The organism is Nesterenkonia sp. CL21, assembly GCF_031705515.1.
Lineage (GTDB): Bacteria > Actinomycetota > Actinomycetes > Actinomycetales > Micrococcaceae > Nesterenkonia > Nesterenkonia aethiopica.
Window position 1 is genome coordinate 115,344 of the sequence record NZ_JAUTWR010000004.1, and the last position, 56,936, is coordinate 172,279.

A 56,936-nucleotide genomic window follows, 5' to 3' on the forward strand; every position below is an offset into this window, starting at 1 on the left:
GGAGATGACGGCTGAGGAGACGGGGGCTGAGGAGGCTGGGGCGGCCGAGTCCCTCACCCTGGCGCTGGCGCAGGTGCCGCCGGTGGAGATCGGCGACGATGCCGTCGAGCGTGCGCTGGCGCGGACGGAGCGGCTGGCCGCCGAGGCCGCGGCGGCCGGTGCGGACCTGCTGGTGCTGCCGGAGATGCACCTGAGCGGCTACGCCATCGGTCGGGGCGCTGTGGAAGCCGTCGCCCAGGAGCCGGGCGGGCCGGCGCTGACACGGATGGCGGAGATCGCCAGGGCCCACGGTGTGGCGATCTGCCACGGATTCCCTGAGCGCGACGGCCAGCGGGTGTACAACAGTGCGGCGTTCATCGATGAGCAGGGCACGGAGCTGCTGCGCTGGCGGAAGCTGCATCTGTTCGGGAATGTCGATGCGCGGCAGTTCGACAGGGCTGGTGCTGCTGGGGCGGGGCTGACCGACGCAGGACTGGTGGCGGACTGGCGCGGCTGGAGCGTCGGCCTGGCCATCTGCTATGACATCGAGTTCCCCGAGACCGCGCGGCGACTCGCGCTCGCCGGGGCCGACCTGGTGGTGGTGCCGACGGCGAACATGGTCGGGTTCGAGGCGGTCTCGCGCCTGCTGGTGCCGGCCCGGGCCCTGGAGAACCAGTTGTATGTGGCCTACGCGAACTACACCGGGGAGGACCCGGAGTTCCAGTACAACGGGCTGAGCCTCATCGCCGGGCCTGACGGGGCCCCGGTGGCGGCCGCCGGGGCGAGGGAGGAGCTGGTGATCGGCCGGATCAGTGCCCAGCGGCTGGTGGCCTCCCGCCGGGCGAACCCGTACCTGGAGGACAGGCGCGACGACGTGCTGGGCTGAGCGGTCCGCTGAGGCTGAGTCGGGGCCCTCCAGGTGGAGCAGGGCAGCAGATGCGGTCACCGGGAGGGCCATCACCTCGCTGCGGTGATCTCACCGCAACCCTCTTGACAGTCCATGTGCTGCGTCTCACACTTACCTTGAGAACATGGGACGGTGTCCCATTTCTTAAACCCATCGTCCGGGGCATCGGGCCTCTGACTGCCGCACGGGGAACGGACATCACAAGGGAGTACCACTGTGGCAAGATCGCGACATGTCGGAAAGCTGCTGACCGCGGGGACCCTCGCGGCGGGCATCATTGCAGTCACCATCACACCTTCAGCGGCCCAGGGCGCTGGGAGCACCGTGGAGGCGCCCTCTGCCTCGGTGGAGGACCACCTGGAGGCCGCTACAAAGAATGCCTTCGGTGACGAGCAACTCCTCGAGACCTACCGCAAGTACTCCTGCTTCGAAGTGGAGGATCCCTCGGTGCGGGACGAGTACCGCGCCGGAAGCGACGTCCGCATTCCGCTCACCGAAGTCCTGGACGGTCTCTGGTGCATCGGCGACGGCTATGTGGGCCAGTACATCCTGGAGACGGAGAGCGGAGGCTTGGCGCTCATCGACACTTTGAACGACAGCAACGATGTCGAGACCTACACGCTGCCTGCGCTCGAGGCCCTGGGTCTGAGTGAGGACAAGCCGTTGGAGGGTGTGTTCATCTCCCATGGCCACTGGGATCACGACGGTGGCGCTCCTGCGCTCCGGGCCCATTTCGGGCCGAACCTGCCGATCTATCTGGGATCTGGGGATGCTGAGGGCAAGACGTATGAGCCGACGCTGATCGACACCTCGACCTCGGAGGTTCAGGAGATCACCCTCGGCGAGACGCGTATGCATGTGCAGCCGACTCCCGGGCACACTCCCGGCAACCTGGTCGGTTTTCTGCCCGTGGAGCATGACGGAGAGCACGAGCTGCTTCTGGTGAACGGCCGTTCGGGCATCCCGCAGTCGATCGAGGAATCCCTGCAGTATCTGGAGGGGGCAGAGCTGCAGTACGAGGCTGCGCGCAGTCTGGGGGCGACGGGGATCATCCACACGCACCCCCTCTCCGACGGATCATTGCGCCAGATCACCGCGGTCAACGAGACCGGCGCGGACGATCCTGACTTCATTCTGGGTACAGAGCGGACCTTGCAGGCTGCAGCCATCTGGCGGGAGTGTGCGGCGGCCCGCGTGACGGAGCTGCATCCGTCGGTCGACGTGCCGGTCTGGCGCGCCACGACCATCCAGCGTCCCGAGCAGAGGCCGCTGACCAGGAAGCTCTCCGCCACGGTGGGCAGTCCGTGGGGGCCGGTGGTCGGTGAGGTGGTCACTTTCCGTGATGGTGAGAGCGTCGCGTGTGAGGCTGTGACCGACGCGGACGGTGTGGCCGAGTGCCGGAGCGAGGCTCCGATCCGGCCTCATCACGAGGTGACGGCGACCTTCGAGGGCAGTGGGGGTCAGGATTACGTCAACCTCCCGAGCACAGACGCTCGGGCGGCCGTGCAGCGATGAGAGCTCAGCCAGCGGCTCTCTGAGTCGCGGCGCATGCTTCAGGAGGGGTCGCGGAGACGTGGATCGGCCGCGGCCCCTCCGGCTGCGCTCTGTGTCGGCCCATTCCTGGTCGGCGCACCCTGCCCGGCAGATGAACAGCTCCTGCTGATGGCGTGAGTCCGGGAACAGTCTCCTTTCCTGGTGCGTTCTGCACAGATGGATCCTGTGATCCCGCCGCTCCGTGGCTCTCGCCGCGGACGGCAGTTCTGACGAGAGGAGTTCACTGATGACCCACCACACCGAGTCAGCCGCCCCTGAGGGCACCTCGATCGACGGCAAGACCATCGCGCTGCTGGTGACCGACGGCGTGGAGCTTCCCGAGCTCACCGAGCCGCTGGCGGCGATCCGTGAGGCGGGAGGCACCCCGAAGATCGTGTCTCCGAAGGAGAGCTCCCTTCAGGCGATGAAGGGGGACTGGGAGCACGCGGACCACTTCGACGTCGACCATCAGCTCGGCACCGTCAGTGCCTCCGACTTCGACGCGCTGGTGCTGCCGGGCGGCACCCTCAACGCTGACGCCCTGCGCATCGATGAGCAGGCCCAGGAGTTCGTCTCCGGCTTCTTCAGCGAGTCCAAGCCGGTGGCGGCGATCTGTCACGGCCCCTGGATCCTCACCGAGGTCGGCCAGGTCTCCGGGCGCCGGATGACCAGCTACGCAGCGCTGCGTACGGACCTGAGCAATGCCGGGGCGCAGTGGGTGGACGAGGAGGTCGTCGTCGACGGCGGCGTGGTCACCTCCCGCACTCCGAAGGATCTCGACGCCTTCAACCGCGCCTTCCTGGAGCTCGTCGCGGCAAGGGCCTGACTGGTCCAGGGGCCGCTCCGTCCGTCTCTGGAGTTTCCGCCGCAGAAGTGAAACGATTCACATCACGTGAATCTCACCTGAGGAGGACCCATGCGTCGCGTCTGCTTCCAGCTGCAGGTCAAGCCGGACCGGATCCAGGAGTATACGGAGCGCCATGCCGCCGTCTGGCCGGAGATGCTGCGGGCGCTCAAACGCTCCGGCTGGCACAACTACTCGCTGTTCCTGCGGGAGGACGGCCTGCTCATCGGCTACGTCGAGGTGGACTCTCTGGAGGCCGCCCAGGCAGCCATGGAGTCCGAAGACGTCAACGCCCGGTGGCAGGCGGAGATGTCCGAGTTCTTCATCGACCTCGACGGAGCCCGTCCAGACACCGGATTCCTGGAGCTGCGGGAGGTCTTCCATCTGGAGGACCAGCTCGCCGATGCCGACGACGACGGCGCCCACTGACGCCGCCGCCGACGGGCAGGGGTGCTCGTGCTCACTCGCCGACGGCGGCCCGTGCCTCCGTCAGCCACTGCTCCGCCGCGTCCTCCGGTGAGGCGCCGTGGTGCAGCAACTGGTCGATGATCCGCGGGGTGATGTCCTCGATCGCCGTGGACCCGGCCGGGCCGATCCAGTGGGGTGCGGGGTCACGCTCCGCGACCTCCTCCACGTAGTCCACCTCGGCCTGCTGGTTCTCGTCCAGGGAGCCCTCAAGGGTCTCTCGCATGGCGGGACTGTCCGGGACTCCGCGTTCCAGACCGAGGATCTCCACGGCCTGCTCGGAGTTGACCAGGAAGTCGACGAGCTGCGCTGCGGCCTCCGGGTCCGCGGCGTCGGCGGCGATCGCGTAGAACTGCGAGGACTGCTGCCAGACGCCGGGGGTCGACGACTCACCGGGCAGCGGCCACAGCTCGAGGTCCTCGCCCACGGACTGGGAGAACGTGGAGAGGAAGTTGCTCCAGTCGATGGTCATCGCCACCTGGCCGGTGGCCAGCAGCGTCTCCTCCGGGGCGGCGCCCTCCTGCTCGGTGATCACACTGGCAGGCGGGGCGGCGCCGTCGTCGACCATCTGCTGCATGCGGGTGAACATGTCCTCCAGCGCCTCCGCGGAGACCCCGACCTGCCCGTCCTCGGTGTAGAGCGCCTCGCCGTGCTGGCGCGCGAAGACCTCCACGGTGTCGTGGTCGAAGCCGTCGGCGCCGTAGCCGTCGGTGTTCTCAGCGATCTGGGAGGAGATCTCCTGGAAGTCGTCCCAGGTCCAGGTCTGCGGGTCCGGCAGCTCCACGCCGGCCTCCTCGAAGAGGGCGGGATTCACCAGCACCGCCAGTGCGTTGCTGCCGGTGGACAGTGCGTACTGGGTGCCGTCGATCTGCCCGTTCTCCAGGGCGCCGTCGTCCAGGGTGCTCATGTCCAGGGTCTCGCTGACGGTCTCCAGGTCCAGCAGGGCGCCGCGGTCCGCGTACTCGCCCGGGTAGGCGCCGCCGAGGGTGAAGACGTCCGGGGCGTCTCCGCCGGCGACGGCGGTGGCCAGCCGGTCGAAATGGCCAGCGGTGTCCGAGGACTCTCCGGAGACGGAGATCCCGGTCTCGGATTCGAAGACCTCGAGCGCCTCCTGAGTGAGCTGGTTGCGCTCGGTGCTGCCCCACCAGGCGAAGCGGAGGCCGCCGTCGGCATCCGGGGATCCGCAGGAGGTCAGGGTCAGAGCGACGACGGCGCCGAGCGCGGCGGTTGCGGGGAGCGTGCGGCGGGTGGGTGATGGGTGGGTCATGGTGTCCTCACGGGGCTCGTGTTCAGAGGGAACGGTTCTCCGCGCCGTGGGTGTCGGTGCCTGCGAGCCCTGTCCTCGCGACCAGGCGTGGTGCGAGTCACAGTAGTCCTGGACTTTGTTCTTTCACAAGGCAAAAACTCGAATCCATCATTCCTTGTGGGAATAGCTCCATGTGTGACGTGTTGGTCGACATCTGCGTCATTCCGCGAAGGTCTGTCGACATGCCTTGTGAAACGATTCAATCTGTCCTAGCCTGGGTGTGCTCCATCACGTGATCCACGTCAAAGCCGACGATCACAGCTCCTCCGCGACGAAGGGAGTCTCCTGTGCCCGAGACCCTGAATCCCGCCCAGCGACGACGCGCCTGGTGGACCGCCGGTGTGGCGGGAATGGCCTCCTACATGGATGCCGGCGCCATCGTCACCACCGGAACGGCCCTGGTGCTCTACCGGGAGGAGTTCGGGTTCACGGAGTTCCAATACGGTCAGCTCTCCGCGCTGCTGACGGCGATGATCGCCGTCGGGGCACTCATCGGCGGGCCGCTGGCCGACCGGTTCGGGCGCCGCCGGGTCTTCACGCTGACGCTCTTCGTCTACATCCTGGCTGCGGCCATCCTCGTCTTCGCCCCGGGTGCGGGCTGGCTGTACGTGGGCATCCTGCTGCTCGGCTTCTCCTCCGGGGCGGATCTGCCGCCGTCGCTGGCCATGATCGCCGAATCCGCGCCTGACGGGGAGGAGGGCAAGTTCGTCACCCTCTCCCACGCGCTGTGGATGATCGTGATCCCCATCGTCAACGTCATCGGCATCTTCGTGGGTGACCTCGGCGCGGACGGGGCGCGGCTGATGTACGCGCACCTGCTGCTCGTCGCCGTCGTCGTGCTGGTCCTGCGCTGGCGCCTCCCAGAGTCTCCGCTGTGGCAGGAGAAGCGGGAGGCGGTGCGCACCGGAAGCATCGACAGGGCCAGCCTCAAGGTGCTGTTCGGGCCCACCTACCTGTGGGCGCTGATCGGCGTCTCGCTGTTCTACGGGATCCAGAACATCGCCGCGAACTCCAACGGCCAGTACGCCATCTACCTGTTCACCGACGTCGGCGGGGCCACCGTCTCCACGGCCTCGTTGCTCAATGTGATCGCGGTGATCATCGGCCTGGGCGGGACCTTCCTGGTCATGCGCTTCAGTGACACCCCGCTGCGCATGCCGCTGTTCCTGCTCGGCACCGTGCTCGCCGTGGCCGCCTGGGTGCTGCCCGGTCTGCTGGGCGTCACCACGGCGACCGTCTTCCTCATGGCCGCCCTGTTCTGGTTCGCGCAGCAGCCCTCCGGTGAGCCGCTGTTCAAGATCTGGTCCCAGGAGATCTTCCCCACCGAGTATCGCAGCGCCGCCCAGGGCATCGCGATCGCCTTCACCCGCGCCGTCGCCGCCGGTGCGGCCCTGGTGACGCCGCTGATCATCGAGCAGAGCGTCACCCTGTTCTTCTACTGCATCGCCGGCGTCCTGCTCACTGCCGGACTGATCGGTTGGTTCTGGGTCTCCCGGACGCCTCAGGTCATCCACCAGGAGAAGGCCGCCGGCCCGCAGAGCGCCCGGGTGCTGGCGGAGCAGGCGAAGTAGCCCCATGGAGGGTCCAGGAGTGCGGTCGGAGGTGGGTGAGGCATGGGCCGGGATGTATGTCGGGTTCGCCCTGCTGACCTCCGGGGCTGACCAGTACGTGGGGTACTGGGATGCTCGGCGGCGCCTGGTCGTCGCGCATCGACAGCTCGACGGCGACAGCCCCTGGGTCCGGCAGGTGCTCGACGAGACGCTCGGCTGGGACTCGCACAACCACCTCTCCCTGGGCGTGGACCGCGGCGGCCACCTGCATGTCTCCGGCAACATGCACAACGACCCGATGGTCTACTTCCGCACAAGGGTGCCCGGCGACGTCGGTACGCTCACGCGGTACGACCACCTTGTGGATCCTGGGACCGAGGGGTCGGTGACGTACCCGGAGTTCGCGCACCGTCAGGACGGCCGTCTGGTGTTCAGCCACCGCAACGGCGGCTCGGGCGACGGGGCCACGTATGTGAACATCTACGATGAGGCCGCTCAGTCCTGGACGCGTCTCCTGGAGACGCCGCTCTTCGACGGTTCGGACCGCGACGGCCGCGGGTCTTGGAGCGCGTACCCGCAGGGGCCCGAGCTGGGACCTGACGGGTGGTTCCACCTGCTGTGGATGTGGCGGGAGACTCCCGACGCCGCGACCAACTCCCTGCTGACCTACGCGCGCAGCCGGGACCTGGTCTCCTGGGTCGACGCGCACGGTCGTCCCGTGGAGGTGCCGTTCACCTATGGCACGGGAGATCTGGTGGATCCCGTCCCGCCGCGCGGGGGCCTGTTGAACGGCAACGCACGGCTCGGCTTCGGCGCCGACGGGAGCGTCCACGTGATCTACCACAAGTACGACGCCGACGGCCTCTCCCAGATCTGGGCCGCCCGGCCAGGCGGTGTCGAGTCCATCGGGGAGCCAGGGTCCTCCTGGGAGATCCGGCGGCTCACCGAGTGGGAGAGGCGGTGGGACTTCGGCGGTCACGGGACGCTCGACTTCGAGGTCGAGGTGTTCGGCTCGGAGGCCCAGCCGGATGGTCGCGTGCGCGTCGACCTCCGGGCCTTCGGAGAGCGACGCAGCATCGTCATGGATCAGGAGCTGCGATCTCTGGGGGAGGGGCCCACGTCCCCCTGGCCGGACGGGCTCGACGTGGTGCGCGGCGACTTCCCGGGGTTGCAGGTGAATATGCTGCACGGCCGGGGAGTCGGCTCCGGCGGAGGGCGGTACGTGCTGCGCTGGGAAAGCCTGCCGGAGAACCGGGACCGGCCCTATGCGGATCACCCGCAGGGCGGACCGTTGGAGGTGGTGCGCCTGCCTGAGGTGCAGGACGGGCCCGCCGGTTGACACGCCTGTGACCATCATCATACGATGCTCGCAGGTTTTGAAACGATTTACTACCAGCAGGACTGAGGACCATGACGACATTCGCAGAGATCGCTCCGCAGCTGGAGGGCCAGGCGATCGAGGTGCCCTCCTGGGCCTACGGCAACTCCGGGACGCGGTTCAAGGTCTTCGGCACGGCCGGCACCCCGCGCACGGTGGAGGAGAAGATCGCCGACGCCGCCACGGTGAACCGCTTCACCGGTCTGGCGCCGAAGGTCGCGCTGCACATTCCGTGGGACCTGGTGGACGACTTCGCCGCGCTGCGCCGCTATGCCGAGGACCTGGGCGTGGAGCTGGGCACCATCAACTCCAACACCTTCCAGGACGACGACTACAAGTTCGGCGGTCTGACCCACCACGACCCCGCCATCCGGCAGAAGGCGATCGACCACCACCTGCAGTGCCTCGAGGTCATGAACGCCACCGGATCGCGGGATCTGAAGATCTGGCTGGCCGACGGTTCCAACTATCCGGGACAGGCGGACATCCGCGGTCGCCAGGACCGGCTGGCCGAGTCCCTGCAGACCATCTATGCCCAGCTCAGCGGCGACCAGCGCCTGGTGCTGGAGTACAAGTTCTTCGAGCCGGCGTTCTACCACACCGACGTCCCGGACTGGGGCACTGCACTGGCGCACGTGCAGGCCCTCGGGGACAACGCCACCGTCTGCCTGGACACCGGGCACCACGCCCCGGGCACCAACATCGAGTTCATCGTCGCCCAGCTGCTGCGGCTCGGGAAGCTCGGCGCCTTCGACTTCAACTCCCGGTTCTACGCCGACGACGACCTGATCGTCGGCGCGGCCGACCCCTTCCAGCTCTTCCGCATCCTCTTCGAGGTCATCCGCGGCGGCGGCTACGGCCCGGGCTCCGAGGTCGCCTTCATGCTGGACCAGTGCCACAACGTGGAGAAGAAGATCCCGGGCCAGATCCGCAGCGTGCTCAACGTCCAGGAGATGACGGCCCGGGCCCTGCTGGTGGACCGTGAGGCGCTCGGCCAGGCGCAGCAGGCCGGAGACGTGCTGGGCGCCCATGAGGTCTTCATGGACGCCTTCTACACGGACGTCCGCGCTGACCTCGCCGCCTGGCGGGAGTCCCGCGGGCTGCCGGCGAACCCGATGCGGGCCTACGCCGAGTCCGGCCACCAGGAGCAGATCGAGGCCGAGCGCGTCGGCGGCACCCAGGTGGGCTGGGGCGCCTGATGCGCGCCGCCGTCGGGGCTCTGGACGCCGTCGAGGCGCAGGACCACACGCTGGCCGGCCCGCACGGGCCGTTGCCGGTGCGTCTCTACCGCAGGCAGACCCCTGCGGCGGCGCAGCCGGGACCGGCGCTGGTGTGGGCCCACGGCGGCGGCTTCGCCTACGGCGACCTGGAGATGGCCGAGGCCGACTGGGTGGCCCGATCCCTGGCCGCCCGCGGGATTCCCGTCGTCTCCGTCGACTACCGGCTGGCTCCGCCGTTCGAGGCTCTCGACGCCGCTGACCTGCACCAGGGCGAGCCCGAGACTGGAGTGCGCTTCCCTGTGCCGGGGGAGGAGCTGGCGGCGGCCTTCGACTGGACCCGCGCGCAGGCCGTCGAGATCGGGGCGGACCCGGAGCGGATCAGCCTCGGTGGAGCGAGCGCCGGCGCGAACCTGGCCGCCGGCGTCGTGCTGACCCGCCTGGCCCGGACCACGGGCGACGACGACGAGCACCCCGCCCAGCCGCTGCCGGCCCACCTGCTCCTCGCCTACCCCACCCTGCACGCCGTCCAGCCACCTACGCCTGCGGATCTCCGCGCGCTCCTCGACGCCGATCCGGAGGCGGACCGCTTCGGCCCCGAGCCGGTGCGCCGCATGTACGAGAACTACCTGGGCCGGCCGGCCGAGGACGCCCCCGTGGCCGCCGTGCCCGGGACCGCCGACGTCGCCCAGCTGGCCGGGCACCCGCCGACCACCCTCGCCACCGGCGAGGTCGACGAGCTGCGCGTCTCCGCCGAGACCTACGCGGAGTCCCTGCGGCAGGCCGGCGTCGACGTGGACCTCCGGATGGTGCCCGGCGTCCGGCACGGCCATCTCAACCGGCCCCACGAAGGGCCAGCGGCCGCACAGGCGGCGCAGCAGACCATCGAGCAGTTCGCCGCGCGGCTGCTCCGCACGCCCTGAGACCCTGACTCACCCACAGAAGGATCACTCATGACGAACCCCACCGTCGCTGACCTCATCACCCGGTCCAACCGGCTCGGAGCCGACCCGAAGAACACCAACTACGCCGGCGGCAACACCTCCGCCAAGGGCGTCGACGTCGACCCTGTCACTGGGGAGGAGGCCGAGCTGCTCTGGGTCAAGGGCTCCGGCGGCGACCTCGGCACCCTGAAGGAGTCCGGCCTGGCCACCCTGCGCCTGGACCGCATGCGCGCCATGGTGGGCACCTACCCGGGCGTGGAACGCGAAGATGAGATGGTCGCCGCCTTCGACTACTGCCTGCACGGCAAGGGCGGGGCCGCGCCGTCGATCGACACCGCCATGCACGGGCTGGTGGACGCCGCCCATGTGGACCACCTGCACCCGGACTCGGGCATCGCGATCGCCACCGCCGCCGACGGCGAGGAGCTGACCCGCACCATCTTCGGGGACAAGGTCGTCTGGGTGCCGTGGCGCCGTCCCGGGTTCCAGCTGGGCCTCGACATCGCCGAGATCAAGGAGAAGAACCCGCAGGCGATCGGCTGCATCCTGGGCGGCCACGGCATCACCGCCTGGGGCGACACCTCCGAGGAGTCCGAGCAGAACTCCCTGTGGATCATCGACACCGCCGCCGCCTATATCGAGAAGCACTCCCGGCCGGAGCCCTTCGGCCCGGCGCTGGACGGCTACGGCGCCCTGCCCGCGGATCAGCGCCGCGCCAAGGCCGCCGCGCTGATGCCCACCATCCGCGCCATCGCCAGTGCGGACAAGCCGCAGGTCGGCCACTTCTCCGATGACGACGTCGTCCTGGACTTCCTCTCCCACGCCGAGCACCCGCGACTCGCGGAGCTGGGCACCTCGTGCCCGGACCACTTCCTGCGCACCAAGGTCAAGCCGATGGTGCTGGACCTGCCCGCAGACGCCGCCGTCGATGACGCCAAGGCCCGTCTGCTGGAGCTGCACGAGGCCTACCGGAAGGACTACCAGGCCTACTACGACCGTCACGCCGACGCGGACAGCCCCGCCCTCCGCGGCGCCGACCCGGCGATCATCCTCATCCCCGGGGTGGGCATGTTCTCCTTCGGCAAGGACAAGCAGACCGCCCGGGTGGCCGGCGAGTTCTACCTCAACGCCATCAACGTGATGCGCGGCGCCGAAGGGCTGTCCCGCTACGCGCCCATCGACGAGCGGGAGAAGTTCCGCATCGAGTACTGGGCGCTGGAGGAGGCCAAGCTGCAGCGCATGCCGAAGCCCAAGCCGCTGGCCACCCGCATCGCGCTGGTGACCGGGGCCGCCTCCGGCATCGGCAAGGCCATCGCCACCCGTCTGGCGGCTGAAGGCGCCGTCGTCGCCATCGCAGACCTGGATCTGGAGAAGGCCCAGGCGGTCGCCGCCGAGCTGGGCGGCCCGGACAAGGCCATCGGCGTCGCCGCCGACGTCTCCGACGAGGCCGCCGTGCAGGCCGCCGTCGATGAGACCCTGCTGGCGTTCGGAGGGCTGGACATCGTGGTCAACAACGCCGGCCTCTCGCTGAGCAAGTCCCTGCTGGAGACCACCGCCAAGGACTGGGATCTGCAGCACAACGTGATGGCCAAGGGCTCCTTCCTGGTGTCCAAGACGGCGGCGAAGGCGCTCATCGACCAGGGCCTGGGCGGAGACATCCTCTACATCTCCTCGAAGAACTCCGTGTTCGCCGGCCCGAACAACATCGCCTACTCCGCCACCAAGGCCGACCAGGCCCACCAGGTGCGGCTGCTGGCCGCCGAGCTGGGAGAGCACCAGATCCGCGTCAACGGCATCAACCCCGACGGCGTGGTGCAGGGCTCCGGCATCTTCTCCTCCGGCTGGGGCGCCAACCGAGCCAAGACCTACGGCATCGAGGAGAAGGACCTGGGCAGGTTCTACGCCCAGCGCACCATCCTCAAGCGCGAGGTGCTGCCGGAGAACGTCGCCAACGCGGCCTTCGCCCTGGTCAGCTCGGACCTGTCCCACACCACCGGGCTGCACGTGCCGGTCGACGCCGGCGTCGCCGCCGCCTTCCTGCGCTGAGCCGCAGCCCGAGCGAGAGGCAGACTCGATGAGCGCGACGACGCAGCAGACCACCCAGCATGCGGCCGTGGACCTCGGCGCCTCCAGCGGGCGCGTGGTCCTGGGCCAGGTGGGTCCGGACACGTTGCAGCTGACGGAGGTGTCCCGCTTCTCCAACGGACCGGTGCACCTGCCCGACGGGCTGCGGTGGGACCTCATCGGCCTGTTCGACCACGCCCTGACGGGGCTGGGCGAGGCGGTCCGTGTCGCGGACGACGACGGCGGCCTCGCCTCGGTGGGCATCGACTCCTGGGCGGTGGACTACGGTCTGCTGGCCCGCGCGGCCGGCGACGGCGGCCTGGCCCTGCTGGGCGCCCCGTTCCACTACCGGGACGAGCGCACCGCCGCCGGTGTGGAGGCGGTGCACCGGCGGGTCCCCTTCGCCGAGCTGTACCGGCGCAACGGTCTGCAGTTCCTCCCGTTCAACACCCTCTACCAGCTGGCCGCCGACGAGCTGCTGGCCGGGCCGGCGGGGGCGGCCGTGGAGCGCGCCCTGCTGGTGCCCGACCTGCTGGGCCAGTGGCTCACCGGCGAGGCGACGGCGGAGGCCACCAACGCCTCCACCACCGGGCTGGTCAACGTGGACACCCAGGACTGGGACCATGAGCTGATCACGACACTCGGGCTTCCGGCCGGGCTGTTCCCGGACATCGCCGTACCCGGCACCACGCTGGGGGAGACTCGTGACCAGCTGGCCCCGTTCCTGGGCGGACAGCGGCTGCCGGTGACCCTGGTGGGGTCCCATGACACCGCCAGCGCGATCGTCGGCACCCCACTGTCCTCCCCGCACGCCGCCTACATCTCCTGCGGCACCTGGGGGCTGGTGGGGCTCGAGCTGGATCAGGCCGTGGTCACCGAGGCCAGCCGGGAGGCGAACTTCACCAATGAGGGCGGCGTGGACGGCCGCTTCCGCTTCCTCACCAACGTGATGGGCACCTGGCTGCTCTCTGAGACCCTGCGCACCTGGGAGCGTCAGACCGGCCGGGCCCAGGACCTGGGGGCGCTGCTGGAGGCCGCGGAACAGGTGCCCGCCGCCGACGTCGTGATCATCGACGTCCAGGACGAACGCTTCGTCGCCCCCGGCGACATGCCCGCCCGGATCGCGGACTGGTGCACCGAGCACGACCAGCCGACCCCCGGCTCCGAGCCCGCCCTGGTGCGCTGCATCGTGGAGTCCATCGCCGCAGGCTTCGCCCGCGCCCTCGACGACGCCGCCCGGCTGGCCGAGAGGAGGGTCGACGTCGTGCACGTGGTCGGCGGAGGGTCGCTGAACGCCCTGCTGTGCCAGGCCACGGCGGACCGCAGCGGTCTCGACGTCGTCGCCGGCCCGGTGGAGGCCACCGCCATCGGCAACCTGCTCATCCAGGCGCGCACCGCCGGGACGCTCAGCGGCGAGCTGGAGGACCTGCGCGAGCTGATCACCCGCAGCCACTCGCCGACCACGTACCGTCCGCAGGTGTGACGAACCCCCTCAGCAGCTGGATGTACCGTGATGCGCAGCAGCATCACCTCACGAAGAAGGAGCCCCATGGTTGAGCGTCGTCTCCCCAAGCCCCGTGACCTTGCGCCGCTGATGCAGTTCAAGAAGGTCGACGTCAACGCGAGCCGTCGTCGGCTGAACGCGGCGCTGACCATCGAGGATCTGCGCCGGATCGCGAAGCGGCGGACCCCGAAGGCCGCCTTCGACTACACCGACGGCGCGGCCGAGGGCGAGCTCTCCATGCACCGGGCGCGGCAGGCCTTCGAGGACGTGCAGTTCAACCCCTCGATCCTGCGGGACGTCTCCGAGGTGGACACCTCCACCACGATCTTCGGCGGGCCCTCGGCCCAGCCGTTCGGGATCGCGCCCACCGGGTTCACCCGGCTGATGCAGACCGAAGGGGAGACTGCCGGGGCCTCGGCCGCCGGCGCGGCGGGGATCCCGTTCACGCTCTCCACGCTGGGAACCACCTCCATCGAGGATGTGAAGAAGGCCAACCCGTACGGGCGGAACTGGTTCCAGCTGTACGTGATGAAGCAGCGGGAGATCTCCTACGGCCTGGTGGAGCGCGCCGCGGCCGCCGGATTCGACACCCTGTTCTTCACCGTGGACACCCCGGTGGCCGGAGCCCGGCTGCGGGACAAGCGCAACGGGTTCTCCATCCCGCCGCAGCTGAGCCTGGGCACCGTGATCAACGCGATCCCGCGGCCCTGGTGGTGGATCGACTTCCTGACCACCCCGCCGCTGGAGTTCGCCTCGCTGTCCTCCACCGGGGGGACCGTCGGCGAGCTGCTGGACTCCGCCATGGACCCGTCCATCAGCTTCGAGGACCTGACGATCATCCGGGAACTGTTCCCCGGCAAGATCGTCGTCAAGGGCGTCCAGAACGTGGAGGACTCCAAGACCCTGGCGGATCTGGGCGTCGACGGCATCGTGCTCTCCAACCACGGAGGCCGCCAGCTGGACCGGGCGCCGATCCCGTTCCACCTGCTGCCTGAGGTGGTCCGCGAGGTCGGAGACGACCTCGAGGTCACCATGGACACCGGCATCATGAACGGCGCCGACGTCGTCGCCGCCCTGGCCATGGGGGCGAAGTTCACCTTCGTGGGGCGGGCCTACCTGTACGGGCTCATGGCCGGCGGCCGCGCCGGAGTGGACCGGACCATCGAGATCCTCAGTGAGCAGGTGGAGCGGACCATGCGGCTGCTGGAGGTCTCCACGGTCGAAGAGCTCGAGCCGAAGCACGTCACTCAGCTGCAGCGCCTGGTGCCGCGGGAGGCGTCGACGGTCAGGACGCCGAGCCGTGGGTGGCCATCGTCAGCAGGCTGAACAGCGTCATGGAGATGACTGCCAGGATGAGGATGCCGACGACGATCTCGATCCACGCCACCACGACCACCCAGCGGAGGGGCTCGCCTCCCAGGCGGCGAGTCCTGCGCACCAGGATCAGCGCCAGGGGCCCCAGAAGTATCGGCAGCAGTACCAGCCCCACCAGGACGGTCACGACGGCGCGGTCCGCCGCCCGCTGAGCGGCGGTGAAGCGGTGCACCGGAGGGGCCGTGGGTGCGAGCGCGCTGTGCTGCGGCGAGCAGGTCATGGAGCTGCCCTCCTCACAGGCCGCCGGTGGCCAGGATGATGAGCCCCAGCACCACCGGGATCAGCGTCAGCACACCGATCGCCAGGGATATCCACCCGAGCACCAGGCCGGGCAGAGCGCGGTGGCCGTTCCGCCGCGCCCGGACGGCGAATCCGATGGCGACCGGCCCCAGCACGATGTGCAGGAAGAACAGCCCCACGATGCCCAGCGCCAGGGAGACCGACGCATCACGCTCGGCATTCTGAGCCTGCGGGTTCGGCGGCGGAGGCATGGGCGGTCCGGCCGGTGGAGGGGCGGGCAGCGCCCCCTGCGGAGGGGCGGGCATCGGGATCTGACCTGGAGTCACATGCGGTGGCTGGCTCATGCCTCCACGGTAGCCAGATCCGAGGGGCCTGGCAGGCCCCCACCGGCAGCCTGTGGAAAACGCGACTGGGGAGGGCCTGGAGGGGAGGGCCCAGGGATCAGCGCCCGGCGTCGGAGGGCTCCCGGACGGGCTCCTCGCCGGGCACCGCCAGCAGGTCAGGACGACGGCGCCGGACGACCTTCAGCACGATCGGCAGGGCCACCACGACGACGAACAGCGCGAGCAGCGTCAGCGTGATGGGTCGCCCGGCCACCTGCGTGAGGTCCCCGGAGAACATGAGCAGCGCCCGGCGGAAGTTGTCCTCGAGCAGCGAGCCCAGGACGAAGGCCAGCACCAGCGGGGCCGGGTCGAAGCCGAACTTCTTCATCAGGTAGCCCAGCACGCCGAAGACGATGACCACCATGACCTCGAAGATCCGGTTGTTGATCGTGTAGGCGCCGATGCACACGATCAGCACGGTGATGGGGGCGAGGATGGCGGGGCGGACGTGCAGGATCCGCACGAACACGCCGATCAGGGGGATGGCGAGGATCAGCAGGACGAGATTCCCGATGTACATCGAGTTCACCACGCCCCAGAAGAGGTCCGGGTTGGTGTCCACCAGCTGCGGACCCGGCGTGATGCCCTGGATGAGCAGCGCCCCGAACATCACCGCCATGGTGGCGTTGGCCGGGATCCCCAGCGTCAGCAGCGGGATGAAGGAGGAGGTGGCCGCCGCGTTGTTGGCCGTCTCCGGGCCGGCCACCCCTTCGATGGCGCCGCGGCCGAAGCGCTTCGGATCCTTGGCCAGCCGCTTCTCGATGCCGTAGGAGGCCATGGCGGAGACGGTGGCGCCGCCGCCCGGCAGGATGCCCAGCAGGAACCCGAGCAGCCCTCCGCGGCCGATGGGTCCGGCCGACTGTTTCAGGTCCTGGCGGGTGGGGAGCACCTTCTTGACCTTGATCGGCTTGCCCGGGTCGATGTGGCGCCGTTCCAGGCTGTAGAGGATCTCGGCGAGGCCGAAGACGCCCATCGCGATCGGCACGAACTGCAGGCCGTCAGTCAGCTCGAGGCTGCCGGCGGTGTAGCGCAGCTCCCCGGTGAAACCGTCACGTCCCACCGTGGCCAGCAGAAGTCCTGCCGCGGCGGCCGCCAGCGCCTTGAGCATGGTGCCGTTGCTGATGGTGGCCACAAGCAGGATGCCCAGCAGCGTCAGGGCCGCGTACTCGGGCGGGCCGAAGCGCAGGGCGAACCCGGCGATCATCGGGGCCACGACGGTCAGCACCACGATGGACACGGTGCCGCCCGCGAAGGAGGCGATCGCCCCGATGCCCAGGGCCTTGCCCGCATGCCCCTGCTGCGCCAGCGGGTAGCCGTCCAGGGCGGTGATGGCCGAGGAGGTCTCGCCGGGCAGCTTCAGCAGCACGGCGGTGACGGTGCCGCCGTAGATCGCGCCATAGAAGATGCCGGCCAGCATGATGATCGCGGTGACCGGTTCCATGCCGTAGGTCAGCGGCAGCAGGATGGCGATGGTCGCCGCCGGGCCCAGTCCCGGCAGCACGCCGATGACCATGCCGACGAGCACGCCCAGCAGGCAGAAGAGGAAGTTCTCCGGCTGCAGGACGACCTGGAAGCCTTCGAAGACCGGGGTGAGGTCCATGACGTCAGCCTTTCGTGACGACGGGGCGCGCGGCGGCGCCGGGGGTGGGCCGGGTCAGAACAGCCGCGGCAGCGGCACGCTGAGGCCCGTGATGAAGATCAGGTAGAAGACGGCGACGACGACGGCGGACAGGGGGACCGCCAGGCGCAGCCGTTCCCGACCCAGCCCGCACATCCAGAAGACCAGCAGGAGGAACGAGGGGATTTCGAAGCCGATCAGTGGGATGAGCTGGCCCAGGGCGACCAGGCTGGCCGCACCGACGAGCACGGCCCAGGCGCGCGAGGTGATCTGTTCGGCGTCCTCATAGGTGGCTGCGCGGGCCATGATGAGCACACCCACCACGATCAGCAGACCGGAGACGACGCCCGGCCAGGTGCCGGCCCGGGGGTGGGTCAGCGCACCCAGGCCGAGGCTCATGGCCTCCAGCAGCGCCAGGACGCCGACTGCGGTCACCGCCGCCCCGCACAGGAGGTTGGTCAGCCGGCCGGCGCGGGGAGCCTTTTGGCCGGGAGAGTCGGTGACGTCCGGTGACCGGGTGCTGCCGAGGGCCTCTGCCGTCATCAGTCCTCCCCTCCGAGGTCGATGTCGTAGTCCTGGGCGAACTCCGCATAGCGTTCCGCGAGCTCCTGCCACTCCCGTTCGACCTCGTCGCCCGGCGTCTCCGCCCGGACCAGGTAGTTGGCGTCCAGGAAGTCCTGCCAGGCATCGGTGGCCACGATCTCCTCGAAGCCGTCCCGCAGAGCGGTGACGACGTCCTCGTCCGTGCCCTCCGGCAGGGCCACGGCGCTGTACTGGGTGACCGGGATGTCGTGTCCCTCCTCGGCGGCGGTGGGGGTGTCCGGCAGGTGCTCGTTGCGCTCCTCGGAGAAGATCAGGATCGGCTTGACGGTGCCGGCCTCGATCTGGGGCATCGCATCACCGATGTGGACGGTGCCGACCTCCACCTGACCGCCCATGACGGCGGTCAGCGCCGGCGGGCCCGAGTCGAAGGGCACCTCGTTGCCGTCCACGCCGGCCTCGCCGAAGAGCGCCAGCTGTGCCAGCTGGCTGCCCGTGCCCACACCGGTGGTGCCATAAGTGATGGGTTCGTCGGAGGCGATCATGTCCTGCAGGGAGTCGATCTCGCTGTCAGCGGTGGCGATGAGCACGTAGTCGTTCTGCACCAGGGACATCACGACGTCGACCTCATCCCAGCTCACGGCCTCGTCCTCGGAGACCGCCTGTGGAGTGATCGTCATCAGAGAGGCGTTGAGCAGGGTGAGCTCGTAGCCGTCCGCGTCACGGCCGGCGACGTCCTTGACCGCCAGTGCGCCGTTGGCCCCGGGCTGGTTCTCCACCGGCATCGCCACGCCGAAGGCGTCCTGGGAGCCTTCGGCCAGGGCTCGGGCGATCACATCCGCGGGGCCGCCGGCGTCGTAGCCGACGGTCATCCGGAGGGGCTCGGACGGAAAGTCCGCCGTCTCTCCGGACCCCTGGGTGACGCCCCCGCAGCCGGCCAGCGCGGCGATGAGCCCCAGAGCCGTCGCGGGGGCCAGGTGACGAGGAGCCGGCAGGTGCTGCGTCCTCACTCGGCGCCTCCCAGGTCGATGTCGTTGTCCTCCACCAGCTGACGGTAGGTCTCGGCGAGCTCGTTCCACTGCTCCTCGACCTCGTCGCCGCTGATCTCCACGGGAGTGAGGTAGTTGTCCTCGTTGAACTGCTGGTACTCCTCGGTGGCGACGATCTCGCGGAAGCCGTCCTCCAGAGTCGTCCTGATCTCATCGGAGGCGCCTGCCGGGAGTGCCACGGCCCGGTACTGGGCGACGGGGATCTCGTGGCCCTCCTCCGCGGCGGTGGGGGTGTCCGGGAGGAACTCCAGGCGCTCGTCGGAGAACACCACGATGGGATTCACGGTGCCGGCCTCGATCTGTGGCATGGCCTCGGCCACCTGGACGGTCGCGACGTCGACCTGACCTCCCATCACGGCAGTGAGCGCAGGGCCGCCGCCGTCGAAGGGGACCTCGTTGCCGTCGATGTCGGCCTCGCCGAACATCAGCAGCTGGGCCAGCTGGGAGCCGGTCCCCACACCGGCGGTGCCGTAGGAGAGGTTCCCGCTGTCGGCGGCGATGTCGTCCAGGGTCTCGTAGCCGGTGTCGGCGTGGGCGACCATGACGTAGTCGTCGCGGGACAGGCCCATCACGACGTCGAGCTCGTCGAGGCTGACCTGCTCGTCCTCGGAGGCGATGAGGGAGGTGATGGTGATCAGCGAGGCGTTGAGCAGTACGAGGTCATAGCCGTTCGGGTCCTGGTTCGCGACCTGCTGGGTGGCGATGGCGCCGTTGGCCCCGGGCTGGTTCTCCACCGGCATCGCCACACCGAAGGCGTCCTGGGCGCCGTTGGCCACGGCACGCGCGATCAGGTCGGTGCTGCCGCCGGCGTCCTGGCCGACGGTCAAGGTGATGGACTCCTCGGGGAAGCCGTCGGAGTCGCCGGTGCCGTCGGTGACGCCGCCGCAGGCGCTGAGGCTCAGGCCGAGGCCGGCGACGACGGCGGCAGCCGCCACGGAGCGGCGGGCAGGTGCTGAGGTCTTCATGGTCTTCTCCTGGAAGTGGGGTGCGGCAGTGAAGTCTGTGAGTCCTGTGAGGGTGGACACATCGGGGTCGGTGATCCGAGCGTAGAGAACCTGCGTGATACCTGTCCAAACTGTAAAGCGAATCAAGTGATGCGCTGAAGGTATCGATGAGTTTGAGCCGTCTCGCGTGGTCTGCGAGGGAAAGCGCTTCTTCCCTGTACTGGTGCGGAAGTTGTTCTACAGGTCTGCATCATGTCAGACAGCGTGATGCGTCGGAGGCATCGAAGCATGTATTCATCGGCTTGGACAGGCATCACGAATTGTCATTAGCGTGAGACAGCCCACAGACTCTCGCGGAGGTTCATCCATGTCTCGTCCCGTGCCCGCCGGCGCTTCTCCCCGCATCACCGACGTCGAGGTCGTCCCGGTCGCCGGGCACGACTCCATGCTGCTCAATCTGTCCGGGGCTCATGGCCCCTATTTCACCCGGAACATCGTGATCCTCACCGACGAGGACGGGCGCACCGGACTCGGTGAGGTGCCGGGCGGGGAGAAGATCACTGCCACCCTGCGCGAGGGCGGTGAGCGGCTGACGGGCCGACCCGTGGCCGAGTTCCGCTCCGCCCTGCGGGAGATCTCGGAGGAGTTCTCCGCGCTCGACGCCGGTGGGCGGGGACTGCAGACCTTCGACCTGCGCACCGCCGTGCATGCCGTCACCGGACTGGAGTCCGCGCTGCTGGACCTGCACGGGCAGCATCTCGGCATCCCCGTGGCGGAGCTTCTCGGTGACGGCCGGCAGCGCAGCCAGGTGCCCATGCTCGGCTACCTGTTCTTCATCGGCGACCCCGACGCCACCGACCTGCCCTACCTGCGCGAGGCCGGCGGCGCGGACGCGTGGGAGCGTCGCCGTCGCGAGAAGGCCATGGACGCCCAGGGAGTGATCGAGTTGGCCCGCGCCGCGCAGCGGCGCTACGGGTTCTCTGACTTCAAGCTCAAGGGCGGAGTGCTCGCCGGGGATGAGGAGGTCGACGTCGTCACCGCCCTCCACGAGGAGTTCCCCGAGGCTCGCATCACCCTGGACCCCAACGGCGGCTGGCTGCTCGAGGAGGCCATCCGCTACGGCCGTCGGATGCAGGGGGTCGTGGCCTATGCCGAGGACCCCTGCGGGGCCGAGGGGCGGTTCTCCTCCCGGGAGATCATGGCCGAGTTCAAGCGCGCCACCGGGCTGCGCACGGCGACCAACATGTGCGCCACCGACTGGCGTGAGATGACCAGCGCCGTGCGCGGCAACGCCGTGGACATCCCCCTGGCCGACCCCCACTTCTGGACGATGAGCGGCTCGGTCCGGGTGGCGCAGCTCTGCCACGACTTCGGCCTGACCTGGGGCTCTCACTCCAACAACCACTTCGACATCTCCCTGGCCATGTTCACCCACGTCGGCGCCGCCGCCCCGGGGGAGATCACCGCTCTGGACACCCACTGGATCTGGCAGGACGGCCAGGGGCTCACACAGGAACCCCTGCAGATCCGCGACGGCGCCATCGCCGTGCCGCAGCGGCCCGGGATCGGCGTGGACCTGGACCGGAATCGCCTGGAGGAGGCCCATGAGCTCTACCTGCGGGAAGGGCTCGGTGCCCGCGACGACGCGGTGGCCATGCAGTATCTCGTCCCGGGCTGGGAGTTCGATCCCAAGCGTCCCTGCCTGCTGCGCTGACCTTCCTGCTGAGCTGACCTGCAGAGGTGGCGCGCTGTAGGGTGCGGGTGGATGCTCCGCCGCCGGCGGGCACGGCCAGCGAAGGAGGGTGAGTGGAGGGCGTTCTCCTCGGTTTCAGCGTGGTGGCGGTGCTCGTGCTCATCGGCGCCGGCACCGCGGCGATCGCCCCGCAGAAGGCCCGCTCTGCGCAGCGCGGGGTCACGCCGTTGGTCTACTACATCACCAACCCGTGCCTGATGGTGGTGCTGGTCTCCCAGACGGATGTCCGCATGGTGGCCGGACTGTACGCGCCGCTGGCGCTCGGCATCGCCGGGATCACCGCCGTCGTCTTCTCCGCCTATGGCCTGCTGGCGCTGCGACGACGCCGACGTCGGCCGATGCCCGACGGCGACGGCGCCAGAGCCAGCGCCCGTGACGGTGGCGCCTCGGGTGCCGCCACCGGTGCCGACGTCGCGGTGGGAGCGATGGCCTCCTGCTACGTGAACGCGGGCAACATCGGGGTGCCGATCGCGCTCTACATGGTGGGCACCACCGCTCCGGTGGTCTCGGTGCTGCTGGCCCAGCTGCTGGTTCTCGCCCCGCTGTTCCTCACGCTCTTCGGGCTGCTCGGGCGTTCCGGCGGGCCCTCCCGCGCACGGACCATCCTGGGCTCCATGCTGAACCCCGTCACGGTGGGGGTGCTGATCGGGGCGGTCTTCTCCCTGCTGGACCGGCGGCCGCCCGAGGTGATCTGGGAGCCGGTCCGGATGCTGGGGGAGGCCTCCATCCCGCTGATGCTGCTGATCTTCGGGATGGCGCTGTGGCAGGAGCGGCCCTTCGCCGTGCGGGAGCGCCGGGCCGACGCCGTGGTGGGCACCGTGTGCAAGGTCGCCGTCATGCCGGTGGTCGCATGGGCGCTCGCCGGCCCGGTCTTCGGGCTGACCGGTGCCGAGCTGCTGGGAGTAGTGGCGATGGCGGCGCTGCCCACCGCGCAGAACGTGTTCGTCTTCGGCCTTCACCACGGGATGCCGGTCACCGTGGCCAAGGACGTCACCTTCGCCAGCTCGCTGCTGAGCCTGCCGGTGGTGCTGCTGGCCGCCTGGCTGCTCGGCGTGTGATGCGGATCAGCGTCCAGACCTTCACCGGGCCCTGCGGCGCGTGATACGACGTCTCTGAGACCCAGGCACGTCGCGGAGAGGAGCCACCGGGTGACAGCTGCATCGTCCATGCTGCTCCCACGCCTGCAGCAGGCAGGCCTGGACGACGTGGTGCGCGTGGAGCCGGTCGCCGGGGGTCTGGCGGCGACCGCCGGTCTGGCTCACCGCCGCGACGGCACCACGGTGTTCGTGAAGACCTTCGGCGGGCCGCCGGGCGACGATGCCTTCGCCGCGGAGGCTGAGGGGCTCACGGTGCTGGCTGAGGCGGGCGGAGTCGTCACCCCCGAGGTCGTCCTCGCCGACCACGATCTGCTCGTCCTCTCGACGCTGCATCCCCGGCCGGACGCCGAGGTCTTCTGGGAGCGGCTCGCCCATGAGCTGGCCCATCTGCACACCTCCACCCGGCACCCCCGCTTCGGGTGGCACCGCCACAACTGGCTGGGTCGGCGACAGCAGATCAACACCTGGGAGGACGACGGCTTCGAGTTCTTCGCCCAGCACCGACTGCTGCGGTGGCTCGACGAGCCCCGCGTGCACGACGTGCTCGGGGTCGCGGACCGAGCCGCCCTGGAGCGGCTGTGCGACCGACTGCCTGAGCTGCTTCCGGCGGCGCCGGCATGCCTGGTCCACGGTGACCTGTGGGCGCAGAACCTGCTGGCCACCCGGGAGGGCCGGCCGGCACTGATCGATCCGGCGGTGTCCTACACCTGGGCGGAGATCGACCTGGCCCATCTGTGGACGACGGCTCCGCCCCCGGAGGCCGAGACGTTCTTCGAGCTCTATGCCGACCTGACCGGGCTCGACCGGCACTGGCGGGACCGCATGCCGATCCTCCAGCTGAGCCAGCACCTGGCGGTGATCGCCCAGTTCGACACCGACTGGGGTGCCGCCGACGTCGTGCGCGCCACCCTCGCTCCGTTCCGCAGCTTCAGAGCCAGCCCAGCGTCTGGGGGATGACCCACAGGGTGAGCAGGGACAGGACCACGATGCTGATCCAGCTCCAGATGACCACGAATCTGCCGGGGCGGTACCGCGCCGGGATGAACTTCACCGCCACATAGAGGTTCACCGCGAAGAGCACCGGGCTGATCGCGAACGAGACCGCGCCGGCGGCGGGCACCAGCATCGCCGGATTCGGGAACAGCGTCAGCGCGATGATCGCGCACACCACCATCACGCCCATCATCACTCGCATCAGGGTCCGCTCGGTCCACCACGGGCGGTCGGCGTGCGGCGCCACCAGCTCGGTCAGGCAGGCCGCGAAGGTCCGAGGGAATCCGTCGAAGATGATCAGCACGGTGGAGAACAGCGCGGCGGAGGCCCCGGCGATGAAGATCGGGAACATCCACACGCCCACGGTGTCGGTGAAGATGTGGGAGATGGCGAGGATGGTGCCCGCACCCTCCGGCTTGTCCTCGCGGGCGAAGAGGATCATCGCCCCCAGCACCAGGTACATGGTCGCGATGATCCAGGAGACGATGTGCCCGATCCGGAAGTCGTAGAGCGCGGCCTTGAACCAGGCGTCGGCGTAGGGACGCACCTCAGCGGGCGTATGCTCCACCGCCTGCGGCCCGAAGACCTCCCGGACGCGCACCATGCCGCGGCGCTTGCTCGTCATCCACAGCGAGGCCCACACGCCGACGCTCAGGTCGGTGGGCATCCAGCCCATGAGCCCGGCGACGAGCAGCGCGGACCCAGCGGGGATGGCCGGCAGCAGCAGGTGACCCCAGGCCTCGCCCTGGACTCCGCCGACCACGAAGGCGACAACGGTGCCGATCACCAGCACGATGGCCAGCACCTTGTTGACCCATTCCAAGCCCCGGTACTTCCCGGCCAGGAGCAGTCCGACGGCCAGCAGGGACAGCACCACGCCGTAGGCCAGCAGGGATCCGACGCCGAAGCTCGCCCACAGCACGGCCGCCGCGGCCGCGACGATCGCCCCGACGGCGGTGCAGCCGATGACGATCGTGGCTGCCAGCACGGCCCAGACCGCCCACTTCTTCGGCCCCGGGATGCGGGTGTAGGCGGAGAGGATGGACTCGCCGGTGGCGGCGGTGTATCGCATAGCCAGCTCGAAGCCCTGCCATTTGAACAGGAACGCCACCGGCAGGACCCACAGGAGCGCGAACTCGAAGTGCGCACCGGCCAGCGGTGCGGTGACCAGGTGGCTGGTCCCCACGCCGGCCATGGCCACCAGCAGGCCGGGTCCGAGGAAGCGCAGGATGCGCAGGCCCCGGACATCGGGATGCTGCTCCATCTCACGGCGATCGGCGGCGGCGTCCTGGCTCATGGTTCGGGTCTCCCTCGTCCCTGGGTGCGGCGGTCCTGCCCGCATGACCCTCTCATGGTATGTGAGGCAGGCCACATGCCGCTGGCCCGGGGGTCAGCCCTTGCGGCGGCGCAGCTCCTCCACCATCTGCGGCACGACCTCGAACAGGTCGCCCACCACGCCGAAGTCGGCGATCTCGAACACCGGGGCGTCCTCGTCCTTGTTGATCGCCACGATCGTCTGGGCGGTCTGCATGCCGGCGCGCTGCTGGATCGCCCCGGAGATGCCGGCGGATATGTAGAGCTGCGGGGACACCGTCACGCCGGTCTGGCCCACCTGGGCGGCGTGGTCGATCCACCCGGCGTCGGTGGCCGCGCGGGAGGCGCCGATTGCCGCACCCAGCTCATCGGCCAGCTCCTCCAGCGGACCGAAGTTCCCGTCCACCCCGCGGCCGCCGGCGACGACGACGCGGGCCTCCGTCAGGGCCGGGCGCTCCGAGACCTCGAGCGGAGTGCGCTGAAGGACCTCGACACCGCCGGAGGCGGCGGCACCCTCGGCGAGAGAGGGGCCCACCGGCAGTGCGACCACCTCGGGGGCCTGGCCCGCGACGACGGCGGCCTCCACCGAGTTCGGCTTCACCGTGGCCACCAGGGCGCGGTCCTCGGCCACCTCGGCGGTGGTGGTGTAGGAGCCGGCCAGCACGGACTTCGTGACACGCCGCTCGGAGTCGATGCCCACGGCGTCGGTGATGATCCCGGTGTCCAGGCGGACCGCCAGGCGGGCGAGCGCGTCGGTGGAGTCCGGCGTGTCCGGGGCGAGGATCGCCGAGGCGGCGGTCTCCTGCACCGCGGTCTCCAGCAGGTCCACCAGGGCGGGGTCCGGGGTGAGGATCTCCGCGTCACCGGTGTAGACGGTCTGCACACCCTCGACGGCGACCGCGTCGACGGCGCGGTCACCCGGGGTCCCGGTGACCACATGGACCTCGCCGAGCGTGGCGGCCAGGGTCAGCAGCTCCTGCTGGGCCGAGGAGAGCCGCGCGTCCAGCGACTCGAAGAACACCAGGGCAACACTCACAGCACACGCTCCTTTGCCAGGAACTCCACGATCTTCACGCCGGCATCACCCTCATCGGTGATGATCTCGCCCGCGGTGCGCGGCGGACGCGCCTCCGCGGTCAGCACGGTGGCCTTCGAGGCCACCGCGGAAGCATCCAGCCCGACGTCGGCCAGACTCCAGGAGGTCATCGGCTTCTTCTTCGCCGCCATGATCGCCTTGAAGTTCGGGTACCGGGGCTCATTGGCCTGGTCGGTCACGGAGACCACGGCCGGCAGGGCGGCCGCCAGCCGCTGCTGCTCCGTGGCGGAGGCGCGGGTGACCACCAGCCGGTCCTCCTCCAGCGCCACGGCGGTGGCCTGGGTGACAAGGTTGAGTCCGAGTCGTTCGGCCAGCTGCGGCGGCACCGCGCCGGACTCGCCGTCCTCGGAGGCCATGCCCGTGATGACGAGGTGCTCGCCCTCGGCATCGCCGTCGGCCAGGACATGCTCGATCGCCGCGGCCAGCGCGGCAGAGGTGGCGACGACGTCGGCGCCGGTCAGCGCGTCGTCGCTGAGGTGGAAGGCGTCATCGGCGCCGATCTGCAGGGCCTTCTTCGCGGCGGTGGCCGCGCCCGCCGGCCCGATGGTCAGGGCGGAGACCCGCACGTCCCGTGAGGCGGCCTCCTTGATCTGCAGGGCGGCCTCGAGCGGGTACTCATCCAGCTCACCCAGGATGCCCTCCGAGCGGTCGATGCGTCGCTCCGCGGTGAACCGGCGCTCCAGCTGAGCGTCCGGCACCCATTTGACCAGGGTGATGATGTGCAGGGGGGTTCCAGCTGCCGATTCAGGCATGGGGCTGACCTCGCCTCACTCTCCGTGCGATTCCGAACAGATCCGATGGTGCGGGAGCGGGGCTCCCGCCAGCAGGCATCCCAGCCATGGTGCCACGAAACGCGTCCGGAGGTGAGGTGCGCGACCTCAGGTGTCATGGTCAGGTGTCATGGTCAGGCGTCATGGTGCGATAGGGGGTCTGGGAGGCGTCAGCTCGACGCCGCCTGCAGGGGGATCCGGGGTGAGCGCGCCGCCCACCAGGTCCCCAGCAGGGCGGTCACCGACCCGGCCAGGCCGATCGCGGCCAGCACGACGAGCTGGAACTGAGCGGCCTCGACAGGCGAGGCGCCGCCGAAGAGTGCGCCGACGAAGGCCCCGGGCAGGGTGACCAGTCCGGTGTTCTTCGTCTGGTCGAGGTTCGGGAGCAGGGCCTCCCGCACCGCTTCCCGGCGCATCTGGGCCGTGGCCTGGGCCGGTCGCGCCCCCAAGGACAGCCAGGCCTCCACCTCTCCGGAGCGCTGCTGCAGGCTGGAGGCGAACCGTCGCATCGCGAGCGTGGAGGCCGTCATGCAGTTGCCGATGGTGATGCCGGCGATGGCGATGATCTTCTCCGTCTCCCACGCGACCAGGCCCAGCAGCAGCACGACCGCCACGGTCATGGTGCCGCCGATCAGCACGCCGAGGACGGCTCCTGCGGGGCCGCGGGGGAGCTCCTTCGCCCGTCGGAAGGAGGTGGCCGAGGCGGTGGAGAGCATGAGCAGGATGAACAGCACCACGGTCCAGGGAGCGGTGAGCACCCCCTGCAGCAGCAGGGCGATGAGCGTGAGTTGGGCGGCCGCCCGCACCAGCGCCACCAGCGGCAGTGCGCCGAGGCGGATGCCGGAGCGGCGCAGCAGCACCACGGTGGCGGCACCCATCACGGCGATGCCCAGCCCGTACTGGGCCCAGTCGCGGAGGGAGCCGACCGCCAGGTCGGCGGCCCAGGTGTCGCCCAGGCTCAGCGGTGCCGCCATCGCGTCACCGCTGCAGGTCCAGGTGGGCGGCGACTTCCTCGAGATGCTCGGCCATGAGGCGGCGGGCCTCGTCGGCGTCGTGCCGGCGGATGGCCTCGTAGATCCGGCGGTGCGCCTCCACCGCGGTCCTCAGCTTCTCGTCGGGCAGGTGCAGGCCTGCCTCTGAGGGCGTCATCCAGTCGTGGGTGACGTTCAGCAGTCGGGTGAGCATCGGATTGTGGGTCAGCTTCGCGATCTCACTGTGGAAGGCCATGTCCAGCTGGAAGAGCAGCGGCACGGAAGGGTCCGGTCGGGCGAGCTCCTCCTCGGCCTGCTCCACACGGTGGAGGAGCCCGGGCAGCTCCGAGTCCAGTGCCCGGTCGGCCGCACGCTCCGCCATCGGGGGCTCGACCACGGCGCGGAGGTCCATGACCTCCCGGAGCACGCGGTGGGAGGTCTCCATGGAGCCGAGCATCCCGGCGTGCAGGTCCGGACGCCGGACGGCGCGCACCACTGTGCCGCGGCCGCGCGTCCTGGTGATCAGCCCCCGCAGCTCCAGGTCCCGCAGGGCTTCCCGCACGGTGGTGCGGGAGACCTCCGCCGACTCCGCCAGGGCGCGCTCGTTGGGCAGCTTGTCGCCGGCCTTGAGCTCGCCGTCCTCGATCATGCTGATCAGGCGTCGGCTGAGCTGTTCGGCGACGGTGACCGAGCTGATGGAGAGTCCGTCGAGTTCGCGCATGGGTCCTCCGCTCCGTGGCCGGTCGTCTGCCGGCCGCGCTCCGTGCCTCCCCAGTATGGCGGATGCGTCTCTGGCGACCCGTGAATCGTCCACCGGTGGACCGGTGGTCCGACCAAGTGTCCATACCGTGGCATGGACAGGACGGGGCAGTCAACGCCCAGAGGGCCTACCAGTCGTTGAGTTTTCGCGAAACTCTTGACATCCATGTGATGTGGAGCACAGACTCAGGACTCATGAGATTTGGTCCGACCAAGTGACCTGATACTCACTCGCGCTGTCCAATCCGCTCCCTGAAACGGTGGTGTCACGACCCATGAAGAAATCACTCGCCCTGCTGTCCCTGGTCGCCCTGGTGGGCTGCTCCGAGGTCCAGGAGATCGGAGAGCAGGAGGTCGACGCGCGTGAGGGGGAGTCGTCCGTTCCGCTGGCCGCCGACGAGGCCGTCGAGGGCGGCGACCTCGTCATGGCCCTGTCCCAGGAGCCGGACGCACTCGACCCCACCACGGCCCGCACCCGGGCCGGGCGCATGGTCTTCGAGTCCATGTGCGAGAAGCTCTACGACATCGACGCCGAGGGCGAGATCATCCCGATGCTCGCCACCGAGCTGCCGGACTACTCCGAGGACGAGACCGTGCTGCGGGTCCCGCTGCGCGAGGACGCCGTCTTCTCCGACGGCACCCCCATGGACGCCGAAGCGGTCAGGACCAGCCTGGAGCGGCACCTGGAGCACCCCACCTCCGCGCGCAGCTCGGACATGGGCCCGATCGAGGAGATTCGAGTGGTCGACGACCATGAGATCGAGATCGAGCTGGCCGAGCCCTTTGCGCCCCTGGTGGCGACGCTGTCCGACCGCGCCGGGATGATCATGTCTCCTCAGGCGCTCGATGAGCTCGGGGACGACTTCGCCCAGGCGCCCAGCTGCGTGGGGCCCTTCGCACTGGTGGAGCGGGTGCCGCAGACCCGCATCGACGTCGTCGCCGACCCCCACTACTACGGGGCCGACGAGGTCCACCTGGACTCCATCACCTACGTGATCATGCCTGACCACAACATCCGGGCCGCCAACCTGCGTTCTCGGGACGTGCACCTCACCGACACCGTCTCGCCCCAGGAGTTCGACGCGCTCGTCGACGACGCCGCCGGTGAGGTCAACGGCCTCGTCCTGGACTCCCTGGGATTCCAGGGGCTGACGCTGAACATCGGCAATGTGGACGGCACCGGCCAGCCGCCCGGTGAGATCGACACCGTGGTGGCCCAGGAGCCCGCCGTGCGCGAGGCGCTCTCGCTGGCCATCGACCGGGACTCCCTCGTCGACGTCGTGTTCAACAACTGGTACGTCTCCGCCTGCACGCCGATGTCACCGATCAGCACGTTCGCCGACGAGCGGGCCACCGACTGCCCCGAGCACGACCCGGACCGCGCGATGGAGCTCCTGGAGGACGCGGGGGTGGACATCCCCGTGGAGATCGACCTCACCGTGCGCAACGACCAGGACTCCCTGCGTTACGCGCAGGCCCTGCAGGCCTCCGTGGAGGACGCGGGCTTCGAGTTCACCATCCGGCCCATGGAGTGGACCGCCCTGCTCGATGCCCAGGACCGCGGCGACTTCGACGCGATCCTCGTGGGCTGGGGCGGGATGATCGACCCGCACAACAACCTGCACAACTACTTCTCCACCGGTGCCGGCAACAACTACTCGGGGCTCTCCGACCCGGAGATCGACGAGTACCTCGACGAGGCCGCCCGCACCGTGGACCACGACGAGCGCGTCGAGCTCTACGGGCAGGCGGTGGAACGGGCCGGCGAGCTGAACAACATCATCGTCACCTACCGGCTGAGCAACCTGGGTGCGGCCCACGAATCCATCGCCGGCGTCTGGTTCTCCCCGGACGGCATCCTGCGGGTCTCCGGTGCGGCGTTCGTCGACACCGAGGCGGCCGAAGAGGAGATCGACATCGACGAGCTCGACCTCGGCGACGACTGAGGGCCGCCGTCACGATGACCAAGAGCCGCTTCTTCCTGACCCGACTCGTCCAGTCCCTGATCACGCTGCTGATCTCCGCCGTCGTCATCTTCCTGGGAATCCGGGCACTGCCCGGTGACCCGGCGCGGGCGATGGCCGGCGATGAGGCCGGCCCGGCCGAGATCGCCGCGATCCGGGCCGACCTCGGACTGGACCGCCCGCTCGTGGAGCAGTTCCTCATCTTCCTGAAGAACGTCGTCACCCTGAACCTCGGGGAGTCGACCCGCACCGGGCAGGAGGTGACCTCCATGATCTCCCAGACGCTGCCGGTGACGCTCTGGCTGGCGCTCTACGCCGTGTTCCTGGCGACCGTCGGCGGCATCATCCTCGGGATGATCGCCGAACGGCACCGGGGACGGTTCCCGGAGTTCCTCAGCAACGGGATCGCCCTGCTGGGGCTCTCCCTGCCGAGCTTCTGGCTCGGCCTGCTGGGGATCATGCTCTTCGCGATCACCCTCGGATGGTTCCCGGCATCCGGGTACGTCCCTATGGGCGTCAACCCCTTGGCGGCGCTGTACCACCTCACGATGCCGGCGATCGTGCTGGCCACCGCGCTGGCCGCCGTGGTGACCCGCCAGACACGGGCGTCCATGATCGAGACGATGGGCACCGACTACGTCCGATTCGCCAAGGCCAAGGGGCTGTCCCAGCCGCGGGTGCTGTTCAAGTACGGGCTGCGCAACGCGCTCATCGCCCTGGTGACCATCACCGGACTCCAACTGGGCGCGCTGCTCTCCGGGGCGGTCGTCACGGAGCAGATCTTCGTCCTGCCCGGCATCGGGAGCCTCACCCTGGACGCCATCCTGGCGCGAGACTTCCCGGTGATCCAGGCCGTCGTGCTGGTCGTGACGGTGCTCTACGTGGTGATCAACCTTCTGGTGGACATCCTCTACACCGTCATCAATCCCCGAGTCCGGGTCAGTGCCTGAGGAGGACGTGCCCATGTATCAGACTACAGCCACCGCGGCCGCGGCGGAGACGAGCCGCAGTCCCTTCATCCGGGGCCTCCAGCAGCTGGCCCGGAACAAGCTGGGGGTGATCGGCGGCCTCCTGCTGCTGCTCACCGTCATCGCCGCCGTCGGCGCCCCCTGGATCGCCCCGCATCACTTCGCCGCGGTCAACTTCCAGATCCCGTTCCAGACCCCAGGCACCGCCGGCTATCCGCTGGGCACCGACGACCTGGGCCGGGACGTGCTCTCACGGCTGCTCTACGGCGTCCGCACCTCCCTGTGGATCGGGCTGCTCTCGGTCGCCGTCGCCGTGGGCGTCGGGACCCCGCTGGGGCTGCTGGCCGGGTACTCCCGGGTGGCCGACGCCGTCGTCTCGCGACTCACCGACGTCGCCCTGGCCTTCCCGTTCCTCATCATCGCGGTCGGCCTGGCGGCCATCCGCGGGCCGAGTCTGGAGAACGCGGCCATCGCGCTGGGCATCGCGAACATCCCGATCATCGTGCGAGTGGTCCGCGGGGAGGCGCTGCGGATCTCCGGGCTGGAGTTCGTCCAGGCCGCCCGCGCCATGAACATCTCGCAGGCGAGGATCCTGTTCCAGCACCTGCTGCCCAATGCGTCCTCGGTGATCATCGTCCAGGCCACAGTGATCATCCCGGTGGCGATCATCGGTGAGGCGATGCTCTCCTTCCTGGGGCTGGGGATCCAGCCGCCCGAGCCGTCGCTGGGCATCATGCTCGCCGACGCCCAGGAGTACATCTACCGCTCACCCTGGGCGGCCGTCTGGCCGGGTCTGACGATCATCGTCATGTGCCTGGGCTTCAACATGTTCGGCGACGCCCTGCGCGACGCCCTCGACCCCAACGCGAGGTGACCCGATGACGACCACGGCACACGAGACGGACAGCTCGCCCATCAGGCCGGACCCGCTGATCACGGTGCGGGACCTCCGCGTCGCCTACGACGGGCAGGACGCGGTGCGAGGAGCCAGCTTCGCGGTGGCCCCCGGGCGCTCGCTGGCGATCGTGGGCGGCTCCGGATCGGGCAAGTCCACCACCGTCAAGGCGCTGCTGGGCCTGCTCCCGGAGAACGCCCGCGTCGTCGGCGGGGAGGTCGACTACGCCGGCGAGCGTCTGGCGGACCTCTCCGAGGGCACTCTGCGCCACTATCGGGGAGCACGCATCGGGCTGGTGCCGCAGGACCCCATGGCGAGCCTGAACCCCTCGATGCGCATCGGTGACCAGATCTGTGACGCGCTGAAGCAGTACGGCATGCGATCCAAGGAGGATCGGCGGCGTCGGGCCCTGCAGCTCATGGACGACGCCGGGATCCCTGAGCCGGCGCGCCGGTTCCGGCAGTATCCGCACGAGTTCTCGGGAGGGATGAGGCAACGCATCCTCATCGCGATCGCGCTCTCCGGCGATCCGGAGCTGCTGATCGCCGACGAGCCGACCTCGGCCCTGGACGTCACCGTGCAGAAGCGCATCCTGGATCACCTGGACACGCTCGCCGAGGACAGGGGTCTGACTCGGATCCTGGTGACCCATGACCTCGGCGTGGCCGCCGATCGGGCCGACGAGGTCGTGGTGATGTCCGACGGTGAGGTCGTCGAGCAGGGCACCCCGAGGGGGATCCTCCGCGCGCCGAGCCACCCGTACTCGCAGCGGCTCGTGGACGCCGCCCCGCGGCTGGACGCCCACCGGCGCCGGGAGGAGGCGCCGCGGGAGGACGACGGGGGCCCCAGCTTCCTGAGCATCCGCGGTCTGGTGAAGGACTTCAAGATCCGGGGCTTCAAGGAGCCGCTGCGGGCCGTCGACGACGTCAGCTTCGACATCAGGAAGGGCACCACCACAGCGGTGATCGGAGAGTCCGGGTCCGGGAAGTCGACGGTCGCCAGGATCACCCTCGGGCTCGAGAAGGCCACGAGCGGTGAGGCGCGGGTGGGCGCACGCGCCATCCGGCCGGAGTCCCGCGATGACATCCGCTACCTGCGGAGCCTGACCCAGCCCGTGTTCCAGGATCCCTTCTCCTCGCTGAATCCGTACTGGAGCGTGGCGGGGCTCATCGCGGAGTCGCTCGTCCCGCGACGCGACCTCGGACGCGCGGAGAAGCGGCGCAGAGTCCGGGAGTGCCTCGATCACGTCGCGCTGCCGCAGTCCGCCCTGGGAAAGTATCCCGGGGAGCTCTCCGGCGGGCAGCGGCAGCGCGTGGCGATCGCCAGGGCGCTGGTCGCCGAGCCCGAGCTGCTGGTGTGCGACGAGGCCGTCTCGGCCCTCGACGTGCTCGTGCAGAAACAGATCCTGGACCTGCTGCGCGGCCTGCAGTCCGAGATCGGCGTGAGCTGCCTGTTCATCACCCACGACCTCGGCGTCACCTCGGAGATCGCGGACGAGGTCGTGGTCCTGCGGCGGGGCCGCGTGGTGGAGGCGGGACCCGTGGGGCAGATCATCGACGCCCCGCAGGATGAGTACACGACTGCTCTGCTGGAGGCCGTCCCAGGACGGGGCCTCTGAGGCCTCCTCGGTCTTCGGGGCGGGCGGCACAGAGCTGACATCAGTGACGCGCCACCCGGCGCTGACACATGACACGACGAAAGGTGAGGAATGGAACGCATCGGAACGCGGGAGATCGCCGGGGCCAGAGCGGCGGAGGCCGTCGCCACAGAGGATCTGATCTTCTTCTCGGGGATCACGGCGAAGGACACGTCCCTGAGCGCGGCGGATCAGACCAGCTGGTGTCTGCAGCGCCTGGACCAGCTGCTGGAACAGTTGGGCGAGGATCAGGGCTCCGTGCTGATGATCCACATCTGGCTCAGCGACATGCGCTACTTCGGGGCGATGAACAAGGCCTGGAACCACTGGATCGACAAGGAGAACCCGCCGGCGCGCACCTGTGTCTCCGGGGAGCTGCACCGGCCCGACATCCTGGTGGAGGTCGTCGCCACTGCAGCGCGAACGGCTGGGACGGAGGGCCGATGAGCATCACCAAGGCCGGACGTGTCACCGCCCCGGGGGCGCCGGGGATCCACCTGGCCTCCGCCCATGGCGGTCTGGCCTCGGCCTGCCTGACAGCGCCGGACAAGTCCCTGGACGTCGAAGGCCAGAGTCGGCAGATCCTCGAGAGGATCGATGACCTGCTTGCCGAGGTGGGAGGCGACCCCCGCCAGATCGTCATGGCGCAGGTGTGGCTGCTGAGCATCGACGACGCCGAGGACTTCGCGCGCGCCTGGAACGACTGGCTCGGGGACCGGCCGGTCCCGGCGCTGTCTGTGGTGCAGGCGTCGGCGGCCAGCCGGTCCTCCCAGGTCGAGATCCGGGCCTACGCGGCGACCCTCGAGTAAGTCCGAAATTCTTGGCGCGGCGCTGTCGAATGCGTCACACAGCGGGCGTACGGTGGGACGAGCCTGACGCCAGGCCACCTGCCGTACGCCCGTCTGATCGTTCCTCAGGAGAACCATGCCCCGTCCGGATGCCCCTGTCTCCAGCTTCACCCTCGGCCCCGCGCTGCTGTTCTGCCCCGGCAGCCGCCCCGACCGCTTCGGCAAGGCCGCCGAGCGCTCGGACGCCGTCATCGTGGACCTGGAGGACGCGGTCACCACTGCGGAGAAGCCCGCTGCCCGTGCCGCCGCCGTCACAGCCATCACCGGTGGGGACGATGACATCCCCGCCCTCGATCCCGCCGTCACCGTGGTCCGTCTCAACGGCGTCTCCTTCGGGGAGCTCGACGCCGACCTGACCGCCCTGGAAGGAAGCCCGGTGCGGCACGTGGTGGTCGCCAAGGCGGAGGACCTCGGCGTGCTCGACCACGTCGCCGCAGCCCTGCCTGACGCCCGACTGATCCCTCAGGTCGAGAGCCCCATCGGAGTGCTCAACGCCCCCGCGCTGGCCTCCCACCCCGCCGTCGAGGCCCTGTTCTGGGGCACCGAGGACATGATCGCCGGACTCGGCGGGACCACCGCCCGCACCGCCGACGGAGCCTATCGGTCGGTGATCCGACACATCCGCCACAGCGTGCTCATCGCCGCCGGGGCGGCCGGCGTCCCCGCCCTGGACGCCATCAACACCGGCATTCGGGACCTGCCGCGGCTGGCCGCCGAGGCGGAGGACGCCTGCGCCAGCGGCTTCGTGGCCAAGGCCTGCGTCCACCCGCATCAGGTGGAGACCGTGCGTCGCGCCTACACCCCGGACGCCGGGGAGGTGGAGTGGGCCAAGGCCCTGCTGGTGGCCCTGCGCCAGGAGGCCGGCGCCGACGCCGACCCCCTCACCGTCGGCGCGTTCAGCTTCCGTGGGCAGATGGTCGACGCCCCGGTGGCGCTGCAGGCGCAGCGGATCATGGCGCGATACGACGCCACCCGCGTGCACCAGCCCGGAGAATGAGAGAATCAGCAGGCGAGCCCAGCGATCATGCCCAGATCTGCCGATGACCTCCTGATCTGAAAGGACCCCCATGTTCCCCGGCTTCTACGAGGAGATCCACGAGGAGTTCCGCGAGGTGGTGCGTGAGTTCGTCACCCGCGAGGTGGCCCCGCACTACCGGCGCTGGGACGCTGAGCACATGATGGACCGAGCCGTCTGGGAGGCCGCCGCGGAGAACGGGCTGCTCGGCCTCGCCGTGGGGGAGGACCACGGCGGCATGGGACTAGATGACTACCGCTTCCGCATGGTCGTCGATGAGGAGCTCGCCCGGGTCGACGCCCTCGGCCTGGCCCTGGCGCTGCACCTCCACGACGACTGGGTGCTGCCGGCCCTGCTGCGCTTCGGCTCGCCGGAGCAGCAGGAGAGGTGGCTCCCGCAGTTCATGGACTCCAGCTTCATCGCCTCCGTGGCGTTCACCGAGCCCGGCGCCGGGTCCGACCTGCGCGGTGTGCGCACCAAGGCCGTCCGCGACGGCGAGGACTGGGTGCTCGACGGCCAGAAGACCTTCATCGGCAACGGCATCTCCGGCGACGGCGCCCTCGTGCTGGCCCGCACCGACGGCTCGGACGTCAAGCAGCGCGGAGGGGCGGGCTCCTTCAGCCTGTTCCTGGTGGAGAAGGCGGACAACCCCGGCTACCAGGTGGGCACCCAGCTGGACAAGATGGGGCTCAAGGCCTCCGACACTGCCGAGCTGTTCTTCTCCGGGGTCCGGGTCTCCGCGGCGAACCTCATCGGTGAGGAGGGGCATGGCCTGCAGATCGCCAAGGCGATCCTGCCGCAGGGGCGGCTGGCGGTGGCCACCTCCGCCGCCGTCGTCGCCGCGGAGGTGCTGCGCCAGACCGTGGCCTACGTCCAGGAGCGCCAGGCCTTCGACCGCCCGGTGGCCGAGTATCAGAACACCCGGTTCCGCCTGGCGGAGCTGCAGGTCTCCCTGGAGGCCACCCAACGCTACGTGGCCGCCGCCGTGGAGCGGTTCAACGCCGGTGAGCTCGACGTCGTCGAGGCCTCCAAGGCCAAGATGTGGGCGACCGAGCGGGCCAAGGAGAGCATCGACGCCTGCCTGCAGCTGCACGGCGGCTACGGCTACATCCTCGAGTACCCGGTGGCGCAGGCCTACCTGGCGGTGCGTCTGATGACCATCTTCGGCGGCAGCTCCGAGATCCTGCGGGAGACCGTGGCCGGGGACCTGCTGGCCTGAGCCCTCGGTCGGCGGTCTCCCGCCGTCTCAGGCTCGGGTGACCTCGGTCGGCGCCTCGAAGCGCAGGACCGCCGCGACGCCGTCCGGCAGCTCGGCTCGTGTCACCGCGGCCTCGGCGTCCACGCGTGCCGCTGCGGCGATCAGCTCGTCCTCCTCCGGTGCGGACCGGTCCGCCTGGAGCAGCAGGGTGTCCACGCCGCCCATCTCGGCGGCCAGGCGGACGGCGGCGGCGCCCTCCGCCACGCGGTTCTCCGCGCGGGCCTGTTCGAAGCGTGAGGTCTGATCCTGGGATCGGCCCGCGGCGAGCCGCCGGGTGATCAGGAGCAGGTCCTCGGCCAGCGCCTCCTCGGCGGCCTCGTCGCCGATCCCTCCGCGTTCGGCGACGTGGGTGATGCTCTTCAGGGAAGCGGGGAGCTCTTCGGCCAGGGCGGTGCGCCCCTGGACCTCTCCGGCCAGCACGACGGCGTCGGGGCGCCATCGTGCCGCCAGGCTCTCCAGCCGCTCGGCCACGCTGCGGGCGTTCTGCGTGACGACTTCGTCGGCCCGACGCTGGATCTGCCGGTGGGACAGAGCGCCCTCGCGCGGCTTGTGGACCGAGCCGTCACCGGCACCCTCGACCTGCTGTTCGGCATCAGGCTCGGTGCTCAGGCCCTCGGCCACAGTCACGCGGCGCAGCGTCGCGCCTTCCTGGTCGGCCACGGCCACCAGCAGCACGGCCGATCCGGCGCGCTCCCGGACATAGTCACCCACGGCGGGAGCGTCGCCGACATGGGCCGCATCGCCCTGCCCCCGGGTCGCGTCCCAGGGCTCGTCGAGCAGGACGGTGTCGGCGTCGGCGACCAGCGCCCTCCCCTCGGTGTGGATCTGGGTGGGATCCGTCTCGCCGCCGACCAGCGCGGCGTCCAGGGCTTCCAGCGCCTCGGCGGGAGCCCCGGCCTCCTCCAGGCGGCTCCGCAGGGCGTCCCAGCGCAGCCGCAGCTGGTGCTCGGCGTCCTCGGAGGGGGAGCTGCCCTGCAGGCAGACGGTGCTGAAGGGCGGGGTGTGGTCGATCAGTTGGGCGATCGGGGTGAGCTGCATCGTGAGTTCCTCCTCGTCCTCTCCATGAACCATGTCGAACCATGTTGAACCAGGCCGAATCATGCCGGTCTGAGTCGATCGCGCGACCTCAGCCTCGGCGGTGTCCCCTCCGCGCCTCACCGGTTCATACGTCCCGCCCTTCGAGGCTACCCATGCCCGGCGGGGCTGCGTCCAGGCCGACGTGCCCGCCCCGACTCTTAAGTCTTACAGTGATGCATAAATGGTCGTAGGATGAGGGGACCTGCCTGTGTGCCTCGCCCCGGGGTGCCGCCCTGAGTCCCTCGACGAACGGAATCCGTCATGACCGCCACCCCCGCCCGGCCCGCCGCCGGCATCTCCGGCTCGAATCCCGCCGCCGTCCTGCATGCCGTCCACGATGTGCGCATCGAGGACCGCTCCGTGCCCCAGCCGGCGCCTCACGAAGTCCTCGTGGAGATCGGCGCGGTCGGGATCTGCGGCTCCGACGTCCACTACTACGAGCACGGCCGCATCGGGGACTTCGTGCTCACCAGTCCCATGGTCATCGGTCACGAGTCGGCTGGGCGTGTGGTCGGTGTGGGTGAGGACGTCGACCCCGGGAGAGTGGGTGAGCTCGTCGCCCTGGAGCCCGGCATCCCCTGCAAGGCCTGTGAGCAGTGTCGCCAGGGGCGATACAACCTGTGCCCTGACGTGCAGTTCTTCGCCACTCCGCCGGTGGACGGCTCCATCGCCCGCTTCGTCACCCTGGACGCCGCCTTCGCCCACCCCGCCCCGGAGAACCTCGACGCCGAGCAGGCCGCCATGGCCGAGCCGGTCTCAGTGGGGGTCTGGGCCTGCCGCAAGGCCGGGGTCAGCGTCGGCGACCGTGTGCTCATCACCGGGGCGGGCCCCGTGGGACTCTTCGCCGCCCAGGCCGCACGGGCCTTCGGGGCGCGCAGCGTCACGCTCACCGACCTCAACCCGCACCGCCTCGCCGTCGCCGACGACCTCGGCTTCCAGACCGTGCCCGGCGGCGCAGGCATCGAGGCTGAGCATGACGTGCTCTTCGAATGCTCCGGCGCCGCTCCGGCCTTCGCCGCCGGGGTGCGCGCTCTCGCCCGCGCCGGTCGTGCGGTGGTCGTCGGCATGGGCGCTGAGACCCTGCCGCTGGAGGTCTTCGCCCTGCAGGGTCGTGAACTCACCATCAGCGGAGTGTTCCGCTACGCCAACTGCTATCCGGCCGCCCTGGAGCTGATCTCCCGGGAGGCGGTGGATGTGCGGCCGGTGATCACCCACCGTTTCGGGCTCGAGCAGACCGAGGAGGCGCTGACCCTGGCCGGCCGCGACCCCCAGGCGCTCAAGGCCGTCGTGCTGCCCAGGGGTTGAGGGCTGCCCGGGGGCTGCGGGCTGCCCGAGGGGTCAGAATCCCGCGCATCCGCGCCGGGGTTGCGCGTGTCAGCGCCGGGAGATGTACGGGATTGTGACCCCTGGATGAGGTGCCTGCCTGGGGTTCAGCGCAGCCGCAGGCCCCGGTGGCGGTTCAGGGCGGCGTGCAGCTCATGCCTCCGCGGCCGCGCCATCGCCCCCGGATGGCCCTGGTGCGGGGACAGGGCGTCCAGGCCCTGGGCGTCCATCCGGCGCAGCAGCTCCTCGACGATCTCGGCCACGGTGCGTCGCCCGTCGGCCAGCTCGGCGGCCCGATCCAGCGCGTGGGCCAGGGCCGCGGTCTGCAGCGGGTCGACCAGCTGGGAGACCGCCGAGAGGTCGACGTCCTCGCCGCCCTGCTGGATCACCGCCCGGCCGCGCGCTCGGGCGGGCTTGGGCCGTCCATCGCGGCCCCGGCTGCGCCCGCCCTGGCCACTCTCGCCCGTGCCGCCCCGCGGGGACCCGGGCTCCGGCACGCGTGGCGACGCCGCCGTGAACAGCGCTCCTGCAGAATCCGTGGCCTCGGCGCCGGGCGGGACCGTCGACTCGGCCAGCGCCTTCGCCTCCTCGGTGACGTCAGAAGGCACATAGGAGTCCAAGGCGATCACGTGGTCCGCGACGTCGAAGAAGGCCCCGGACCCGCCGGCCACCAGGATCGTGGACACGCCGCGCACCGCATGCAGGGGGCGGATGCGCTCCACGAACGGGGTGATCGGCTCCCGGTCGGCCGGGATGAGCTGGCGCATGCGCTCGTCCCGGATCATGAAGTTCGTCGCCGAGGTGTCCTCGTCGATCAGCAGCACGTCGGCCTGCGCCTGGACGGCCTCCACCAGGGAGGCGGCCTGGGAGGTGGAGCCGGAGGCGTTGGTGGTGGAGAAGCGGCGGGTGTCGGTGCCGGAGGGCAGGTCCCCGATGAACGGGGAGATGTCCACACCGGTCACCGCGCGGCCGTCCTCGGCACGGATGGCGACGGCGTCGGGTCGGGTGATCACCCATTCGCGGCCGTCGCCGCCCACATGCGGGTGCACGCCGCGTTCGATCGCCCGCAGCAGGGTGGACTTCCCGTGATAGCCGCCGCCGATGATCACTGTGATCCCCTCCGGGATCCCCATGCCCGTGACCTGGACTCCGCTGGGCAGGTCGACGCTCACGCGCAGGGAGTCCGGAGAGCGGAACGGCGTGGCGGCCGAGGAGTCCAGAGGCAGGTCCGAGTCTCCGGCCCGGCGGGGCAGCAGGGCGCCGTCGCCCACGAAGGCCACCAGCCCGGCCCCGGCGAGCTGGTCGCGCAGGTGCTGCTGGTCCCGGTGCAGGGTCACGTGGCGTCGCAGCGCGGCGGCGTCGAGCGCGGCATGACGCAGCGTGGAGGCGGCGATCTGCGGCAGCGCCTCGGTGAGCAGCCGGGCGGCCGCGCGGCCGCGGATGCGTCGCCCGGCCGCCGGCAGCGCCACATGCAGCCGTGCCTCCACGTGCTGGGCGCCGATCACCACGCTGGTGCGTTCCAGCACCTGCTGGCCGGGTCGACCGATGCTGATCGACCCGTCCCCAGGCCGACCGGGGGAGAGGCGGCGGGCCGCCTCCGCCACCCGCCGGGTCAGGAAGTCGGTGACGGCGGTGCGTCCCCGCGCATCGGCGGTCAGGTCCTCCGGGAGGTCCGCCGCGTCGCGGTCCAGCTGCACGCGCATCAGGGACGGCGGGGCATACGGGTCCACCTGGACGTGGTCCACGAGCAGCCGGAGGCCGGTGGTCTCGGCGTCGCCGGGAGGGAGCTCGTGGGTTCCGCGCAGCTGTTTGTAGCCGGCGTAGCCGCGGCCGTCGAGGGTGGTCAGCGTGTGTTCCAGGGCGCTGCGGTCGGGCAAGGGGCCTCCTTTCGCGGGTGGGTGTTCCCTGGGTGGGTCATTCCGGCGAGGCGCTGAGGTGGCGCCACGTGCGGACCAGCTGGCTGAACTCGGTGACCTGGACCAGCACATGGGAGCGAGCCGCATCCTCGGCGACCTCGGCCTGACCGGCGCGGACGGCGTCGGCGATGGCCCGGTGCTCGGCCAGGGACCGGCGCATCCGGTCCGGGACCCGCAGCTGCAGGCGCCGGTAGGGCTGCAGGGCGCGCTTGAGCGCGTGGGCCTGCTGGCGCAGGTACTCGTTGCCGCAGGAATCGTAGAGGATGCCGTGGAATCGGGCGTTGGCGTAGTAGTAGCCGTCGGCGTCGCCGGCGATGGCGTGGTCCTCGCAGTCGCAGACGGCCCGTTCGAGCTCCTCCAACGCGTCGGCCTCGATGCGCCGGGCGGAGAGGCGGGCGGCCATGCCCTCCAGCTCCGCCATGACTTCGAAGCGCTCGGCCAGCTCGGAGATGCTCAGCTCGGTCACATAGGTGCCCTGCTTGGGGCGGATCTGCACCAATCCGGAGCGTTCCAGAGCCTGCAGCGCCTCCCGCACCGGGGTCCGGGAACAGCCGAACTCCTGCTCCAGCTGCGCCGGGTCCAGGCGTTCGCCGGGGCGGTGCCGTCCGTCGACGATCGCGTTCTCCAGGGCGTCCCGCACGCGCTGGGACTCTGGGATCCGAGCCATGGCCACCTCCGGGGTTCAGGGTATCCGACCGGCCAGCCTGTGGCGCAGGTCACGTTCATGCTCTATAGTCCCTGTTATATACATCACGGCGTGTGATGTACAACGTCGACTCGTCGAGGGAGGATCGCCATGGGACGTCAGGACGGATGGCTGCTCGCGGACCTGTTCCGCGCCCTGCGTCGCCGGGGCGGGGAGGGCGCGGCGACGCAGGAGCCGGAGGCCGCCCCGCTGGACCAGCTCCTGGCCGCCTGCGAGGTCCTGATGAGCGACGTCGGGGAGGCCTCGCTGCGGGCGGTGGCCGCCCGGGCGCTGCAGGCCTACGCTCAGCTGGATGACGCTGGCCGCCTGGCCTTCTTCACCCACATGTTGCAGGACCACGGGGCTGATGACGACGCCGTCCGCGCCGCCTACCAGGCCTGGGAGCAGGCCGACGGGCAGCGGCGGGATGCCGCACTGACCCGTCTGTTCGACGTCGTCGAGCCGGCCCGTCAGCAGCTGCTGCGGCGCATGAACCACGCTCCGGATGCGACCGCCGCGCTGGTGGCCATGCGGGCGGACCTGCGCAGGCTGTTGCCGGAGCATCCTGAGCTGCGGCCGGTGGACCACGACTTCCGGCACCTGCTGGTCTCCTGGTTCAATCGAGGCTTCCTGCGCATGGAGGAGATCACGTGGGATTCTCCCAAGGAGCTCCACCAGCACCTGCTGCGGTTCGAGAAGGTCCACCCCATGGAGGGCCGTGCGGACCTGCGTCGGCGGCTGCAGCCGAAGGATCGCCGGTGCTTCGCGTTCTTCCACCCCGCCACCGGAGAGGTGCCGCTGATCTTCGTGGAGGTGGCGCTCGTGGAGGGCGTCCCGCGCCACATGGGGCCGCTGCTGGAGCCCGGTCCCGCGCTGAACCCCGCCCAGGCCGACACCGCCGCCCTGTACTCCATCAACAACTCCCTCGAGGGGCTGGCCGGCATCTCCTTCGGCAGCTTCCTGATCAAGCAGGTCATCGACGAGGTCAGCCGCCAGCTGCCCCATCTGCGGCGCTTCGTCACGCTGTCTCCCATCCCGGGCTTCCGCGGCTGGCTGGAGTCCCAGGACGATCCGGAGCTGCTCCACCTGGCCATCGAGCTGGCTGCACATGATCCCCGTGCTGCGGACCCTGACGCTGAGAGTGCCGGCGCGCCCGCCCTGCGTGAGCGGCTGCTGCCCGTCCTGGCCCGTTACATCACCGCCGAGCGGCGCGGGGATGGTCGGCCGCTGGACCCGGTGGCCCGGTTCCACCTGGGCAACGGGGCCGCCGCCTGGCAGCTGCACTGGCCGGCCCACAGCTCGCCGGCGGCGCGCGCCCAGTCCTACGGGGCGATGATCACCTACCGCTATGAGCCCGAGCAGCTCGAGCGACGCCACGAGGACTTCGTGCGGCGGCGCGAGGTCGCCGTCGACGGCCCGCTGGCCGAGCTCATTCCTGACCGACCCGACACTCCGAGAGGATCCGCCCCCATGGCCGACGACTTCACCCCGATCCACCGTTCCTTCGAGGCTCAAGCGGCCCGCCAGCCCGAGAAGGTGCTCTTCCACCTGCCCGACGGCGGCACCCTGACGTATGCGGAGACCGAGCACACGGTGCGGCGGATCGCCGCCCGGCTGCTGGCCGACGGCGTCCAGCCCGGGGACCGGGTCGCCGCGCAGGTGCAGAAGTCGCCGGAGGCGCTGGCGCTCTACCTGGCCACCCTGCGGGTCGGCGGAGTCTTCCTGCCGCTGAACACCGCCTACACCGGCACGGAGATGGACTACTTCATCGGCGACGCCGAGCCGCGCGTGCTCGTCTGCTCCCCGGAGCGGGAGCAGGAGCACGCCGCCCGGGGCGGGGATCAGCTCATCGTGGAGACGCTCGGCACCGCAGGCGACGGCACGCTGCTGACCTCCGAGACCACCGTGGAGGAGTCCTATGCCGCCGCCGCGGACACCCCGGCGTCGATCCTCTACACCTCCGGCACCACCGGACGGTCCAAGGGGGCGGTGCTGACCCATGGGAACCTGGCCTCCAACTGCCGGGCCCTGCTGGAGGCCTGGCAGTACACGGACCAGGACCGGCTCATCCACGCGCTGCCGATCTTCCACATCCACGGGCTCTTCGTCGCCGCCAACATGACCCTGGTGGCAGGAGCCTCCTTCCACTGGCTGCCGTCCTTCGACGCCGAGGCCATCCTGGACCTGATGCCCACCTCCACCGTGCTGATGGGGGTGCCCACCTTCTACACCCGCCTGCTCGCCTCCGAGCGGCTGACCCCGGAGACCTGCGCCTCCATGCGACTCTTCGTCTCCGGCTCCGCCCCGCTGCTGGCCAGCGACCACGAGGCCTTCGAGGCCGCCACCGGGCACGCCATCCTCGAGCGCTACGGCATGACCGAGACCGGCATGAACACCACCAACCCCTACGACGGCGCCCGCAAGCCCGGCACCGTGGGGAAGCCCTTCCCCGGGGTGCAGATCCGGGTGACCGACCGGGAGAGCGGCGCCGAGCTGCCCGACGGCGAGGTCGGCCTGGTGGAGGTCAAGGGCCCCAACGTGTTCGCCGGCTACTGGCGCATGCCGGAGAAGACGGCCGCCGAATTCCGCTCCGACGGATTCTTCATCACCGGGGACCTCGGCCGGATCGACGAGGACGGCTACCTGTGCATCGTCGGCCGTGACAAGGACCTGGTCATCTCCGGGGGCTACAACGTCTATCCCAAGGAGATCGAGGAGCGCATCGACGCCCTGGACGGCGTGGCCGAGTCCGCCGTGATCGGCGTGCCGCACCCGGACTTCGGGGAGACCGTGGTGGCCGTCGTCGTGCCGCAGGCCGGCGCCGCCCTGGAGCCGGAGCAGATCCTGGCCGGGATCCGCGAGGACCTCGCCCGGTTCAAACAGCCCCGAGCCGTGAAGATCGTCGAGGCGCTGCCGCGCAACGTGATGGGCAAGGTCCAGAAGGCCGAGCTGCGGAAGCAGTACGCGGACCTCTTCGCCCCCGCCTGATCGGGACGACAGGGGCCGCCCGGGTGCAGAAGCAGCACCGGACAGAAGCAGCACCGGACAGAAGCAGCACCGGACAGAAGCAGCACCGGACAGAAGCAGCACCGGACAGAAGCAGCACCGGACAGAAGCAGCACCGGACAGAAGCAGCACTGAACCGCAGGACAGGAGAACATCATGGTGCTCTACGGAGTGGCCGCACTCGCGCTGTGCATGCTGGTCGGCATGCTCGTCGGCGAGGTGCTCGGCGTCGTCGTCGGCGTCGAGGCGAACGTCGGCGGAGTCGGCTTCGCGATGATCATGCTCGTGCTGGTGACCGACAAGCTCCGGCGGATGGGGAAGTTCCCGCCCGCCTCGGAGCAGGGGGTGATGTTCTGGTCCGCCATGTACATCCCCATCGTCATCGCGATGGCCTCCACGCAGAACGTGGTCGAGGCCCTGGCGGGCGGCCCCATGGCCATCCTCGCCGGTCTCGGCGCGCTCGCGGCCGGGGCGGCCCTGGTGCCGGTGCTCGCGCGGGTAGGGGAGAAGGCGGAGCCGCTGCCCCCGCTCACCGAGGCCGAGAAGCAGGAGGTCTGAGGTGGATCTGCTCGTCTCCGTCTTCGAACGCAACGACCTCCTGGTGGCCTTCGTGGTCATCGGCGGGCTCATGATGGTCTCCGGCTGGCTGTCCAAGACCCTGACCCGCGGCCGCCTGCAGGGCAGTGCGATCGCCATCATGCTGGGGCTGGTGCTGGCCTACTGGGGCGGCTCCGTCACCGGCGGGGAGGCCGGGATGGCCGACATCGCCATCTTCAGCGGGCTCGGGCTGATGGGTGGGGCGATGCTGCGCGACTTCGCCATCGTCTCCACCGCCTACGGGGTGGACCTTCAGGAGATCAAGCGCGCCGGGCTGGCCGGGGCGCTCTCCATCATCCTGGGCGTGCTCGTCTCGTTCGCGGTCGGGGCCGCCGTCGCCGCGGCCTTCGGCTACACCGATCCGGAGTCCATGGCCACCATCGGCTCCGGGGCGGCCACCTACATCGTCGGCCCGGTGACCGGCACCGCCGTGGGGGCCAGCTCGGACGTCATCGCGCTCTCCGTGGCCGCCGGGCTGGTCAAGGCCGTGGTGGTCATGGTCGGCACTCCGCTGATCGCCCCGTTCATCGGGCTCAACAACCCCAAGTCCGCGATGGCCTACGGCGGCCTGATGGGCACCACCTCTGGGGTGGCCGGGGGACTGGCCGCCACCGACAAGCGGCTGGTGCCCTACGGAGCGATGACCGCCACTTTCTACACCGGCATGGGGTGCCTGCTCGGGCCCTCGGTGCTGTACGTGGCGCTGCGGGCGATCGCCGGCTGAGCCAGCCGGGAGGGCCACCACATCCGCCGGCCCAGCTCCAGGCCGAGCGCCGGCACCAGCAGAGTCCGCACGACGAACGTGTCGATGAGTACGCCGAGCGCGACCAGGAAGGCCAGCTGCACCATGAACATCAGCGGCAGCACGGCCAGGGCGGCGAAGGTCGCCGCGAGCACCAACCCGGCCGAGGTGATCACCCCGCCGGTGACGACCAGGGCATGCAGCAGACCCTCCCGAGGGTCGCCGCGCAGGGTCTCCTCCCGGGCCCGGGTCATCAGGAAGATGGTGTAGTCCACGCCGAGGGCCACCAGGAACATGAAGCCGAACAGCGGGACCGTGGGGTCCGCGCCGGGGAAGCCGAGGACGTGGTTGAACACCAGCGCGGAGACCCCCAGCGCGGTCAGATAGGACAGGACGGTGGCGACCACCAGGATCACCGGCGCCACCACGGAGCGCAGCAGCACCATGAGGATGATCAGGATCGCGACCAGCACGATCGGGATGATCACCATCAGGTCCCGCTGAGCCGTGGTGGTGGTGTCCAGCTGAGTGGCGGTGGTGCCGCCCACCAAAGCCTCCCCCTCCAGGGCGTCCAGCTGGTCGCGCAGTGCGACGACGGCGGACTCGGCCTCCGAGGAGTCGGCGGCTGAGTCCAGGGTCGCAGAGATCTCCACCTGCCCGTCCACCTGGCGGGCCTGCGTGAGATCCCCGGCGGGAGCGCCGTCGGCGTCCACCAGGTGCGCCTCGGCCACTCCCTCGACGCCGGCGACCAGCTCGAGGGCCTGATCGGCCTCCACAGCCGGGACGAAGATCTCCGTGGGGGCACCGGTGCCCGCGTCGAAGTGCTTCTCCAGCATGGTCTGGCCGGCCTTGGTGTCCGTCTCGCCCAGCACCACCTCGGACTGGTCGATGCCGTCGGCGCGCAGCTGGGTCACGCCGGCCGCGCCCACCAGGAGCACCAGGGTGACGACCACCCAGATCGGACGGGGGTGGGCTCCGACCCACGAGGCCGTCCGGGCCCACAGGCCGCGGGAGGGGGTCCGGTCGGCGTCGTCGGTGCTGTGCCTGGTGGGGGAGTCGGTGGCGTGCGGGACGCGCGGCCAGAAGACGCGCCGGCCGGTCAGCGCCAGCAGTGCGGGCAGGAAGCTCAGCGTGGCGAGCATGGCGAAGACGATGCCCGCCGCGGCCACCGGGCCGAGCGCACGGTTGGAGTTCAGATCCGAGACGAGCAGGCACATCAGCGCGACGGCCACCGTGCCTCCGGAGGCCAGAATCGGTGGAGTGGAGCGCTTCAGCGCGGTCCACAGGGCGGCGTGCCGGTCAGCCGCCCGCAGCAGCTCCTCCCGGTAGCGGGCCACCAGCAGCAGCGAGTAGTCCGTGGCCGCACCGATCACCAGGATCGACAGGATCCCCTGCACCTGGCCGTTGAGCTGGATCCACTCCAGCCGAGCCATCAGGTAGACCACGGTGATCGCCGCGCACAGCGCGCCCACCGAGGAGAGCAGCACCAGCAGCGGGAGGAACGGCGAGCGGTAGACCACGATCAGGATCAGGAACACCGCGACCACCGCCACCAGCAGGAGCATCCCATCGATGCCGGCGAAGGCCTCGGAGAGATCGGTGGACAGCGCCGCCGGCCCCGTGACATGGGCTGACCACGCCGCCTCGTCCAGCTCCCCGGCGACGGTGGCGCGCAGCGCGTCCACCGCGCCGTCGTCGACAGCGCCCTCGGCCAGCAGTACGATCAGCTGCACCGCGCCGGAGTCCTCCGCAGGCACCGGCCCGATGACGTCGGTCACCCCCTCCATCCCTTCGAGGGTGGACGCCAGCTCAGCGGCCTCGCCCATCGCGGTCTCGTCCAGCGAACCGGAGGTGCCGCCGTCGTGCTCTGCGATGACCGTGGCCGGCACAGCATCGGAGTCGGCGAACTGCTCCCGGAGCTCACCGGCTCGGGTGGACTCGGCATCGGCCGGGAGGAAGGTGGCCTGGTCATCGGTGGTGACCTCGGAGATCGCCCCGAACGTGGGGCCGCCGGCGCCGGTCCACGCCAGCCAGGCCAGGACGAGGACCACCGGCAGGAGCAGCCGTCGACCCCAGCGGGAACGGTGGGAGAGGCGAGAGGGATCGGCGGCGTGCAGCATCGAAGGCCCTGTTCTGTGTGGGGAAGGTCGGGATGGAGAGGGAAGAGGGGTCAGTTCATGACCGCGATGTAGAGGTTCAGCGTGGACGCGTAGAGGATCCACGCCAGATACGGCAGCAGCAGCATGGAGGCCAGGCCGCGCACGCGGCGGAAGGCCAGGATGGTCGCCACGACGGCGGCGATCATGGCCACGATGACGGCGAAGGCCAGCCACAGCGCGGCGGAGCCCCAGAGCGGGTATGCGCCGAAGAAGATCGGAGTCCACAGGCCGTTGAGCACCAGCTGGACTGCGAAGAGGCTCAGGGCGCGGGAGCGTCCGGGGGCGGCACGTTCCCGCCATACCAGCCAGGCTGCGAGTCCCATCATCAGGTAGAGCACCGTCCACACGGGTCCGAAGACCCAGTTCGGCGGGTTCCATGGGGCTACGTCGGCCTGGGCGTACCAGCCGTCGACCTGCTCGGAGGTCAGGGCGCTGCCCAGGAACCCCACTCCCACCGGGATGGCGAGGAGCACCAGAAGCGCGAGGAACTGGGCGGCCAGGCCTGGCCGGCGTGAGGTGGCGTCCGCGGAGTATGTCGTCATGAGTCCTCCTGGGGTGAGGCTGTGGTGGGTTCGGGCAGCGGGGCGACCATCGAGTCCGCCAGTGCGGTGAGGAACTCAGCGATGAGCTGGAGCTCCTCGTCGTCGCGAGCGTCGATGACCTCTCGCATGGCGGCCAGTCGTGCGCCGAAGTGGTGCTGGAAGGAGCGGCGAGCCAGGTCGGTGAGCTCCACGACACGCGAGCGCCGGTCACGGGGGTGGGGGCGCCGCCGCGCGTGGCCGGCGTCCACCAGCCGATCGACCAGCACGGTGGCCGAGGCCGTGGAGATCTGCAGGTGGCGGGCGATGTCCTGAGGCGTGACCGGCTGCCCCTGACGCTCGCGGATCACCAGCATCCGCAGGGCGGCCACGTCTGATGGGTTCATCTCCATGGGGCCCTTGAGGGTGTTGTGCATGCGGTCCATGGAGTCGCTGAGCACCTGCACCGCCTCCAGGGTGTGCAGGACCTCGGGTCGCGCCCGGCCGTGTCCGGCGGAGTCCTTCGGTCGGTCTCTCACGCATCCATTTGACTAGATAATCTAGCTAATCGTCAAGCGCGGAGTGGGTGAAACGCCGGTGAAACATGCTCCGCACACACTGGTGCCATGCACATCCGCACTGATGACCCGCATACGCCTGACGTTCAGGGGCTGATCCTCGAGCATCTGCAGGAGATGCACGCGACCTCACCTCAGGAGAGCGTGCACGCCCTCGGCCTGGACCAGCTGCGCGCCGACGGCGTCACCCTGTGGACCGTCCGTCAGGACGACGGCGAGCTGCTGGGCTGCGGGGCGCTCAAGCGGCTGGACTCCCGGCATGGTGAGATCAAGGCGATGCGCACCGCCGTCGTCGCCCGCGGGCGGGGAGTGGCCGGTGCGCTGCTGGAGCACCTGATCGGCCACGCCCGCGGCCACGGGCTCCGGCGGCTGAGCCTGGAGACCGGCACGCAGGGGCACTTCGCCCCCGCGCGCCGGCTCTACGCCCGGCATGGCTTCACCGAGTGCCCGCCCTTCGGCGAGTACACCGAGGATCCGCACAGCGTGTTCATGACGCTGCCGCTGTGAGTTGGCTCAGGGCCATGGAGGTGCTCAGGACCTCGCGTGGGCGCGCGCCTGGTGCTCCAGCGGGACGGTCCACCGCTCGCCCGGGCTGAGCTGCTTGCGCTTGCCCTCCACATTGAGGTCGATCGGCTCCGCCGATCCCTCGGAGAGCTTCAGCGTCACGTTCTGGTGGTCCATGTGCACCAGGATCGGCTGGTTGCGGTACCGCATGCGGAACGTGGCCTCCGGCAGCTCGTCCGGCAGCAGCGGGTGCAGCCACAGCGCATCGGCGCGGGTCTCGACCCCTGCGTAGCAACGGATCACCATGTCCACGGTGCCGGCCATCGCGCCGAGGTGGATGCCTTCCCGGGTGGTGCCGCCCTGGGTGTCGGCGAGGTCGGCCTCCAACGCCTCCTTGAACAGGTTCCAGGAGCCGGAGCGGTCGAAGCGCGCGGCCACCCAGCCGTGCACCAGGCGGGAGAGCGTGGAGCCGTGCGAGGAGCGGGCCAGGTAGTACTCGATGGTCTTCCCGAAGTCCTCGATCGGCACCTCGTAGCCCATGTGCCGCATGGTGTCGATGAGCTCCTCGGAGGAGAACAGGTAGCACAGCATCAGCACGTCGGCCTGCTTGGAGAGCTTGTACCGGTTGGTGGCGTCACCCTCGGCCTGCAGGATCAGATCCAGACGTCCGATGTTGCCGTACTTCGCCTTGTAGCCCTCCCAGTCGAACTCCAGCAGGTCCTCGTAGCCGTCGAACTGGCTGATGACCCCGTCGGCATGGAAGTGCACGCGCAGCCGCCGGGAGATGTGCTCCCAGTGGTCCAGTTCGTCCTCGAAGATGTCCAGCCACTCGGAGAGCGGGTCGTCCCGGGAGTCCAGCTCGCGGACCAGCCGTGCGGTGTGCCGCAGCATCCAAGAGGTCAGCACATTGGTGTAGGCGTTGTTCCGCAGACCGGATCCGGGGGTGTCCGGGTAGCCGTCGTGGTACTCGTCGGGGCCCATCACACCCTCGATGTCGTACCGGTCGGCCTCGGTGTCGTACTGGGTCAGGGAGACGAAGAAGCGGCTGATCTCCACCAGCATCTCCGCGCCGTAGTCCGCCAGGAACGTGTAGTCCTGCGTGGTCTCGAAGTACTGCAGCACCGAGTACGCGATGGCCAGGGAGACGTGCCGCTGGCGGTGCGAGTTGTCCGGCATCCACGCCTGGGACCGCGGGTTCCACAGCTCGGTGGGGGTCTCCTCGCGGCCGTCGGAGCCGGCCTGCCAGGGGAACATGGCGCCGGCGTGCCCCTCGGCGCGGGCCATGGCGCGGGCTTCGCCGAGGCGCCGATACCGGTACATCAGCAGTCCGCGGGTCAGCTCCGGACGCCGCAGGGTGAGCATCGGGTAGACGAACATCTCGTCCCAGAACAGATGCCCCCGGTAGCCCTCGCCGTGCAGGCCGCGGGCGCCGACTCCGGCGTCGAGGTCGCGGCGGGCGCCGAAGGCGGTCTGCAGGACGTGGAAGGTGTGCAGGTTCAGCGCCATCTGCTGGCGGGAGGAGCGGGAGCCGATGGAGACGGCGAAGCGGTGCCACAGCACGCCCCACATCTCCTCGTGGTAGGTCAGCATGGTGCGGAAGCAGGAGGCCCGCTGGACCCGCTTGACCGCGGAGTGCCACACGGTGGAGATCGCGTGGTCGTGGGAGTTCGCCACCGAGGCGATCTTCTCCAGGGTCACCGGCGTGGCGGCCTCGAGGTTGATGGAGATGTCATGCCCGGCCACGAACTCGCCCTCCGAGACGGGGCGGCGCATCGGGTTGGTGTTCCCGGTGGAGGTCACCGAGGTGCGGGTGGCGACGGCGACCCGCACCTGGGACTGGTTCGTCATGGTCTCCAGCAGGACGGTCTCGCCGTCGATCTCCCGGGAGTCCACGGCGTCGAGGTGGTGTCCGGCGAGCTCCCGGTCTGCGGCGACGTTGCGGTTGGCGACGCGCCCGTCGATCATCGAGCGGACGGTGACGTTGCCGGACCAGTTCTCCGCCTCGATCTCCATCTCCAGGGCGGCCAGCTGGACCCCGGCCATGGACTGGAACTGGCGGGTGGTGAGACGGGTGCGGCGGCCGTGCAGGTCCTGGAAGCGGGTCACCCGGGTGAGCAGCCCGCGGCGCATGTCCAGCTCCTGGCGGTAGTCGATGAGCTCGGGGGAGCCGGGCAGCAGCGGGTTCCCCGCCTCGGGGGTCACCTGCAGGTAGGTCCAGTCCGGGATGTTGACCATGTGCTCGGTCTCGACCGTCTTGCCCATGATGTCGGTCTCGAGCCGGTTGAACACTCCGGCGATGTAGGTGCCGGGGTAGTGGGTGGCGTCGGCGGAGGTGCCGGGGACGGCGCCACGGGTGCCCCAGTAGCCGTTGGCCAGGGCGCACAGGGCCTCTCGGGTGGGCTCCTCCTTGGGGTCGTACTCGTCATAGGCGAGCACCCAGTCCGGGTCGAAGGGCTTGGTGGTGCGTGTCGCCAGGTTCATCACGGACAGGTCCGTGACGACGACGTCGGCGCCGGCCTCCTTCAGGCGCCGCGGGTCCTCGCCGCGGTTGAGCCCGACGACCATCCCGTAGTTCCCGCGGTGTCCGGCCTGCACGCCGGAGGCGGCGTCCTCGATGACGATGGAGTCCTGGGCCTCGACACGCAGCAGCGTGGAGGCGTGCAGGAACATGGCCGGGTTCGGCTTGCCCGGCAGGTTCATCTCCAGGGCGTCGGTGCCGTCGACGATGGCGGTGAAGGCATCGAGCAGCCCGGCCACCTTGAGCACGTCGCGGCCGTTGCGGGAGGAGGTGACCAGGGCGGTGGGGATGCCGTCCTCGCGGAGCTGGTGGATCAGCTCCACGGTGGTGGGGAAGACGTCGACGCCGTCGCGGGCCAGCACCGCCTCGAAGAAGCCCTGCTTGCGGGCGGCCAGGCCGTGGATGGTGAGCTGGTCTGCGGCGTCGCCCGGCTCACCCTCGGGGACGAACACGCTGCGAGCCTGCAGGAAGGTCCGCACCCCGTCCTCGCGCGGGCGGCCGTCGACGAAGTTCAGGTAGTCCTCGTCGGTGAACTCGGGCTGCGGCTCCCCGGTGATCTCCTCCAGGGCGGTGTCGAAGAGCTCCTTCCACGCCGCGGCATGGACGCCGGCGGTGTCGGTGACCACCCCGTCCATGTCGAACAGGACGGCGCGGAAGTGCCGCAGGGCGTGACGCTTGGCCTCGGCGGAGTGCCGGAAGGGGTTCTCGAACGGGTGCATGGATACCTCACGGGGACTGTGGGCGATCAGGGCAGGGTGATCAGGTCGGCGTTCAGGACGGGGAGCCGGACCGGGGGTCCGGCGGGGTCGTGATGCGGAGCTGAGGTCTTCCTCATGCCGTACCGTCGGCAGGTGCCCATCACGGGGCCTGGTGCCTCGGCGGCGTCTCATCGGACGCCGGGCTGGCCTTGGGCTCGAACCCCATCGTAGGCAGTTTCGGCGCCGGGCCACAGGGTCAGCAGGATATCGGCCCATGAGCGTCCGGTCACATCGACGCCCTGGCGTGTTGTCGGGGCGTGCTGCCCGGGGTGTTGCCGGGTGCAGGATGCCGGGTGGTTCCGCCCGGGTCTCTCGTGCCGTCCCTGCCGTGCGGGCGCCGGTGGTGCTAGCGTCAGGGACATGTCGCGGCGCAGCACGATCGAACTGACCTTCCAAGAGGTCAAGGGCACCTCCAAGGAGACGACGGTGGCCGGCGGCGTCGTCGTGGACTGGATCGACAAGACCGCCTATGCGTGTGCGGCGTCGTGGACCCGCACCGCGTGCGTGACCTCCTATGTGGGCAATATGCACTTCACCACGCCGGTGCCGCGGGACACGCCTGTCACCGTGCAGGCGCGGGTGGTCCACACCGGGCGCACCTCCGTGCACATCCAGACCCGGGTGCTGGTGCAGCACCCGGAGCAGGGCTGGCTGGTGTGCACCGAGTGCTACATGATCTACGTGGCCGTGGGCGACGACGGCGAGGCGGTCACCGTGGCGCCCTTCGAGCCGAGCTCCGATCTGGAGCTGCGGCGCAGCGTGGACGCCACCCAGCGGATGGTCTACCGCCGACAGGTGGAGGAGACCATCAGCTCCATGCCCGAGGACATGGGCACCTCCGAGGCGCTGACCCTGCGGTTCCTGGCCGACACGGATGAGAAGTACCCGGACGGCAAGATCCGCGGCGGTGCGGTCATGAAGTGGATGGACCGGGCCGCCGAGATCTGCGCCGAGCGGTACTCGGGCTATGACGTGGCCGCGGTGCTCACCGGGGGCGTGCGGTTCTACCGGCCCATCACCACCGGGGACCTGGTGGAGGTGGACGCCCGGCTGGTGCTCACCGGCTCCAAGTCCATGCACGTGCTGGTGAGAGTCCGGGCCGGGGCGCGCTGGGAGAAGCACCCGGAGGTGGTCGCCTACGGCCTGCCGGTGATGGTCGCACCCGACGGCGCCGGCTCTGCCCGGCACATCACCCCCTGGCAGCCGATCAGCGACGAGGACCACGCCATCGCGGAGAAGGCCCGTCGGTTGCGGGACCTGCGCAATGCGACGCTGCTGTCCCCGAGCCCGCTCATCAGCTCCGGCTGAGGGCCGCTGGAGGCAGAGGGGCTAGACGAGGCAGAGGAGACTGGTGATGCGGCAGACCAGGAGCCAGCGGCGGTGGGGCGCCGTCCAGGGTGCCATCGCCGGGGTGGCTGTCCTGCTGCTGGGCCTCGCCCTCGTCTCCGGTCACGTTCACGTCGGGTCGGTGACGGTGGAGCGCAGCGTGCCGGTCGGCGTCGTGGTCCTGCTGTGCGGAGCGGCCTACGGAGTGGGCTCCGCCCTGACGTGGAGGCGTGCCCGACCGGGCCGGACGGAGGATCTGGCCGACTCTGGACGCCCTCGGTAGGATCACTGTCCTCGCAGCGTGAGGCGCCTGAGGCAGTGCGCCGGGGGAGAGGACGATCATGACGCAGCCGCCGCAGCACCAGCCCTACGGACAGCACCAGCCCTACGGACAGCAGCCCGGCTGGTCCCAGCCCGGGTACCCGGGGCCTCCGCCCGGCGGTCCGCACCCCGGCTACCCGATGCCGAGCAGGCCGCGTCCGACGCGCGGGCCGCTGCCCATGACACTGGGCATCATCGGCGGCGTCCTCCTGCTGGGAGCGGTGGTGCTGTTCGTGCTGGCGGTGACGGTGTTCCGCTCCACGGTGCCGTTGGGGGTGTTGGACAGCGACGGCGGGCCCGGCGCCGATGCGCTGATCAGCGGGGATCCGCCCCTGGTGGCCGAGGCGCAGCTGGAGGCGGGGGAGAGCTACATGCTCTACGTGGTCCGCCCCACTGGTGCCAGCGCCCCGGGGCTGAGTGAGACGCCCGAGGTCGTCTCGCCCAGCGGGGAGAGAGGGTCGATGCGGTGGGCGGAGATCAGCTCCACCGCCACCCAGGGCGGCTCGAGCGCGGTGGGGGTGAACAGCTACTCCGCCGAGGAGTCCGGTCTGCACGAGTTCTCGATCAGCGGTTTCACCGACCCCTCCCTGGACGGATCGGGGGAGGCCTTCGTGGTGCTCGCCCCCGGAGGGGACTTCGCAGGCCTGGCCAGTGGAGTCTTCGGCGTGCTCGGTGCCGTCTTCGGCGGCATCGCCCTGGGGACCATCGGCCTGGGGCTGCTGATCGCCGGGATCGTCGTCGGCGTCGTGCGGCGACGCCGGCGCCGCGAGCAGGAGGCTGGGCCAGGTCTTGGTGCGACGCCCGGTGGGGTGCAGCCCTACTGATGAGACGCTCGTCCTGCGGCAATTAGCTCCCGGCTGCTCTGGCACTGGTGGCGATCAATAACCGCATTCCCTCTTTCAACTATCCTGAGGCGGCACACTCAGGCCCCCGATATACCTGCATCTGCGATGAGCCAGTTGGTCGTCCCTCACTGCGCTCTCGCTGACGGGAGTTCCGGAAGTGCTGGACGCACGTCAGCGAGAGCGCACTGAGGCATGCATGGCTCCATGCGCTAGGAGCGTTTAAAGATGAGCCCCCCTGCAGCAGCAATGAGGAATATGGCCAACCAGATGGCGAGGTAGCCGAACTGGGGCAGTTGCATGCTTGGCGGGGCCAGCAATATCCAGCCCAAGAGCGGTGTGCCAAGTATCGTTACTACGATCTGCCAAGTTCTCCAGAACCGCCTCTTTGAGGGGCTTGTTGAATCTGATTGATCGATAGTATCCATGTTGTCGATCCTATGCGGGCGAGGCTGTCCCAGCGAAGTGCGGCGATGGTGACATCATGGCTGCCCGAGCAGAATCGCCCGTCAGGTGCCCAAGGCCGATGGCATTCAGCGCGATTCCTACGGTGCGAGGGTTGTTGGCGATCCATCGAGCGATCTGATTCGCGGCTACGCCCCCTCACCGGGTCGTACCTGGGTGGCAGGGCTTATCGGCGCTGGTGGCTCAGACATCAAGAGGCGAGACAGGACGTGGAAGATGCTGTCCGGGCCAAGTCAGAAGCGCTGCATGAGCAGAGGCGGCGGATCGCTAGGGATCTTCACGACATCGTCGCTCACGACTTGACGGTCATCAGCATGCACGCTCAGGCTGTCGATGACGAGATCACCGATCCTGTGGTTCGGGCCACACTGGAGACGAATCAAGGCGCCTCCGCCCATGCCTTGCAGGACCTTCGGCGAATGCTG

The 56,936-nt window shown here is 69.9% G+C and carries 51 protein-coding genes (1 of these 51 only partly in view); 31 read left to right on the forward strand and 20 right to left on the reverse strand.

Features of this window, described 5'->3' with window-relative positions; translation table 11 throughout:
- Window positions 1-4 precede the first annotated feature (4 nt).
- From Q7C18_RS08595 to Q7C18_RS08610, 4 genes are all read left to right on the forward strand, one after another.
- Window positions 5-865, forward strand: a complete 861-nt coding sequence (locus tag Q7C18_RS08595) for a carbon-nitrogen hydrolase family protein (protein ID WP_311025025.1) — start codon at window positions 5-7, stop codon at window positions 863-865.
- 345 nt (window positions 866-1,210) lie between these two features.
- Window positions 1,211-2,401, forward strand: a complete 1,191-nt coding sequence (locus tag Q7C18_RS08600) for an MBL fold metallo-hydrolase (RefSeq protein WP_311025026.1) — start codon at window positions 1,211-1,213, stop codon at window positions 2,399-2,401.
- 265 nt (window positions 2,402-2,666) lie between these two features.
- The gene (locus Q7C18_RS08605; RefSeq protein WP_311025027.1) at window positions 2,667-3,245 is read left to right on the forward strand and encodes a type 1 glutamine amidotransferase domain-containing protein; all 579 of its coding nucleotides are present in this window, start codon (window positions 2,667-2,669) and stop codon (window positions 3,243-3,245) included.
- A gap of 90 nt (window positions 3,246-3,335) precedes the next feature.
- Window positions 3,336-3,692, forward strand: coding sequence for an L-rhamnose mutarotase (locus Q7C18_RS08610; RefSeq protein ID WP_311025028.1), 357 nt, complete (start codon window positions 3,336-3,338; stop codon window positions 3,690-3,692).
- 31 nt (window positions 3,693-3,723) lie between these two features.
- Here Q7C18_RS08610 and Q7C18_RS08615 read toward each other — a convergent pair whose 3' ends face one another.
- Complete coding sequence (locus Q7C18_RS08615; RefSeq protein ID WP_311025029.1) at window positions 3,724-4,995, reverse strand: extracellular solute-binding protein; 1,272 nt, start codon at window positions 4,993-4,995, stop codon at window positions 3,724-3,726.
- 326 nt (window positions 4,996-5,321) lie between these two features.
- On the opposite strand from Q7C18_RS08615, the gene Q7C18_RS08620 reads away from it, so the two are divergent.
- The 7 genes from Q7C18_RS08620 (at window position 5,322) to Q7C18_RS08650 (ending at window position 15,017) form a co-directional block, all read left to right on the forward strand.
- Window positions 5,322-6,605, forward strand: a complete 1,284-nt coding sequence (locus Q7C18_RS08620) for an MFS transporter (protein WP_311025030.1) — start codon at window positions 5,322-5,324, stop codon at window positions 6,603-6,605.
- Window positions 6,606-6,636: 31 nt separating this feature from the next.
- Window positions 6,637-7,923: a BNR repeat-containing protein gene (locus Q7C18_RS08625; protein WP_311025031.1), complete on the forward strand. Its 1,287-nt coding sequence runs from the start codon at window positions 6,637-6,639 to the stop codon at window positions 7,921-7,923.
- 71 nt (window positions 7,924-7,994) lie between these two features.
- Window positions 7,995-9,161: an L-rhamnose isomerase gene (rhaI, locus tag Q7C18_RS08630; protein WP_311025032.1), complete on the forward strand. Its 1,167-nt coding sequence runs from the start codon at window positions 7,995-7,997 to the stop codon at window positions 9,159-9,161.
- Window positions 9,161-10,102 (forward strand): alpha/beta hydrolase, encoded by a 942-nt coding sequence (locus Q7C18_RS08635; protein ID WP_311025033.1) that lies wholly within the window; start codon window positions 9,161-9,163, stop codon window positions 10,100-10,102. Before rhaI ends, Q7C18_RS08635 begins: the two co-directional genes overlap by 1 nt.
- A 30-nt stretch (window positions 10,103-10,132) precedes the next feature.
- Window positions 10,133-12,169 (forward strand): bifunctional aldolase/short-chain dehydrogenase, encoded by a 2,037-nt coding sequence (locus Q7C18_RS08640; RefSeq protein ID WP_311025034.1) that lies wholly within the window; start codon window positions 10,133-10,135, stop codon window positions 12,167-12,169.
- A gap of 28 nt (window positions 12,170-12,197) precedes the next feature.
- A complete protein-coding gene (locus Q7C18_RS08645; protein WP_311025035.1) occupies window positions 12,198-13,670 on the forward strand; it encodes a rhamnulokinase family protein in 1,473 nt (490 codons plus the stop codon).
- Between the two features lie 66 nt (window positions 13,671-13,736).
- A complete protein-coding gene (locus Q7C18_RS08650; RefSeq protein ID WP_311025036.1) occupies window positions 13,737-15,017 on the forward strand; it encodes an alpha-hydroxy acid oxidase in 1,281 nt (426 codons plus the stop codon).
- Here Q7C18_RS08650 and Q7C18_RS08655 read toward each other — a convergent pair.
- From Q7C18_RS08655 to Q7C18_RS08680, 6 genes are all read right to left on the reverse strand, one after another.
- Window positions 14,977-15,285, reverse strand: a complete 309-nt coding sequence (locus Q7C18_RS08655; protein WP_311025037.1) for a hypothetical protein — start codon at window positions 15,283-15,285, stop codon at window positions 14,977-14,979. The two genes, Q7C18_RS08650 and Q7C18_RS08655, sit on opposite strands and share 41 nt — an antisense overlap.
- A gap of 13 nt (window positions 15,286-15,298) precedes the next feature.
- Window positions 15,299-15,649: a hypothetical protein gene (locus Q7C18_RS08660; RefSeq protein WP_139827720.1), complete on the reverse strand. Its 351-nt coding sequence runs from the start codon at window positions 15,647-15,649 to the stop codon at window positions 15,299-15,301.
- 97 nt (window positions 15,650-15,746) lie between these two features.
- Entirely contained in the window at window positions 15,747-17,288 is a 1,542-nt protein-coding gene (locus Q7C18_RS08665; protein WP_311025038.1) for a tripartite tricarboxylate transporter permease, read from the reverse strand.
- A gap of 54 nt (window positions 17,289-17,342) precedes the next feature.
- Complete coding sequence (locus Q7C18_RS08670; RefSeq protein WP_311025039.1) at window positions 17,343-17,849, reverse strand: tripartite tricarboxylate transporter TctB family protein; 507 nt, start codon at window positions 17,847-17,849, stop codon at window positions 17,343-17,345.
- Window positions 17,849-18,856, reverse strand: a complete 1,008-nt coding sequence (locus Q7C18_RS08675) for a tripartite tricarboxylate transporter substrate binding protein (RefSeq protein ID WP_311025040.1) — start codon at window positions 18,854-18,856, stop codon at window positions 17,849-17,851. The genes Q7C18_RS08670 and Q7C18_RS08675 overlap by 1 nt, the downstream gene beginning before the upstream one ends.
- Window positions 18,853-19,860, reverse strand: coding sequence for a tripartite tricarboxylate transporter substrate binding protein (locus tag Q7C18_RS08680; RefSeq protein WP_311025041.1), 1,008 nt, complete (start codon window positions 19,858-19,860; stop codon window positions 18,853-18,855). The genes Q7C18_RS08675 and Q7C18_RS08680 overlap by 4 nt, the downstream gene beginning before the upstream one ends.
- A 346-nt stretch (window positions 19,861-20,206) precedes the next feature.
- Between Q7C18_RS08680 and Q7C18_RS08685 the strand changes: the two genes are divergently transcribed.
- From Q7C18_RS08685 to Q7C18_RS08695, 3 genes are all read left to right on the forward strand, one after another.
- Window positions 20,207-21,553 (forward strand): enolase C-terminal domain-like protein, encoded by a 1,347-nt coding sequence (locus Q7C18_RS08685; RefSeq protein ID WP_311025042.1) that lies wholly within the window; start codon window positions 20,207-20,209, stop codon window positions 21,551-21,553.
- Window positions 21,554-21,645: 92 nt separating this feature from the next.
- Window positions 21,646-22,650 (forward strand): AEC family transporter, encoded by a 1,005-nt coding sequence (locus Q7C18_RS08690; RefSeq protein ID WP_311025044.1) that lies wholly within the window; start codon window positions 21,646-21,648, stop codon window positions 22,648-22,650.
- Window positions 22,651-22,740: 90 nt separating this feature from the next.
- Window positions 22,741-23,646: a fructosamine kinase family protein gene (locus tag Q7C18_RS08695; protein WP_311025045.1), complete on the forward strand. Its 906-nt coding sequence runs from the start codon at window positions 22,741-22,743 to the stop codon at window positions 23,644-23,646.
- Here Q7C18_RS08695 and Q7C18_RS08700 read toward each other — a convergent pair.
- The 5 genes from Q7C18_RS08700 to Q7C18_RS08720 all read right to left on the reverse strand — a co-directional run bounded on the left by Q7C18_RS08700 (window position 23,618) and on the right by Q7C18_RS08720 (window position 28,554).
- A complete protein-coding gene (locus Q7C18_RS08700; protein WP_201791110.1) occupies window positions 23,618-24,979 on the reverse strand; it encodes an Nramp family divalent metal transporter in 1,362 nt (453 codons plus the stop codon). The genes Q7C18_RS08695 and Q7C18_RS08700 overlap by 29 nt on opposite strands.
- A 93-nt stretch (window positions 24,980-25,072) precedes the next feature.
- Window positions 25,073-26,032, reverse strand: coding sequence for an electron transfer flavoprotein subunit alpha/FixB family protein (locus Q7C18_RS08705; RefSeq protein WP_070159093.1), 960 nt, complete (start codon window positions 26,030-26,032; stop codon window positions 25,073-25,075).
- Window positions 26,029-26,844, reverse strand: coding sequence for an electron transfer flavoprotein subunit beta/FixA family protein (locus tag Q7C18_RS08710; protein ID WP_170922648.1), 816 nt, complete (start codon window positions 26,842-26,844; stop codon window positions 26,029-26,031). Before Q7C18_RS08710 ends, Q7C18_RS08705 begins: the two co-directional genes overlap by 4 nt.
- Window positions 26,845-27,032: 188 nt before the next feature.
- A complete protein-coding gene (locus tag Q7C18_RS08715) occupies window positions 27,033-27,836 on the reverse strand; it encodes an ABC transporter permease (protein WP_083277350.1) in 804 nt (267 codons plus the stop codon).
- A gap of 4 nt (window positions 27,837-27,840) precedes the next feature.
- Window positions 27,841-28,554 carry a FadR/GntR family transcriptional regulator gene (locus Q7C18_RS08720; protein ID WP_070159092.1) on the reverse strand — a complete coding sequence of 238 codons (714 nt, stop codon included), beginning with the start codon at window positions 28,552-28,554 and terminating at the stop codon, window positions 27,841-27,843.
- 313 nt (window positions 28,555-28,867) lie between these two features.
- On the opposite strand from Q7C18_RS08720, the gene Q7C18_RS08725 reads away from it, so the two are divergent.
- The 8 genes from Q7C18_RS08725 to Q7C18_RS08760 all read left to right on the forward strand — a co-directional run bounded on the left by Q7C18_RS08725 (window position 28,868) and on the right by Q7C18_RS08760 (window position 37,137).
- A complete protein-coding gene (locus tag Q7C18_RS08725; protein ID WP_311025046.1) occupies window positions 28,868-30,538 on the forward strand; it encodes an ABC transporter substrate-binding protein in 1,671 nt (556 codons plus the stop codon).
- Between the two features lie 14 nt (window positions 30,539-30,552).
- Window positions 30,553-31,506 carry an ABC transporter permease gene (locus Q7C18_RS08730; RefSeq protein WP_070159090.1) on the forward strand — a complete coding sequence of 318 codons (954 nt, stop codon included), beginning with the start codon at window positions 30,553-30,555 and terminating at the stop codon, window positions 31,504-31,506.
- Window positions 31,507-31,519: 13 nt separating this feature from the next.
- Window positions 31,520-32,398 carry an ABC transporter permease gene (locus tag Q7C18_RS08735; RefSeq protein WP_070159089.1) on the forward strand — a complete coding sequence of 293 codons (879 nt, stop codon included), beginning with the start codon at window positions 31,520-31,522 and terminating at the stop codon, window positions 32,396-32,398.
- A 4-nt stretch (window positions 32,399-32,402) separates the two neighbouring features.
- Complete coding sequence (locus Q7C18_RS08740; RefSeq protein WP_311025047.1) at window positions 32,403-34,037, forward strand: ABC transporter ATP-binding protein; 1,635 nt, start codon at window positions 32,403-32,405, stop codon at window positions 34,035-34,037.
- Between the two features lie 90 nt (window positions 34,038-34,127).
- On the forward strand, window positions 34,128-34,502 hold the full coding sequence (locus Q7C18_RS08745; RefSeq protein WP_070159088.1) for a RidA family protein: 375 nt from the start codon (window positions 34,128-34,130) through the stop codon (window positions 34,500-34,502).
- Window positions 34,499-34,864 (forward strand): Rid family hydrolase, encoded by a 366-nt coding sequence (locus tag Q7C18_RS08750; RefSeq protein WP_311025048.1) that lies wholly within the window; start codon window positions 34,499-34,501, stop codon window positions 34,862-34,864. Before Q7C18_RS08745 ends, Q7C18_RS08750 begins: the two co-directional genes overlap by 4 nt.
- A gap of 115 nt (window positions 34,865-34,979) precedes the next feature.
- A complete protein-coding gene (locus tag Q7C18_RS08755; protein ID WP_311025049.1) occupies window positions 34,980-35,900 on the forward strand; it encodes a CoA ester lyase in 921 nt (306 codons plus the stop codon).
- Between the two features lie 70 nt (window positions 35,901-35,970).
- A complete protein-coding gene (locus Q7C18_RS08760) occupies window positions 35,971-37,137 on the forward strand; it encodes an acyl-CoA dehydrogenase family protein (protein WP_311025050.1) in 1,167 nt (388 codons plus the stop codon).
- 27 nt (window positions 37,138-37,164) lie between these two features.
- On the opposite strand, the gene Q7C18_RS08765 is transcribed toward Q7C18_RS08760, so the two are convergent.
- The gene (locus Q7C18_RS08765; RefSeq protein ID WP_311025051.1) at window positions 37,165-38,214 is read right to left on the reverse strand and encodes a hypothetical protein; all 1,050 of its coding nucleotides are present in this window, start codon (window positions 38,212-38,214) and stop codon (window positions 37,165-37,167) included.
- Window positions 38,215-38,514: 300 nt separating this feature from the next.
- Here Q7C18_RS08765 and Q7C18_RS08770 point away from each other — a divergent pair, with 300 nt between their 5' ends.
- A complete protein-coding gene (locus tag Q7C18_RS08770) occupies window positions 38,515-39,558 on the forward strand; it encodes an NAD(P)-dependent alcohol dehydrogenase (protein ID WP_311025052.1) in 1,044 nt (347 codons plus the stop codon).
- A gap of 125 nt (window positions 39,559-39,683) precedes the next feature.
- Here Q7C18_RS08770 and Q7C18_RS08775 read toward each other — a convergent pair whose 3' ends face one another.
- Both Q7C18_RS08775 and Q7C18_RS08780 read right to left on the reverse strand, forming a co-directional pair.
- Complete coding sequence (locus Q7C18_RS08775) at window positions 39,684-41,453, reverse strand: ABC-ATPase domain-containing protein (RefSeq protein WP_311025053.1); 1,770 nt, start codon at window positions 41,451-41,453, stop codon at window positions 39,684-39,686.
- A gap of 37 nt (window positions 41,454-41,490) precedes the next feature.
- Window positions 41,491-42,159 (reverse strand): GntR family transcriptional regulator, encoded by a 669-nt coding sequence (locus Q7C18_RS08780; protein WP_070159632.1) that lies wholly within the window; start codon window positions 42,157-42,159, stop codon window positions 41,491-41,493.
- Window positions 42,160-42,288: 129 nt separating this feature from the next.
- On the opposite strand from Q7C18_RS08780, the gene Q7C18_RS08785 reads away from it, so the two are divergent.
- The 3 genes from Q7C18_RS08785 (at window position 42,289) to madM (ending at window position 46,504) form a co-directional block, all read left to right on the forward strand.
- A complete protein-coding gene (locus Q7C18_RS08785; RefSeq protein WP_311025054.1) occupies window positions 42,289-45,165 on the forward strand; it encodes an AMP-binding protein in 2,877 nt (958 codons plus the stop codon).
- 174 nt (window positions 45,166-45,339) lie between these two features.
- On the forward strand, window positions 45,340-45,741 hold the full coding sequence (gene madL, locus Q7C18_RS08790) for a malonate transporter subunit MadL (RefSeq protein ID WP_083277439.1): 402 nt from the start codon (window positions 45,340-45,342) through the stop codon (window positions 45,739-45,741).
- 1 nt (window position 45,742) lies between these two features.
- Complete coding sequence (madM, locus tag Q7C18_RS08795) at window positions 45,743-46,504, forward strand: malonate transporter subunit MadM (RefSeq protein ID WP_070159611.1); 762 nt, start codon at window positions 45,743-45,745, stop codon at window positions 46,502-46,504.
- Here madM and Q7C18_RS08800 read toward each other — a convergent pair.
- The 3 genes from Q7C18_RS08800 to Q7C18_RS08810 are packed head-to-tail and all read right to left on the reverse strand — an operon-like array spanning window position 46,435 to window position 49,738.
- Window positions 46,435-48,642, reverse strand: a complete 2,208-nt coding sequence (locus Q7C18_RS08800) for an MMPL family transporter (RefSeq protein WP_311025055.1) — start codon at window positions 48,640-48,642, stop codon at window positions 46,435-46,437. The genes madM and Q7C18_RS08800 overlap by 70 nt on opposite strands.
- 50 nt (window positions 48,643-48,692) lie before the next feature.
- Window positions 48,693-49,223: a TspO/MBR family protein gene (locus tag Q7C18_RS08805; protein WP_311025057.1), complete on the reverse strand. Its 531-nt coding sequence runs from the start codon at window positions 49,221-49,223 to the stop codon at window positions 48,693-48,695.
- The gene (locus tag Q7C18_RS08810) at window positions 49,220-49,738 is read right to left on the reverse strand and encodes a MarR family transcriptional regulator (protein ID WP_311025058.1); all 519 of its coding nucleotides are present in this window, start codon (window positions 49,736-49,738) and stop codon (window positions 49,220-49,222) included. The genes Q7C18_RS08805 and Q7C18_RS08810 overlap by 4 nt, the downstream gene beginning before the upstream one ends.
- An 87-nt stretch (window positions 49,739-49,825) precedes the next feature.
- Here Q7C18_RS08810 and Q7C18_RS08815 point away from each other — a divergent pair, with 87 nt between their 5' ends.
- Window positions 49,826-50,284, forward strand: a complete 459-nt coding sequence (locus tag Q7C18_RS08815; protein ID WP_311025060.1) for a GNAT family N-acetyltransferase — start codon at window positions 49,826-49,828, stop codon at window positions 50,282-50,284.
- Window positions 50,285-50,308: 24 nt separating this feature from the next.
- Here Q7C18_RS08815 and Q7C18_RS08820 read toward each other — a convergent pair whose 3' ends face one another.
- Window positions 50,309-53,518, reverse strand: coding sequence for a beta-phosphoglucomutase family hydrolase (locus Q7C18_RS08820; protein WP_311025061.1), 3,210 nt, complete (start codon window positions 53,516-53,518; stop codon window positions 50,309-50,311).
- A 399-nt stretch (window positions 53,519-53,917) separates the two neighbouring features.
- On the opposite strand from Q7C18_RS08820, the gene Q7C18_RS08825 reads away from it, so the two are divergent.
- From Q7C18_RS08825 to Q7C18_RS08835, 3 genes are read left to right on the forward strand one after another with little or no spacing between them, the layout of a single operon-like run.
- Entirely contained in the window at window positions 53,918-54,865 is a 948-nt protein-coding gene (locus tag Q7C18_RS08825; protein WP_070159605.1) for an acyl-CoA thioesterase, read from the forward strand.
- A gap of 46 nt (window positions 54,866-54,911) precedes the next feature.
- Complete coding sequence (locus Q7C18_RS08830) at window positions 54,912-55,166, forward strand: hypothetical protein (protein ID WP_311025062.1); 255 nt, start codon at window positions 54,912-54,914, stop codon at window positions 55,164-55,166.
- Window positions 55,167-55,224: 58 nt separating this feature from the next.
- Window positions 55,225-56,028, forward strand: a complete 804-nt coding sequence (locus tag Q7C18_RS08835) for a hypothetical protein (protein ID WP_311025063.1) — start codon at window positions 55,225-55,227, stop codon at window positions 56,026-56,028.
- A gap of 230 nt (window positions 56,029-56,258) precedes the next feature.
- Here the strand turns inward: Q7C18_RS08835 and Q7C18_RS08840 are convergent, their stop codons facing one another.
- Complete coding sequence (locus Q7C18_RS08840) at window positions 56,259-56,474, reverse strand: hypothetical protein (RefSeq protein WP_311025064.1); 216 nt, start codon at window positions 56,472-56,474, stop codon at window positions 56,259-56,261.
- 246 nt (window positions 56,475-56,720) lie between these two features.
- Between Q7C18_RS08840 and Q7C18_RS08845 the strand changes: the two genes are divergently transcribed.
- Window positions 56,721-56,936: the 5' end (the start) of a histidine kinase gene (locus Q7C18_RS08845; protein ID WP_311025065.1), read on the forward strand. It continues 462 nt past the right edge of the window; only the first 216 of its 678 coding nucleotides appear in the window; its start codon is at window positions 56,721-56,723; its stop codon lies beyond the right edge, outside the window.

Coding starts and splice junctions, on each gene's coding strand:
- Q7C18_RS08780 (WP_070159632.1), bottom strand. CDS start 42,159: ATGGCTCGGATCCCAGAGTCCCAGCGCGTGCGGGACGCCCTGGAGAAC.
- Q7C18_RS08815 (WP_311025060.1), top strand. CDS start 49,826: ATGCACATCCGCACTGATGACCCGCATACGCCTGACGTTCAGGGGCTG.
- Q7C18_RS08610 (WP_311025028.1), top strand. CDS start 3,336: ATGCGTCGCGTCTGCTTCCAGCTGCAGGTCAAGCCGGACCGGATCCAG.
- Q7C18_RS08615 (WP_311025029.1), bottom strand. CDS start 4,995: ATGACCCACCCATCACCCACCCGCCGCACGCTCCCCGCAACCGCCGCG.
- Q7C18_RS08680 (WP_311025041.1), bottom strand. CDS start 19,860: ATGAAGACCTCAGCACCTGCCCGCCGCTCCGTGGCGGCTGCCGCCGTC.
- Q7C18_RS08650 (WP_311025036.1), top strand. CDS start 13,737: ATGGTTGAGCGTCGTCTCCCCAAGCCCCGTGACCTTGCGCCGCTGATG.
- Q7C18_RS08740 (WP_311025047.1), top strand. CDS start 32,403: ATGACGACCACGGCACACGAGACGGACAGCTCGCCCATCAGGCCGGAC.
- rhaI (WP_311025032.1), top strand. CDS start 7,995: ATGACGACATTCGCAGAGATCGCTCCGCAGCTGGAGGGCCAGGCGATC.
- Q7C18_RS08730 (WP_070159090.1), top strand. CDS start 30,553: ATGACCAAGAGCCGCTTCTTCCTGACCCGACTCGTCCAGTCCCTGATC.
- Q7C18_RS08635 (WP_311025033.1), top strand. CDS start 9,161: ATGCGCGCCGCCGTCGGGGCTCTGGACGCCGTCGAGGCGCAGGACCAC.
- Q7C18_RS08605 (WP_311025027.1), top strand. CDS start 2,667: ATGACCCACCACACCGAGTCAGCCGCCCCTGAGGGCACCTCGATCGAC.
- Q7C18_RS08835 (WP_311025063.1), top strand. CDS start 55,225: ATGACGCAGCCGCCGCAGCACCAGCCCTACGGACAGCACCAGCCCTAC.
- Q7C18_RS08725 (WP_311025046.1), top strand. CDS start 28,868: ATGAAGAAATCACTCGCCCTGCTGTCCCTGGTCGCCCTGGTGGGCTGC.
- Q7C18_RS08645 (WP_311025035.1), top strand. CDS start 12,198: ATGAGCGCGACGACGCAGCAGACCACCCAGCATGCGGCCGTGGACCTC.
- Q7C18_RS08720 (WP_070159092.1), bottom strand. CDS start 28,554: ATGCGCGAACTCGACGGACTCTCCATCAGCTCGGTCACCGTCGCCGAA.
- Q7C18_RS08710 (WP_170922648.1), bottom strand. CDS start 26,844: ATGCCTGAATCGGCAGCTGGAACCCCCCTGCACATCATCACCCTGGTC.
- Q7C18_RS08840 (WP_311025064.1), bottom strand. CDS start 56,474: ATGGATACTATCGATCAATCAGATTCAACAAGCCCCTCAAAGAGGCGG.
- Q7C18_RS08785 (WP_311025054.1), top strand. CDS start 42,289: ATGGGACGTCAGGACGGATGGCTGCTCGCGGACCTGTTCCGCGCCCTG.
- Q7C18_RS08805 (WP_311025057.1), bottom strand. CDS start 49,223: ATGACGACATACTCCGCGGACGCCACCTCACGCCGGCCAGGCCTGGCC.
- Q7C18_RS08760 (WP_311025050.1), top strand. CDS start 35,971: ATGTTCCCCGGCTTCTACGAGGAGATCCACGAGGAGTTCCGCGAGGTG.
- Q7C18_RS08830 (WP_311025062.1), top strand. CDS start 54,912: ATGCGGCAGACCAGGAGCCAGCGGCGGTGGGGCGCCGTCCAGGGTGCC.
- Q7C18_RS08685 (WP_311025042.1), top strand. CDS start 20,207: ATGTCTCGTCCCGTGCCCGCCGGCGCTTCTCCCCGCATCACCGACGTC.
- Q7C18_RS08700 (WP_201791110.1), bottom strand. CDS start 24,979: ATGAGCCAGGACGCCGCCGCCGATCGCCGTGAGATGGAGCAGCATCCC.
- Q7C18_RS08665 (WP_311025038.1), bottom strand. CDS start 17,288: ATGGACCTCACCCCGGTCTTCGAAGGCTTCCAGGTCGTCCTGCAGCCG.
- Q7C18_RS08715 (WP_083277350.1), bottom strand. CDS start 27,836: ATGGCGGCACCGCTGAGCCTGGGCGACACCTGGGCCGCCGACCTGGCG.
- Q7C18_RS08655 (WP_311025037.1), bottom strand. CDS start 15,285: ATGACCTGCTCGCCGCAGCACAGCGCGCTCGCACCCACGGCCCCTCCG.
- Q7C18_RS08750 (WP_311025048.1), top strand. CDS start 34,499: ATGAGCATCACCAAGGCCGGACGTGTCACCGCCCCGGGGGCGCCGGGG.
- Q7C18_RS08595 (WP_311025025.1), top strand. CDS start 5: ATGACGGCTGAGGAGACGGGGGCTGAGGAGGCTGGGGCGGCCGAGTCC.
- Q7C18_RS08765 (WP_311025051.1), bottom strand. CDS start 38,214: ATGCAGCTCACCCCGATCGCCCAACTGATCGACCACACCCCGCCCTTC.
- Q7C18_RS08640 (WP_311025034.1), top strand. CDS start 10,133: ATGACGAACCCCACCGTCGCTGACCTCATCACCCGGTCCAACCGGCTC.
- Q7C18_RS08745 (WP_070159088.1), top strand. CDS start 34,128: ATGGAACGCATCGGAACGCGGGAGATCGCCGGGGCCAGAGCGGCGGAG.
- Q7C18_RS08820 (WP_311025061.1), bottom strand. CDS start 53,518: ATGCACCCGTTCGAGAACCCCTTCCGGCACTCCGCCGAGGCCAAGCGT.
- Q7C18_RS08735 (WP_070159089.1), top strand. CDS start 31,520: ATGTATCAGACTACAGCCACCGCGGCCGCGGCGGAGACGAGCCGCAGT.
- madL (WP_083277439.1), top strand. CDS start 45,340: ATGGTGCTCTACGGAGTGGCCGCACTCGCGCTGTGCATGCTGGTCGGC.
- Q7C18_RS08825 (WP_070159605.1), top strand. CDS start 53,918: ATGTCGCGGCGCAGCACGATCGAACTGACCTTCCAAGAGGTCAAGGGC.
- Q7C18_RS08770 (WP_311025052.1), top strand. CDS start 38,515: ATGACCGCCACCCCCGCCCGGCCCGCCGCCGGCATCTCCGGCTCGAAT.
- Q7C18_RS08755 (WP_311025049.1), top strand. CDS start 34,980: ATGCCCCGTCCGGATGCCCCTGTCTCCAGCTTCACCCTCGGCCCCGCG.
- Q7C18_RS08670 (WP_311025039.1), bottom strand. CDS start 17,849: ATGACGGCAGAGGCCCTCGGCAGCACCCGGTCACCGGACGTCACCGAC.
- Q7C18_RS08800 (WP_311025055.1), bottom strand. CDS start 48,642: ATGCTGCACGCCGCCGATCCCTCTCGCCTCTCCCACCGTTCCCGCTGG.
- Q7C18_RS08660 (WP_139827720.1), bottom strand. CDS start 15,649: ATGAGCCAGCCACCGCATGTGACTCCAGGTCAGATCCCGATGCCCGCC.